This is a genomic window from Gluconobacter wancherniae NBRC 103581, assembly GCF_007988885.1.
Classification (GTDB): Bacteria; Pseudomonadota; Alphaproteobacteria; order Acetobacterales; family Acetobacteraceae; genus Gluconobacter; species Gluconobacter wancherniae.
This window is the reverse complement of record NZ_BJUZ01000001.1, coordinates 288,358-346,028: the sequence shown is the minus strand read 5'-3', so window position 1 is coordinate 346,028 and position 57,671 is coordinate 288,358. Positions and strand designations below refer to the sequence as shown.

56 protein-coding genes, 1 tRNA gene and 1 riboswitch (2 of these 58 only partly in view) are annotated in these 57,671 nt (G+C 57.2%); of the genes, 26 read left to right on the top strand and 31 right to left on the bottom strand.

The window, feature by feature from the left end; all coding sequences use genetic code 11:
* The 6 genes in view from ybgC to secA are tightly spaced (at most 32 nt apart) and all read right to left on the bottom strand, a layout consistent with a single transcriptional unit that may run on beyond the window.
* Positions 1 to 275 carry the 5' portion of a tol-pal system-associated acyl-CoA thioesterase gene (gene ybgC / locus GWA01_RS01565; protein WP_146793351.1) on the bottom strand. The gene continues 151 nt to the left of window position 1, outside the view, so the window shows 275 of its 426 coding nt (coding positions 1-275); its start codon is at positions 273 to 275; the stop codon falls past the left edge of the window.
* Between the two features lie 13 nt (positions 276 to 288).
* Positions 289 to 1,338, bottom strand: coding sequence for a Holliday junction branch migration DNA helicase RuvB (ruvB, locus tag GWA01_RS01560; protein ID WP_146793349.1), 1,050 nt, complete (start codon positions 1,336 to 1,338; stop codon positions 289 to 291).
* Positions 1,335 to 1,937, bottom strand: coding sequence for a Holliday junction branch migration protein RuvA (ruvA, locus tag GWA01_RS01555; RefSeq protein WP_146793347.1), 603 nt, complete (start codon positions 1,935 to 1,937; stop codon positions 1,335 to 1,337). Before ruvA ends, ruvB begins: the two co-directional genes overlap by 4 nt.
* Positions 1,934 to 2,440, bottom strand: a complete 507-nt coding sequence (ruvC, locus tag GWA01_RS01550; RefSeq protein ID WP_146793345.1) for a crossover junction endodeoxyribonuclease RuvC — start codon at positions 2,438 to 2,440, stop codon at positions 1,934 to 1,936. Before ruvC ends, ruvA begins: the two co-directional genes overlap by 4 nt.
* On the bottom strand, positions 2,437 to 3,186 hold the full coding sequence (locus tag GWA01_RS01545; RefSeq protein ID WP_146793343.1) for a YebC/PmpR family DNA-binding transcriptional regulator: 750 nt from the start codon (positions 3,184 to 3,186) through the stop codon (positions 2,437 to 2,439). Before GWA01_RS01545 ends, ruvC begins: the two co-directional genes overlap by 4 nt.
* A gap of 32 nt (positions 3,187 to 3,218) precedes the next feature.
* Complete coding sequence (gene secA, locus GWA01_RS01540; RefSeq protein WP_146793341.1) at positions 3,219 to 5,927, bottom strand: preprotein translocase subunit SecA; 2,709 nt, start codon at positions 5,925 to 5,927, stop codon at positions 3,219 to 3,221.
* Between the two features lie 291 nt (positions 5,928 to 6,218).
* Here secA and GWA01_RS01535 point away from each other — a divergent pair, with 291 nt between their 5' ends.
* The 5 genes from GWA01_RS01535 to GWA01_RS01515 all read left to right on the top strand — a co-directional run bounded on the left by GWA01_RS01535 (position 6,219) and on the right by GWA01_RS01515 (position 11,125).
* The gene (locus tag GWA01_RS01535) at positions 6,219 to 7,151 is read left to right on the top strand and encodes a peptidylprolyl isomerase (protein ID WP_146793339.1); all 933 of its coding nucleotides are present in this window, start codon (positions 6,219 to 6,221) and stop codon (positions 7,149 to 7,151) included.
* Positions 7,152 to 7,155: 4 nt separating this feature from the next.
* Positions 7,156 to 8,391: a bifunctional glutamate N-acetyltransferase/amino-acid acetyltransferase ArgJ gene (argJ, locus tag GWA01_RS01530; RefSeq protein WP_146793337.1), complete on the top strand. Its 1,236-nt coding sequence runs from the start codon at positions 7,156 to 7,158 to the stop codon at positions 8,389 to 8,391.
* A 108-nt stretch (positions 8,392 to 8,499) separates the two neighbouring features.
* Entirely contained in the window at positions 8,500 to 9,729 is a 1,230-nt protein-coding gene (locus tag GWA01_RS01525) for an NAD(P)/FAD-dependent oxidoreductase (protein ID WP_146793335.1), read from the top strand.
* 51 nt (positions 9,730 to 9,780) lie between these two features.
* The gene (locus GWA01_RS01520; protein WP_146793333.1) at positions 9,781 to 10,530 is read left to right on the top strand and encodes a 2OG-Fe dioxygenase family protein; all 750 of its coding nucleotides are present in this window, start codon (positions 9,781 to 9,783) and stop codon (positions 10,528 to 10,530) included.
* Positions 10,531 to 10,579: 49 nt separating this feature from the next.
* The gene (locus GWA01_RS01515) at positions 10,580 to 11,125 is read left to right on the top strand and encodes a hypothetical protein (protein WP_244945709.1); all 546 of its coding nucleotides are present in this window, start codon (positions 10,580 to 10,582) and stop codon (positions 11,123 to 11,125) included.
* An 18-nt stretch (positions 11,126 to 11,143) separates the two neighbouring features.
* Here GWA01_RS01515 and GWA01_RS01510 read toward each other — a convergent pair.
* Positions 11,144 to 11,217, bottom strand: a tRNA-Gly gene (locus tag GWA01_RS01510).
* A 110-nt stretch (positions 11,218 to 11,327) separates the two neighbouring features.
* Positions 11,328 to 11,407: riboswitch (SAM riboswitch) on the top strand.
* Positions 11,408 to 11,480: 73 nt separating this feature from the next.
* On the opposite strand from GWA01_RS01510, the gene metZ reads away from it, so the two are divergent.
* The 4 genes from metZ to GWA01_RS01490 all read left to right on the top strand — a co-directional run bounded on the left by metZ (position 11,481) and on the right by GWA01_RS01490 (position 15,623).
* Entirely contained in the window at positions 11,481 to 12,671 is a 1,191-nt protein-coding gene (metZ, locus tag GWA01_RS01505) for an O-succinylhomoserine sulfhydrylase (protein ID WP_186819419.1), read from the top strand.
* Between the two features lie 31 nt (positions 12,672 to 12,702).
* Positions 12,703 to 13,176 carry a Co2+/Mg2+ efflux protein ApaG gene (gene apaG / locus GWA01_RS01500; RefSeq protein ID WP_146793329.1) on the top strand — a complete coding sequence of 158 codons (474 nt, stop codon included), beginning with the start codon at positions 12,703 to 12,705 and terminating at the stop codon, positions 13,174 to 13,176.
* A gap of 69 nt (positions 13,177 to 13,245) precedes the next feature.
* On the top strand, positions 13,246 to 14,409 hold the full coding sequence (locus GWA01_RS01495) for a bifunctional 2-C-methyl-D-erythritol 4-phosphate cytidylyltransferase/2-C-methyl-D-erythritol 2,4-cyclodiphosphate synthase (protein ID WP_146795400.1): 1,164 nt from the start codon (positions 13,246 to 13,248) through the stop codon (positions 14,407 to 14,409).
* 119 nt (positions 14,410 to 14,528) lie between these two features.
* The gene (locus GWA01_RS01490; protein ID WP_146793327.1) at positions 14,529 to 15,623 is read left to right on the top strand and encodes a bifunctional transcriptional activator/DNA repair enzyme AdaA; all 1,095 of its coding nucleotides are present in this window, start codon (positions 14,529 to 14,531) and stop codon (positions 15,621 to 15,623) included.
* A gap of 280 nt (positions 15,624 to 15,903) precedes the next feature.
* On the opposite strand, the gene GWA01_RS01485 is transcribed toward GWA01_RS01490, so the two are convergent.
* From GWA01_RS01485 to aat, 11 genes are all read right to left on the bottom strand, one after another.
* Positions 15,904 to 16,596, bottom strand: coding sequence for an ATP12 family protein (locus tag GWA01_RS01485; RefSeq protein WP_146793325.1), 693 nt, complete (start codon positions 16,594 to 16,596; stop codon positions 15,904 to 15,906).
* Positions 16,593 to 19,157 carry an AsmA family protein gene (locus tag GWA01_RS01480; RefSeq protein ID WP_146793323.1) on the bottom strand — a complete coding sequence of 855 codons (2,565 nt, stop codon included), beginning with the start codon at positions 19,155 to 19,157 and terminating at the stop codon, positions 16,593 to 16,595. Before GWA01_RS01480 ends, GWA01_RS01485 begins: the two co-directional genes overlap by 4 nt.
* A complete protein-coding gene (locus GWA01_RS01475; RefSeq protein WP_146793321.1) occupies positions 19,154 to 20,143 on the bottom strand; it encodes an RluA family pseudouridine synthase in 990 nt (329 codons plus the stop codon). The genes GWA01_RS01480 and GWA01_RS01475 overlap by 4 nt, the downstream gene beginning before the upstream one ends.
* Entirely contained in the window at positions 20,140 to 21,531 is a 1,392-nt protein-coding gene (locus tag GWA01_RS01470) for a replication-associated recombination protein A (RefSeq protein ID WP_146793319.1), read from the bottom strand. Before GWA01_RS01470 ends, GWA01_RS01475 begins: the two co-directional genes overlap by 4 nt.
* A 93-nt stretch (positions 21,532 to 21,624) precedes the next feature.
* Positions 21,625 to 21,708 (bottom strand): hypothetical protein, encoded by an 84-nt coding sequence (locus tag GWA01_RS13340; RefSeq protein WP_369693723.1) that lies wholly within the window; start codon positions 21,706 to 21,708, stop codon positions 21,625 to 21,627.
* Between the two features lie 82 nt (positions 21,709 to 21,790).
* Positions 21,791 to 25,012 (bottom strand): AsmA-like C-terminal region-containing protein, encoded by a 3,222-nt coding sequence (locus GWA01_RS01460; protein ID WP_146793317.1) that lies wholly within the window; start codon positions 25,010 to 25,012, stop codon positions 21,791 to 21,793.
* 57 nt (positions 25,013 to 25,069) lie between these two features.
* A complete protein-coding gene (gene bcp / locus GWA01_RS01455; RefSeq protein ID WP_146793315.1) occupies positions 25,070 to 25,555 on the bottom strand; it encodes a thioredoxin-dependent thiol peroxidase in 486 nt (161 codons plus the stop codon).
* A gap of 65 nt (positions 25,556 to 25,620) precedes the next feature.
* Entirely contained in the window at positions 25,621 to 26,022 is a 402-nt protein-coding gene (locus GWA01_RS01450; RefSeq protein WP_146793312.1) for a hypothetical protein, read from the bottom strand.
* Between the two features lie 154 nt (positions 26,023 to 26,176).
* Positions 26,177 to 26,770, bottom strand: coding sequence for a hypothetical protein (locus GWA01_RS01445; protein WP_146793310.1), 594 nt, complete (start codon positions 26,768 to 26,770; stop codon positions 26,177 to 26,179).
* Positions 26,767 to 27,579: a hypothetical protein gene (locus GWA01_RS01440; protein ID WP_146793308.1), complete on the bottom strand. Its 813-nt coding sequence runs from the start codon at positions 27,577 to 27,579 to the stop codon at positions 26,767 to 26,769. The genes GWA01_RS01445 and GWA01_RS01440 overlap by 4 nt, the downstream gene beginning before the upstream one ends.
* Complete coding sequence (gene aat, locus GWA01_RS01435) at positions 27,576 to 28,238, bottom strand: leucyl/phenylalanyl-tRNA--protein transferase (RefSeq protein ID WP_146793306.1); 663 nt, start codon at positions 28,236 to 28,238, stop codon at positions 27,576 to 27,578. Before aat ends, GWA01_RS01440 begins: the two co-directional genes overlap by 4 nt.
* Positions 28,239 to 28,351: 113 nt before the next feature.
* Between aat and GWA01_RS12945 the strand changes: the two genes are divergently transcribed.
* The gene (locus GWA01_RS12945) at positions 28,352 to 28,525 is read left to right on the top strand and encodes a hypothetical protein (protein ID WP_186819418.1); all 174 of its coding nucleotides are present in this window, start codon (positions 28,352 to 28,354) and stop codon (positions 28,523 to 28,525) included.
* A 23-nt stretch (positions 28,526 to 28,548) separates the two neighbouring features.
* Here GWA01_RS12945 and GWA01_RS01430 read toward each other — a convergent pair whose 3' ends face one another.
* Together GWA01_RS01430 and GWA01_RS01425 are read right to left on the bottom strand one after the other, a co-directional pair.
* Positions 28,549 to 28,938 carry an MAPEG family protein gene (locus GWA01_RS01430; RefSeq protein WP_146793304.1) on the bottom strand — a complete coding sequence of 130 codons (390 nt, stop codon included), beginning with the start codon at positions 28,936 to 28,938 and terminating at the stop codon, positions 28,549 to 28,551.
* 32 nt (positions 28,939 to 28,970) lie between these two features.
* Positions 28,971 to 29,801 (bottom strand): EcsC family protein, encoded by an 831-nt coding sequence (locus GWA01_RS01425; protein WP_146793302.1) that lies wholly within the window; start codon positions 29,799 to 29,801, stop codon positions 28,971 to 28,973.
* A gap of 119 nt (positions 29,802 to 29,920) precedes the next feature.
* On the opposite strand from GWA01_RS01425, the gene GWA01_RS01420 reads away from it, so the two are divergent.
* Positions 29,921 to 30,415 carry a hypothetical protein gene (locus GWA01_RS01420; protein WP_146793300.1) on the top strand — a complete coding sequence of 165 codons (495 nt, stop codon included), beginning with the start codon at positions 29,921 to 29,923 and terminating at the stop codon, positions 30,413 to 30,415.
* A 23-nt stretch (positions 30,416 to 30,438) separates the two neighbouring features.
* Here GWA01_RS01420 and GWA01_RS01415 read toward each other — a convergent pair whose 3' ends face one another.
* On the bottom strand, positions 30,439 to 30,861 hold the full coding sequence (locus GWA01_RS01415; RefSeq protein WP_146793298.1) for an EVE domain-containing protein: 423 nt from the start codon (positions 30,859 to 30,861) through the stop codon (positions 30,439 to 30,441).
* A 148-nt stretch (positions 30,862 to 31,009) separates the two neighbouring features.
* Between GWA01_RS01415 and ccmC the strand changes: the two genes are divergently transcribed.
* The 11 genes from ccmC (at position 31,010) to GWA01_RS01365 (ending at position 42,022) form a co-directional block, all read left to right on the top strand.
* Positions 31,010 to 31,771, top strand: a complete 762-nt coding sequence (gene ccmC, locus GWA01_RS01410) for a heme ABC transporter permease CcmC (RefSeq protein ID WP_146793296.1) — start codon at positions 31,010 to 31,012, stop codon at positions 31,769 to 31,771.
* Entirely contained in the window at positions 31,768 to 31,932 is a 165-nt protein-coding gene (locus GWA01_RS12940; protein WP_186819416.1) for a hypothetical protein, read from the top strand. Before ccmC ends, GWA01_RS12940 begins: the two co-directional genes overlap by 4 nt.
* Positions 31,929 to 32,459 (top strand): cytochrome c maturation protein CcmE, encoded by a 531-nt coding sequence (gene ccmE, locus GWA01_RS01405; protein WP_146793294.1) that lies wholly within the window; start codon positions 31,929 to 31,931, stop codon positions 32,457 to 32,459. Before GWA01_RS12940 ends, ccmE begins: the two co-directional genes overlap by 4 nt.
* 6 nt (positions 32,460 to 32,465) lie before the next feature.
* Positions 32,466 to 34,445, top strand: coding sequence for a heme lyase CcmF/NrfE family subunit (locus GWA01_RS01400; RefSeq protein ID WP_146793292.1), 1,980 nt, complete (start codon positions 32,466 to 32,468; stop codon positions 34,443 to 34,445).
* A gap of 18 nt (positions 34,446 to 34,463) precedes the next feature.
* Positions 34,464 to 35,018, top strand: a complete 555-nt coding sequence (locus tag GWA01_RS01395; protein ID WP_146793290.1) for a DsbE family thiol:disulfide interchange protein — start codon at positions 34,464 to 34,466, stop codon at positions 35,016 to 35,018.
* Entirely contained in the window at positions 35,019 to 35,477 is a 459-nt protein-coding gene (locus GWA01_RS01390) for a cytochrome c-type biogenesis protein (RefSeq protein ID WP_146793288.1), read from the top strand.
* Positions 35,478 to 35,480: 3 nt separating this feature from the next.
* On the top strand, positions 35,481 to 36,215 hold the full coding sequence (gene ccmI, locus GWA01_RS01385) for a c-type cytochrome biogenesis protein CcmI (RefSeq protein ID WP_146793285.1): 735 nt from the start codon (positions 35,481 to 35,483) through the stop codon (positions 36,213 to 36,215).
* On the top strand, positions 36,215 to 36,499 hold the full coding sequence (locus GWA01_RS01380) for a hypothetical protein (protein ID WP_228118419.1): 285 nt from the start codon (positions 36,215 to 36,217) through the stop codon (positions 36,497 to 36,499). The genes ccmI and GWA01_RS01380 overlap by 1 nt, the downstream gene beginning before the upstream one ends.
* A gap of 138 nt (positions 36,500 to 36,637) precedes the next feature.
* Entirely contained in the window at positions 36,638 to 38,032 is a 1,395-nt protein-coding gene (locus GWA01_RS01375; protein ID WP_146793281.1) for a class II fumarate hydratase, read from the top strand.
* Between the two features lie 115 nt (positions 38,033 to 38,147).
* Positions 38,148 to 39,638: a S10 family peptidase gene (locus GWA01_RS01370; RefSeq protein ID WP_146793279.1), complete on the top strand. Its 1,491-nt coding sequence runs from the start codon at positions 38,148 to 38,150 to the stop codon at positions 39,636 to 39,638.
* 167 nt (positions 39,639 to 39,805) lie between these two features.
* Positions 39,806 to 42,022, top strand: coding sequence for a histidine kinase dimerization/phosphoacceptor domain -containing protein (locus tag GWA01_RS01365; RefSeq protein ID WP_228118278.1), 2,217 nt, complete (start codon positions 39,806 to 39,808; stop codon positions 42,020 to 42,022).
* A gap of 75 nt (positions 42,023 to 42,097) precedes the next feature.
* Here GWA01_RS01365 and purF read toward each other — a convergent pair whose 3' ends face one another.
* Genes purF through thiC form a run of 4 tightly spaced genes read right to left on the bottom strand, consistent with a single transcriptional unit; the run spans position 42,098 to position 46,355 of the window.
* Positions 42,098 to 43,537, bottom strand: coding sequence for an amidophosphoribosyltransferase (gene purF, locus GWA01_RS01360; protein ID WP_146793277.1), 1,440 nt, complete (start codon positions 43,535 to 43,537; stop codon positions 42,098 to 42,100).
* A gap of 24 nt (positions 43,538 to 43,561) precedes the next feature.
* A complete protein-coding gene (locus tag GWA01_RS01355) occupies positions 43,562 to 44,116 on the bottom strand; it encodes a CvpA family protein (protein WP_146793275.1) in 555 nt (184 codons plus the stop codon).
* A gap of 19 nt (positions 44,117 to 44,135) precedes the next feature.
* Positions 44,136 to 44,462 (bottom strand): hypothetical protein, encoded by a 327-nt coding sequence (locus GWA01_RS01350; protein WP_229316013.1) that lies wholly within the window; start codon positions 44,460 to 44,462, stop codon positions 44,136 to 44,138.
* A gap of 36 nt (positions 44,463 to 44,498) precedes the next feature.
* Entirely contained in the window at positions 44,499 to 46,355 is a 1,857-nt protein-coding gene (gene thiC, locus GWA01_RS01345) for a phosphomethylpyrimidine synthase ThiC (RefSeq protein ID WP_146793273.1), read from the bottom strand.
* 620 nt (positions 46,356 to 46,975) lie between these two features.
* On the opposite strand from thiC, the gene GWA01_RS01340 reads away from it, so the two are divergent.
* Positions 46,976 to 48,844, top strand: coding sequence for a Hint domain-containing protein (locus GWA01_RS01340; RefSeq protein WP_146793271.1), 1,869 nt, complete (start codon positions 46,976 to 46,978; stop codon positions 48,842 to 48,844).
* A gap of 109 nt (positions 48,845 to 48,953) precedes the next feature.
* Here the strand turns inward: GWA01_RS01340 and hemA are convergent, their stop codons facing one another.
* Together hemA and GWA01_RS01330 are read right to left on the bottom strand one after the other, a co-directional pair.
* Positions 48,954 to 50,165, bottom strand: a complete 1,212-nt coding sequence (hemA, locus tag GWA01_RS01335) for a 5-aminolevulinate synthase (protein ID WP_146793269.1) — start codon at positions 50,163 to 50,165, stop codon at positions 48,954 to 48,956.
* A 189-nt stretch (positions 50,166 to 50,354) separates the two neighbouring features.
* Complete coding sequence (locus tag GWA01_RS01330; RefSeq protein ID WP_229316014.1) at positions 50,355 to 51,269, bottom strand: EAL domain-containing protein; 915 nt, start codon at positions 51,267 to 51,269, stop codon at positions 50,355 to 50,357.
* Positions 51,270 to 51,605: 336 nt separating this feature from the next.
* Between GWA01_RS01330 and GWA01_RS01325 the strand changes: the two genes are divergently transcribed.
* Complete coding sequence (locus GWA01_RS01325) at positions 51,606 to 52,892, top strand: MFS transporter (RefSeq protein WP_146793267.1); 1,287 nt, start codon at positions 51,606 to 51,608, stop codon at positions 52,890 to 52,892.
* Between the two features lies 1 nt (position 52,893).
* Here the strand turns inward: GWA01_RS01325 and GWA01_RS01320 are convergent, their stop codons facing one another.
* The 4 genes from GWA01_RS01320 to GWA01_RS13120 form a co-directional block, all read right to left on the bottom strand.
* On the bottom strand, positions 52,894 to 54,510 hold the full coding sequence (locus GWA01_RS01320; RefSeq protein ID WP_146793265.1) for an NAD(P)/FAD-dependent oxidoreductase: 1,617 nt from the start codon (positions 54,508 to 54,510) through the stop codon (positions 52,894 to 52,896).
* A complete protein-coding gene (locus tag GWA01_RS01315; protein WP_146793263.1) occupies positions 54,507 to 55,133 on the bottom strand; it encodes a TIGR00645 family protein in 627 nt (208 codons plus the stop codon). Before GWA01_RS01315 ends, GWA01_RS01320 begins: the two co-directional genes overlap by 4 nt.
* Positions 55,134 to 55,216: 83 nt before the next feature.
* A complete protein-coding gene (locus tag GWA01_RS01310) occupies positions 55,217 to 55,798 on the bottom strand; it encodes a DJ-1/PfpI family protein (protein WP_146793261.1) in 582 nt (193 codons plus the stop codon).
* Between the two features lie 122 nt (positions 55,799 to 55,920).
* Complete coding sequence (locus GWA01_RS13120) at positions 55,921 to 56,181, bottom strand: hypothetical protein (RefSeq protein ID WP_228118485.1); 261 nt, start codon at positions 56,179 to 56,181, stop codon at positions 55,921 to 55,923.
* On the opposite strand from GWA01_RS13120, the gene GWA01_RS01305 reads away from it, so the two are divergent.
* Both GWA01_RS01305 and GWA01_RS01300 read left to right on the top strand, forming a co-directional pair.
* Positions 56,119 to 56,967: a cation diffusion facilitator family transporter gene (locus GWA01_RS01305; RefSeq protein ID WP_244945713.1), complete on the top strand. Its 849-nt coding sequence runs from the start codon at positions 56,119 to 56,121 to the stop codon at positions 56,965 to 56,967. The two genes, GWA01_RS13120 and GWA01_RS01305, sit on opposite strands and share 63 nt — an antisense overlap.
* A 9-nt stretch (positions 56,968 to 56,976) precedes the next feature.
* On the top strand, positions 56,977 to 57,671 hold the 5' portion of the coding sequence (locus GWA01_RS01300) for a cation diffusion facilitator family transporter (protein ID WP_146793257.1). It continues 199 nt past the right edge of the window; only the first 695 of its 894 coding nucleotides appear in the window; the start codon lies at positions 56,977 to 56,979; the stop codon falls past the right edge of the window.

The following is a 57,671-nucleotide window of genomic DNA, read 5'->3' as shown; positions in this document are numbered from 1 at the left end:
CAAAGTTTAAGGCGCGCTGGCGTCATTTCTATCAAAGCCGTCTCGATTTCCATCAGATCGTCGAGTCGGAGTGGCGCCCGATAGCGCAGTGATGCCTGCCGCACGACGAAACACAGTCCGAAATCATTCAGCAGTTCCATTACAGAGGCATCAACTGCACGCATGGCTTCTCCACGCGCTCGCTCGGCAAAACCCAGGTAGCGCGCGTGATAGACAATCCCGCCAGCATCCGTGTCTTCGTAATAGACGCGGAAAGTTACCTTATGCGTTGCCATGTCTTTATTTTCCTTACGAAGGACTATCCTCTGCATCCAACGAGGAGAGTAGATCCACAGGATTCCCCGAGGGCGGTACCAAGCCCAGATGTCTCCATCCTGCTTCCCCCAGCATCCGCCCGCGTGACGTCCGCAGGACCAGCCCCTCCTGGATCAGATATGGCTCAACCACGTCTTCAAGCGTGTCCCGAGCCTCAGCCAGAGCCGCAGCCAGCGTTTCGACGCCCACCGGCCCACCATGATGATGCTCGGCTATACGTCGCAGATATCGGCGATCCATTGCGTCCAGGCCGATTTCATCAACTTCCAACCGCGAGAGGGCCGCATCTGCGAGTGGCCGATCGACAACCGCGTGCTTCGACACAAGCGCGAAATCCCGGACCCGTCGCAGGAGACGGCCCGCAATACGCGGCGTCCCTCTGGAACGGCGCGCGATTTCTTCCGCGCCTTCTGCCGTCAGGCGCATGCCCAGTTTTTCAGCAGCGCGTGAGACAATCGTACGGAGTTCGTCAGGCGTATAAAAAACAAGCCGCAGCGGAATCCCAAAACGATCACGGAGCGGCGTCGCCAAAAGGCCCGCACGCGTTGTTGCGGCGACAAGCGTAAAGGGAGCGAGATCAATTCGAACGGAACGCGCCGCTGGCCCCTCTCCAATGATGAGATCGAGCTGGAAATCCTCCATCGCTGGATAAAGGACTTCTTCAATCGCAGGCTGCAGGCGATGGATTTCATCAATGAACAGAACATCGCGTGGCTGCAGGTTGGTCAGGATTGCGGCAAGATCCCCAGCCCGCTGAATGACAGGTCCGGACGTTGCACGAAAACCAACACCCAGCTCTCTCGCCACAATCTGTGCGAGCGTCGTCTTGCCCAAACCCGGGGGGCCATGGAGCAGGACATGATCCAGTGCTTCGCCGCGAACTTTCGCTGCTTCGATGAATATGGAGAGATTTTCCCGGCTTGCTTTCTGCCCAGTAAAATCTGCCAGCGTCTGGGGGCGAAGGCCCGCTTCCGGTGCATCTTCGGGCAGTCGGTTGGCGTCTGTCTCGCGAAATTCGCTCATCTGGCCAGCTCCTTCAGGCTGAGACGGATCGCCAGATCAAGCGTGGCATTCTCGTTTTCGGTCAGCACACGGCTCAGAACAGGCCACGCCTCAGCCCGCCGAAATCCAAGTCCCGCTAGAGCGAGCAACGCGTCATTCTCAACGCTCGGCCCACTGACAATACCCATGGCCGGGGCTGCTGTGCCGCCGCCCGGCATTTTGGCGACCTTGTTCCGCAACTCAGTCAGAATACGCTCAGCCAAGCGCGGACCAACGCCCGCAGCGCGGGTAAACGTGGTTTTGTCGCCAGCATTTATGCCCAGCAGCAGTTCGCCTGCACTCCCAACGGACAGAATTGCAAGCGCAACTTTGGCCCCCACCCCCTGAACGGTCGTCAGCAAACGAAACCAGTCCCGCTCTTCAGAGGTCGCAAAACCAAAAAGCTGGATCGCATCTTCGCGCACAACCGTCTCGACGAGAACACGCGCCACTTCAGGTGGGCGTGGAAGCACACTCAGAGTGCGCGTAGACGCAGAAACGACATAGCCAACGCCATTGACGTCAATGATACAACGCTCGTTCTCAACCTGCCCCACAAGGCCCGTCAGCTGTCCGATCATGCCATGCGTGTCCCACTTGCTACGTGCCGTGCACTTTCACGGTGATGCGCATGACAGATGGCAACAGCCAGCGCATCGGACGCATCTGCTTTCAGGATGGCTGCACCGGGCAACAGACGGCGAACCATCATCGCCACCTGCTCCTTGGTTGCTGCCCCCGTGCCAACGACAGACCGCTTGACTGTCATCGCGCCATATTCCGCAACCGGCAGGCCTGCATGCGCAGGCGTTAAAAGAGCCACACCACGGGCATACCCAAGCTTCAAAGTCGAAGAACCGTTACGGTTGACGTAAGTCTCCTCCACGGCAGCTTCGAGCGGCTTGTAATATTCGATGAGGCGGGTCAGACCACCATGCAGTTCGCAAAGGCGCAGGGGGACGGATTCCCCGCTATCCGTTGCGATTACGCCGTCTGCCACATGCTTCAGGCGATTGCCGTCCACATCAATAATTCCCCAGCCCATGAAGCGCAGGCCGGGGTCGATTCCCATCAGACGGATCAAGCGGCGAGCGCCTGAGCCACTTCGTCGGACAGATCAAAATTGGCGTAAACCGACTGTACGTCGTCATTCTCTTCCAGAACGTCGATCAGTTTCAGCACAGAACGTGCCTTTTCCTCATCGAGCGGTACCGAGTTCTCGGGGCGCCAGTCCAGCTTGGATGAATGCGGCTCTCCAAAACGGCTTTCGAGCGCATCGCGCACCGTGAAGAACGATTCCATGGCCGTGGTGACCTCATGTACTTCGTCGGTGGTCTCTACGTTGTCAGCACCAGCTTCGATCGCGGCTTCAAGCATGTCATCCTCAGAGGCGACGCTCACCGGATATGTGATGACGCCCAGACGCTGGAACATGAACGAGACCGAATTCGTCTCTCCCATTGATCCGCCATACTTGGAGAATGCAGCACGGACATCAGAGGCCGTACGGTTGCGGTTGTCGGTCAGGCCTTCAACAATGATCGCCACACCAGCAGGGCCGTAGCCTTCATAGCGGACTTCCACATAATCATCGCCGCCCGCAGCACCGGATGCCTTCTTGATGGCGCGGTCGATATTGTCCTTTGGCATGTTGACTTCACGCGCCGCTGTAATGGCTGCACGCAAACGCGGATTGGAAGACGGTTCAGGCAGACCTGAGCGCGTGGCGACCGTGATTTCGCGCAATACCTTGGCGAACTGCTTGGCGCGCTTTGCGTCCTGCGCGCCCTTGCGGTGCATGATGTTTTTGAATTGCGAATGACCAGCCATGGGTCGCTCCTTCTTCCTCGGGTGTCAGAGGCTCAGATGAGCCTTCCATGACAGTGTTTGAACTTCTGACCTGAACCACAGGGGCACAGCGCGTTGCGTGGCGTTCCTTCATTCCAGCGACGCAAAGTATCCGAGTCCGGCTCCGCTCCAACCGGCATCATAGCCGGGTGATGCGTATCGGGGTGGGCGGCGGGAGGAGCAGACAGTTCCCCGTTCGGTGCCACGCCCTGCCCTTCGATGACCGGGAACGGCGCCGGCTCAGTTACGGCCTGAATGCGGGACATCGTCTGCGTCACCCGCAGGCGCATGTCATCAAGCATTGCCGTAAACATCTGGAAAGCTTCGTGCTTGTACTCGTTCAGCGGATCACGCTGACCGTAGGCACGCAGGCCAATGCCCTGCCGTAGCTGGTCCAGACCGTGAAGATGCTCTTTCCATACGCCATCAAAAGTCGTGAGCAGAACCTGCTTTTCGATCAGGCGCATGATGTCCGGGCCCATATTGGCGGTACGCGCGGCCTGAGCCTTCACGGCTTCCGCATCGATACGGCCAATCATGCCCTCCGCATCCATTCCGTCTTCACGGGACCAATCGGCAATTGGAAGATTCATGTTGAGGACGCGCTCGATCTCGGCCCCAAGCCCCGCAACATCCCATGCCTCGGCAAACGCCTTTTCCGGGATGTGAGCATGGACAATGTCTTCGATCGTATGGAGGCGCAGTTCCGCAAGAATGCCCGATACGTCGTCAGATGCCATGTATTCCCGGCGCTGGGCATAAACTTCCTTGCGCTGGTCATTCATGACGTCGTCATATTTGAGGGTGTTCTTGCGCATATCGAAGTTACGCGCTTCGACCTTCTTCTGCGCCTTTTCCAGAGCCTTGTTCAACCAGGGATGAACAATGGCCTCGCCTTCCTTCAGACCCATTTTCTGCATCATGCCGCCCATGCGGTCAGTACCGAAAATGCGGATCAAATCGTCTTCCAGAGACAGGAAGAAGCGGGAGTTACCCGGATCACCCTGACGACCGGAACGGCCACGAAGCTGGTTATCAACGCGGCGACTTTCATGGCGTTCAGTGCCGATCACATACAGACCACCCGCCTCGTGAACGGTCGCATGATTTGCTTCGACAACCTGACGAACCTGCTGTTCGATTTCGCTATGCGTACTCTCGTCTTCAACGCCCTCGGTGCTGGCCTTCACCAGCATCTCGATGTTGCCACCCAGCTTGATGTCGGTTCCACGACCCGCCATGTTCGTGGCAATCGTAATGGCAGATGGAGACCCCGCCTGCGCAACAATGGAAGCCTCTTTCTCGTGATGGCGCGCATTGAGCACGTTGTGTTTGATACCGCGCTTGGCAAGAAGCTGTGAGAGATACTCACTTTTCTCGATGGACGTCGTGCCGACAAGGATCGGCTGCCCCTTGGCGCTGACTTCCTGAATGAGCTTGGCGACCGCGTTATATTTCTCACCCGCTGTCAGATAAACTTCATCATCGGTGTCGATGCGTTTTACGGGCAGGTTCGTGGGAATTTCTACAACTTCGAGATTGTAGATTTCGGCAAATTCGTCTGCTTCCGTCATTGCCGTTCCGGTCATGCCGGAAAGCTTCGGGTAGAGACGGAAATAATTCTGGAAGGTGATTGAGGCCAGCGTCTGGTTTTCCTGCTGGATCTCGACGCGTTCCTTGGCTTCCAGAGCCTGATGCAAACCATCTGAATAGCGACGCCCGTCCATCATACGGCCGGTGAATTCATCAATGATGATCACCTTGCCTTCGCGGACAATGTAATCGACGTCCCGGGTAAACAGCGTATGCGCACGCAGCGACTGCTGAACATGATGAACTACAGCCACGTTATGGATATCGTAGAGGCCACCTTCCTGAAGAACGCCAGCTTCACTCAGCATTTCCTCAACGCGATCCGAGCCGCTTTCCGTCAGGATGACGGAGCGCATCTTCTCATCCTTGTCGAAAGTATCAGCCTCGTTGACCAGCCGCCCCACGACCAGATCGACGGAACGATAGAGATCCGAGCTGTCGTCAGCCGGGCCGGAAATGATCAGCGGCGTACGCGCCTCATCGATGAGGATACTGTCCACTTCGTCCACGATGGCGTGGTTGAAGGGCCGCTGCACCATTTCGGCCAGGGAATATTTCATGTTGTCGCGCAGATAATCGAAACCGAACTCGTTGTTCGTCCCGTAGGTGATATCTGCGGCATATGCGGCCCGGCGCTCGTCGTCGGACAGATTCGGAATGATGACCCCGGTGCTCAGGCCAAGAAATCCATACAGGATCGCCATTTCTTCGGCGTCGCGGCGCGCAAGGTAATCATTGACCGTCACGACATGGACGCCCTTGCCAGCAAGGGCATTCAGATACACGGCCAGCGTCGCAACGAGGGTCTTGCCTTCACCCGTCCGCATTTCGGCAATACGACCTGAATGCAGCACCATTCCACCGATGAGCTGAACATCGAAATGGCGCTTTCCAAGCACACGTTTTGAAGCCTCACGGCAGACTGCGAAAGCTTCTGGCAACAATCCGTCCAACGTCTCGCCTTTTTGCAGGCGTTCGCGGAACTCCACCGTTTTGTGGCGGAGCTGATCGTCAGTAAGGCCCTGCACCCCCGGCTCAAGCACATTGATTTCAGGCACACGGCGTTGATACGCCTTGAGCGAGCGATCATTGGCAGAACCGAAAAGGACGCGGGCGAGGCTTGCGAACATGGTGAACCTTGAGATGCCGACCCCCTGAAACACCACGCCTCCTCTCGAAGAAGAGCGTGCCATCACAGGCGATAACGATTTTCACGTCTGGTGGAGATAGGACCCGGACCGCCAAGGGTCAATGGAGAAGGCCACATCCAGTACCATTCACGTTCGGTCCGGGAGCCATATCATACCCGCAATAGCAGCAGCGTGACCGAATGGTAACGGGCGGCACTCTTGCAGGGGGAAGCAGGCTTTGTCATGGTGCAGGCCATTCTCACCCCTCAATCATATTCGAGGTAGATCTACATGCGGCTTACCCGCTCCACCATCGCCTGCGCTGCTCTTCTGGCTGGCACGTCGGTAACGGCTCATTCCGCGTTCGCAGCTCCTGCTGCTGCCCCCGCAGCTGCACCTGCTGCCGCGGCAGCACCTGCAACACCTCCGAACCCGAACATGGTGATCGCCACCGTCAACGGTCAGAAGATCACGCTTGCAGACGTTCAGCGCGCCGCCGGCAACCTGCCCCCGCAAGCCCGCCAGCTTCAGCCTTCCGTACTGGTGCCGATCCTTGTCAACCAGCTGGTTGACCAGAAGGCGATCCAGCTGGTTGCTGCAAAGGAGGGCCTGGACCAGAAGCCAGACGTGAAGGCTGCAATGCAGGCTGCCGCTGACGGTGCGCTTCAGAACGCGTATCTCGAGCAGAAGGTCTCCCCGCTCGTAACCGATTCTGCGCTGCACGATTATTATCAGTCGCATTACGCAAACCAGAAGCCGGAAGAACAAGTCCATGCCCGCCACATTCTCGTAGAGACCGAGGCACAGGCTCAGGACATCATCAAGCAGCTTAACAAGGGCGGCGATTTCGCAAAGCTTGCTGCTCAGCTTTCCAAGGACAAGGGGTCGGGCGGCGCCAATGGTGGCGATCTGGGCTGGTTCAAGAAGGGCGACATGCTTCCGGCATTCTCGGATGCAGCGTTCTCCATGAAGGTTAACTCCATTTCCCAGACACCGATTCACACCCAGTATGGCTGGCACGTGATTCAGGTTCTCGGCACCCGTACGGTTCCGGTCCCGAGCTTCGATCAGGTTCATGATCAGGTTCGCCAGCAGTTGATCCGCGACGACGTTCGCAAGATCGTTCAGGCAGCTGAAGCGCAGGTCAAAATCGTGCATTTCGACGCACAGGGTAAGCCGATCCCAACGACGCCAGCACCTGCTGCTGCGCCTGCCAAGCACTAAGACCATGGGAGCACCGCACGCCGTTTCGCCGCTGTCACGTCCCCTACCGGACCTCGCAACAGTATCCGGCGTGCGGCTCTCAGCCGTCGCTGCCGGCATCCGATATCAGGGTCGCACAGACCTGATGCTGGCAGAGTTTACCCCCGGCACAATTGTGGCCGGGGTATTCACAAAAAACGCCTGTCCGGGTGCACCGATCCAATGGTGCAAAACGGCAGTCACCACTCCCTACGCCAGAGCGCTTCTCGTTAATTCTGGCAATGCAAACGTCTTCACAGGTCAGGCTGGTGTCGAGACGGTAGAAGCCTGCGCTGAAGCTGTAGGCAAGCTGCTCCACTGCCTTCCACAGGACGTCTTTCTCGCATCAACCGGCGTCATCGGCGAAAAACTGCCACAGGACCGCATCATCAATGCGCTCCCCGCAGCCGAAGCCGCACTCGCTGATGCGAACTGGGAAGAAGCCGCCCGCGCAATCATGACAACGGACACCTTCCCCAAGGCTGCCCGCAGAGATGTCCATATCGGCAAAACGCCAGTCCGTATCCAAGGCATAGCCAAGGGATCGGGCATGATTGCTCCAGACATGGCCACCATGCTGGCCTATGTCATGACGGACGCAAAGCTGCCCCAGAACGTCCTGCAGTCACTACTCTCTTCCGGCGTAGGCCCCAGCTTCAACTCCATTACGGTCGACTCGGACACGTCCACGTCCGACATGCTCCTCGCCTTTGCGACAGGCGCCGCGGACAATGAACCCGTCACAGGCGTTCACGATCCCGAACTGGCCGAATTCACCCTCGCATTCAACGATCTGCTTCTTGAGCTTGCCCTTCTGGTCGTACGTGACGGCGAAGGCGCTACCAAACAGATTCGCGTTGCTGTAACGGGTGCAACATCTAATATTTCCGCCCATAAGATTGCGCTTTCCGTTGCCAATTCACCGCTCGTTAAAACAGCGATCGCAGGTGAAGACGCAAACTGGGGCCGCGTCGTCATGGCTGTTGGCAAAAGCGGCGAACCTGCGGACCGCGACACACTTTCAGTAGGCGTTGGCGGCACATGGATCGCCCGCAATGGCACTGTGGTCGAAGGTTACGACGAGACACCCGTCGTGGCGCATATGCGTGGGCAGGAAATCGAGATTGCCGTTGATCTGGGGCTTGGTGAAGGCGAGGCCCGCGTGTGGACCTGCGACCTGACGCACGGCTACATCGATATCAATGGTGCTTACCGCAGCTGAAAAAAGCTATCAGCAGAAGGTGATGAAGCTGGGGGTTGTGCGTCCACGCGCCCCCCGGTAGCACGTTACTGCACGGCTGCGTGTGTTCTGACTATGAGGAAACGGTCCATGTCTGCTGCAACTCGCGTCATTGTTCTTGGTGGCGGCGTCGGAGGTCTGGAAGTCGCGACCACGCTCGCCCGTCGGCAGAACATCTCCCTGACCCTGGTCGATCGCAGTCCGGTCCATTTCTGGAAGCCTTCGCTGCACGAATTCGCAGCCGGAACAATGGCCCACGCGAACAACTGCATTCCGTTCACGGAAACCGCAAGCAAGTTCGGCTTCACATTCGCACAGACGGTGCCTACCGCAATTGATCGTGAGGCCCGTACCGTCACGCTCGAAAACGGCACAACCCTGCCCTACGATTATCTGGTTGCAGCCCTTGGATCGCGTGCCAACGATTTCGGCATTCCCGGTGTTGTTGACAACTGCCTGTTCATCGACAGTCTCAAAGATGCCGACGCGCTGTTTGCGACATTCCGTGAAGCCGTACAAACCGCACGCGCGGCCGGCAAGAAGCTTTCGCTGGGCATCGTAGGCGGTGGCGCTACAGGCGTTCAGCTTGTGGCCGAACTCTGCAAATCCATTGATGATGCGCCCGGTTTTGGCCCCGCAGCCCGCAAACAACTCCTGGATGCAGTTCTGATCGAAACCGGCCCACGCATTCTTCCTGCCTTCCCGGAAGCTGTTTCCGAACAAGCCTCCAGGCAGCTTGAAGCTCTGGGCGTACATGTCCGTACCGGCTGCATGGTCGTCGGCGCGGATGAGACCGGCTTCAATCTCAAAACCGGCGAGCACATTCCCTCAACGCTTCGCGTCTGGGCAGCCGGGGTCAAGGCTTCTGATGCTACATCGCTGTTTGGTGAGCTTGAGCGCGGCCGTGCCGGACAGCTTGCCGTAACGGAAACCCTGCAAACCACAAACGACCCCCGCATTCTCGCCATTGGCGATTGCTCCCGCATTGATGCTGCCCCTGTAGCACCCACAGCACAGGCAGCGCGTCAACAGGGCCAGTATGTTGGCAAGATCCTCCCCCAACTGGTTTCCGGCCAGACACCGTCCCCATTCGTCTATCATGATCGCGGCGCTGTCGTTGCGTTGGGCGACTACAATGGATGGGGCATGCTGGATGCAAAACGCAGCTTTGGCGGCGGCGGCCTGACCGGCCTTGGCGCACGCCTCATCCATGAAGGGCTATATCGGCAGCATCAGGCTGGCATTATCGGTCTGGGCCGGACGATCTGCACCACTCTCAAAGAGCACTTTTCGCCAGTAAAACCCGATCTGCGCTCCTAATAAGTTTTTTACTGGTGTGTATTGAAGATGCGCCGACCTATATGAATTACCATGAGTGATGTGCATCTTCCCGCCCCGCCTGCCGCAGTTATGAGCGAGATCGAGAACACGCTTCTCGATCAGGGCTTTACCTTTCTGCGCGCAGCAACGACGCGCCCGCTTCTTGAGAGTTATGGCCTGACGGACTGGTCAGGCTTTGCCGATAGCTGGAACCGGCTGGGGCTGGATCGATACATGGCCGATGGCGGCCGATATCGTCGTAGGCGCTATGCGACATTCTCCATTTCTCCAGAAGAAATCCGCCGCAAAAAACATCAGCCTCATTATCAGAGCCGCGACCATAATCTCCTCAATGGTGGTGTCGAGCGCTGGTTCCGTCAGATTGAAGACGGGATTGCCGATCACCCCGTACTGCAATCCGTGCTCCATTCATTCAGCCGCATGGCAGACAAACTGACGCCACATGTTGAACGTCCGCCAGTCTGGCATGCGGAGGTACATCAGTTTCGCATCGAGGCAAGTCCGGAAAGTGAGGGCCTCCCCACTCCGGAGGGAATGCACCGCGATGGCGTGGACTGGGTGATGGTCCTGATGATTGGCCGTGAAAATGTCGAGCAGGGCATCACGACCATCCACGGGGCTGACCGCGAAATGCTGGGCTCGTTCACACTGGTAGACCCCATGGATGCAGCATTGGTGGACGACCACCGCGTCTATCACGGCGTGACGGCCGTGAAGCCTGTGGATGTGACGAAGCCTGCCCATCGTGATGTTCTGGTGGTGACACTGCGCCACGAATGAAATTACGTGACAACATGGATCGCACAATGCGTTTTCGTGTTAGGATGCAATGATGTCGATCCTGCAGCTTTCCTCACGTTGTTCGGCTCTCGCAGCCCTTCTCTTTGCCCTCTCGCCGCTGGCATCTGCCGCGACGCATGGTCATCATAGCGCGCGCAAGCATGGCGCCTCGGCCTTTTCAGGCAGCCGTCCGGTCATTCTGACCGCAAATCCCGGAACCGCGCTGGACGTTGATGCACGCAAGCTGAATGAGAGCGACCTGCAGGATGCTGCAAAGCATCATGACGCCCCCGTCGTGCTTGTAGGGTCTGCCCCGCTCTCATCCGGCAAGAACGACGAGGCTCTTTTCGTCCAACTTCAATCTGCACGCCTTTGCGGATCAGCAGGCTGCACGACATCTGTATATTTGCGCCACAACAACAAATGGACGACCGTTCTTGATTCGGTGAATGGCGATATTTCCGTTCTTCCGACACGCCATCGCGGCATGAGCGACCTGCTGGTCGGCAAAAATGACCGCTGGATCTGGGACGGCCACCAGTATCAGGACACGCTGAGCGCACCACCGATGCCAAAGATGAATGGCCCCAACTAACCAGTTTTCAGGAGTTTGTGGAGCGGGTGAAGGGAATCGAACCCTCGTATGCAGCTTGGGAAGCTGCCGTTCTACCATTGAACTACACCCGCACTCGGCTTTGCCTATAATCGCTTCTGCCGTCGCCTGCAATCCATTGCAGAGAGGTTGACGCCTCTTCCACATCGCAGCATAGTCCATGCCGTCTTAGGGACCATAAATCCCGAATGATCCTCGTGATTTGAGCGGCCGGCTTGCGGCGAGGCTAAATAACTGCGCTAAAGAGGCCCTGTGTCTTAATGACTCCAGGACTTCCACGGCCCGCCAAAACGCCACTCGCAAAAATTCAGCGAATGGCCCGATGGAGGGACTGAACATGTCTTCAAAAAACTGGCGTACCGCAACACGCCTTCTTCACGATGCCCCGAACCGTACCGAGTTCGGCGAGACATCTGAAGCAATCTTTCTGACATCCGGTTTTGTATATGATAGCGCCGAACAGGCTGCTGCAACCTTCACCGGCGATGTCGAGCATTTCCAGTATTCCCGTTTTGGAAACCCCACGGTCGACACCCTGCAGGAACGTCTGGCACTCCTCGAAGGCGCTGATGCGTGTATCGCCACATCCACTGGCATGGGCGCAGTGTCGTCAGCCCTTTTGGCTCACGTCAAGACTGGCGAGCGCGTGGTTGCATCCCGTGCGATCTTTGGTTCCTGCTACTGGATCGTCACATCTCTGCTTCCCCGCTATGGCATTGAAACCGAACTCGTCGATGGTGACGATTATGCCGCTTGGGAAAAAGCCCTCTCCCGCCCGACAGCCGCGGTTCTGATTGAAAGCCCCTCCAACCCGATGCTGGACGTGCTGGATATCCGGCGCATCGCCGATCTTGCCCACAAGGCAGGTGCATTGCTGATGGTCGACAACGTGTTTGCATCCCCGCTTGGTCAGCATCCGCTGAAGCTCGGCGCCGATGTAGTACTATATTCATGCACAAAACATATCGATGGTCAGGGTCGCGTTCTTGGTGGCGCCGTTCTGGGTTCTGAGACATGGATCAAGGAAACGCTTCAGCCCTTCACTCGCAACACGGGCAATGCGCTTTCGCCCTTCAATGCATGGATTCTGTTGAAGGGGCTTGAAACCCTTCAACTCCGCACAAAAGCCATGGCTGCCAACGCGGCCACCGTTGCAGATGCTCTCGCAGCTCTCCCTGGGGTGGTTCAGGTCCGCTATCCGGGCCGCGCAGACCACCCGCAGGCCGAAATTGCGCGCCAGCAGATGAATGATGGTGGCTCTCTTGTGGCTTTTGAAGTCGAGAATGGACAGGCTGGCGCTTTTGCATGTCTCAATGCATTTGATCTGGTCGCTATTTCCAATAACCTCGGAGATGCCCGGACCCTCGCGACACACCCCGCGACGACAACACACATGCGTGTCAGCGCGGAAGAGCGTGCAAAACTGGGCATTACTGCAGGCGTGATCCGCCTGTCTGTTGGTCTTGAAGATGCTGCTGATCTGATTGCAGACCTGACCCGTGGCGTCGAAGCTGCACGTCAGGCCTGACAAACGTGCATGATAGCATTAAGAAGGCTGAATGTCCGAAAATCCATCCCAGCCTGAACTCATGAGTGACCCTGAACACGCCCTTGCTGAAGCTATGGAGAGTGCTCCACGCTTCAGCGCGACCACAAAAGGCGTGAAAGTCACGGTACGGACATTCTGGCTGGACGACCAGTCCCAGCCAGAAGAACACCGGTTTGCGTGGGCGTATCACATCACCATCGAAAACGGCAGCAAGCACACGGTTCAGGTGCTCTCCCGCAGTTGGGAAATCGTGGATGGGCGCGGTCGTGTCGAGCACGTCCATGGTGACGGCGTGGTCGGCGAGCAGCCCGTTATCGGACCGAAAGAGGTATTCGAATACACTTCGGGTGCAATGCTGGAAACGCCAACAGGCTTCATGAGCGGGGTTTATCACATCTTCCTGCCCGCCTCCGCCAGCCGCTTTGATGCCCAAATCCCGGCCTTCAGCCTCGATAGCCCGCACCACATCGACCTCATTCACTAAGCATATCGCACGATACGTGTTGATGCGGGCATCTTGACGGAAAAGGCTCGGCAGCCCATTCCTGCCCCCATGCGTATCGCTGCCCTTCTTCTCGCTGCCGGTCGTGGCCGGCGTTTCGATGCTTCACCCTCTGCGTCCGGCTCCAGCAAGCAGTTCCGGATGCTTAGGGGGAAACCTGTCATCCGCCGGGCAGCACTCGCCCTGATGCCGCATGTCGATGTTCTGCTTCCTGTGGGCGATGATCCCTTGCTCGCTGAGAGCCTTGCAGGTCTGGACATTCTTCCGGCAGTCGCTGGTGGCGCAGAACGCCATGACAGTGTCCGGGCTGGGCTGGAAGCCCTGGCTCTGCTCCCTGAGCCACCAGATCTGGTTCTGGTTCATGATGGTGCCCGTCCCTGCGTACCTGCGCAGGTCGTGCAGAACGTTATCGATGCTCTCAAGCAGCATGAGGGCGTGATCCCTGCGGTCGCAGTCATCGACACGATCAAAAGCGCCAGAGATGGTGTCATTACCGGCACTGTTCCGAGAGACGGATTGTGGCGTGCACAAACCCCACAGGGCTTCCGTTTTCAAACCCTGCTTGAACTTCACCGCACCCATCGCGATGCCCGCACCGACGATGCAGCCCTGCTTGAACAGGCTGGCCATCCGGTCGCAATCGTGGCGGGTTCGGAAGACAATATCAAACTGACTGTTGCGGAGGACCTGATGCGTCTTGAAGGTGTAATCGACCGAAACCTGCTGCCGCGGGTTGGTCTGGGCTACGACGTCCATGCATTTGAGGAAGGCCGCAAGCTCATCCTCTGCGGCATCGAAATCCCCCACACGAAGGGCCTGGCCGGCCATTCAGATGCAGATGTGGGAATTCATACGCTTTGCGATGCAATTTACGGCGCGTTGGCAGAAGGCGACATCGGACGTCATTTCCCACCGACCGACAACGAGTGGAAGGACATGGATTCCGCCCGTTTCCTTGTTCATGCCGGTGAGAGAATCCGTGCACGCGGCGCCATGCTGGTCAACGCAGACATCACCCTGATCTGCGAACGCCCCAAGATCGGCCCGCATGCAGAAACCATGCGCCAGCGTCTTGCCGATCTCCTTCAGGTCAAGGTGAGTCGCATTTCGGTGAAAGCCACAACGTCAGAACGCCTTGGCTTTACGGGCCGGGAAGAAGGCATTGCCGCTACGGCAACCGTGAGCATCATGGTTCCAGAAGACGAAGAAGCCTGATCGTAGTTTCCAAACTGCCTCTGAAAAACCCGGAGCTCAAAAGGCTCTGGGTTTTTTATTGGAAAATAGATGCCCGATTTGCGTCACTGAACGCAGGCTGAAGGATTTATATAACGGGAATGCTACATCCCGCTTCTATCCTGCCCGATGACGACACGCTTTATCAGGCGCTGCTGACGCGAGACCCGGCATATGACGGGCATGCGTTTGTCTGCGTCAAAACCACAGGGATTTTCTGTCGGCTCACCTGCCCTGCCCGAAAGCCAAGAAGGGAAAATGCGTCTTTTCAAGCAACGATCGCCGCATGTTTTGAAGCTGGCTTTCGCCCCTGTCAGCGTTGCCGCCCACTCGATACGATAAAGCGCCGTGAGCCAGCGGTTGCCAAACTGCTGGATCTGCTGGACCAGAACCCCCACCATCGCTGGTCAGAGCAGGACATTGCCCGCCATAGGCTGGACCCCTCGACTGTCCGTCGCGCCTTTCGGAGATATGTCGGGATGACATTTCTGGAACTGGCACGCCTGAAACGCACAGGACTGGCAATGGCCCAGCTCTCGGAAGGAAGCAGTGTTCTGGCAGCTCAGCAGGAAGCCAGTTATGAATCCGCCAGTGGCTTCCGGGACGCATTGCTGCGCCTCATCCGTGAAACGCCTGCGAGCCTCAAACACCGCACCCTCCTTAACGCAGGCTGGATCGATACCCCGATCGGAACCATGCTCGCAGTTGGAGATTCCTCAAGGCTTCATTTGCTAGAGTTCTGCGATCGGAAGGGACTACCCAACGAGCTCAATCGCCTGCGAACGCTTACAAAATCAGCAATCGATTTCAAGGAAACACCAGTAATCGAGTCTATCGGCAACGAACTGACCGACTATTTTTCCGGCCGTTCTGCTGCTTTTCATACCTCCATCGCGCAGATTGGGAGCGCATTTACACGGACCGTATGGGACTTCCTGCGGACAATTGAGGCAGGTAAAACCATTTCTTATGGCGAAATTGCACGTCAGATGGGCCAACCAACGGCAAGTCGAGCAGTTGCACGGGCAAATGGTGCAAACTCACTTGCCATTATCGTACCTTGCCATCGCGTCGTAGGGGCAGATGGGTCCCTGACCGGATATGCAGGCGGCTTATGGCGTAAACAGTGGCTTCTTACACATGAACGCAAACATGGCTTCTGTTCGAAGCCAATCAAAACGACAGATCAACCGTGAATGGCGCAGAAAACAACAATAATGGGCGTAGCAGCAAGCATGAGCCACGCCCCCATCGAGCAGGTCTCAACGAGACGTCGACTTATTCTATGCAACGAACGGCATTCAGATGCATGCATGACTTAAACTCCTCGAAATACAGCGTCAGATGATCTGAGATTGCACGCCCCTCTTCCTGAAGCGAGTTGCCAATTATCTCGTTCTGTCACCCGACACGCCTCTACTCCGCTTCGATTGTGGCAAGATAACGCCACAAATCGTGCGTTTTCGGACGCATGTTTCAAACGTGACGATAAAGACGCAGGTAGTTCATAGCTGTGCGCAGATCTTCCGCACGTCTGTCGATAGCCTGCTGAAGCTCTGCGTCCCCCCCCCATACCGAGAGTTGATGCTCCTCATCAGCACAGGCCACAGACCGCGCCTGGCCTTCATTTATGCCATCGGAAACGACAGCCAAAGATAGCAGGAGGCTTCCCAGGGCCTGCGTCAGCACACCCAAAACCGTGAGTGATGCTTCATCCTGCTCAGCCAGCAGATGCCTGACGGCGGCATAATAAGCATCGGACTGCTCAACCGGCATAAGGCCATCTGTTACATTTGGATGGACTGCGTGATGATTAAGCCATGAAAAGACGTGCTCATGCGCTTCAAGATCACGGCCATACGCGCGGTAACAAAGGCCATCATCAACAGCGAATCTGAACAGTGCTTCCCGTGCTGCCATAAGATCAGGACGAACACGCTCGATCATTGTTCCGGCCATACGTGTCAATGGCAGGTCTTCGGGCGTAAAAGCTGCCCCCTCGGCAATGCTCTTCCATTCGTCCGCAATTGCATCAGCCAGTGCATGAGACTGCACAGACAAAACATGCCCCTGTGGCAAGCGAATGGGGCGACCATCCAACTGAGGCGTGAAGCCTACTTCGTCCTGCTTTACCGAGACGAGACTCCAGAACCGTTTGCGCGCACTCAATGCAGAACTCCCAGAGCGCGAAGAATGTCGCTCGCATGTGAATGATGCTGCGTCAGTGCCGGAACGGCCGGCCCCGGCAAACCTTCTCGCGCTGCATTAAGCGCAGTTCCACACGGGTCAGCGGGAGGCGCACCTCCTATTGTAAGATTGAAACTTCCCGTTCCATCCCGTGCCTGCTGCGCATGAAGATCAGGAAGCCTGCCGGTCACCAGGACGGAGGCAGATGCACCAGCTCCTGCGAAATCAACAGAAGGCACAAGATGCAGAATCACATCTTTTGTTTCGAGTGAAAGCTGCCCCGTTCCGGCAGTTGAGAAACGGCCAGACTGCAATCCGAATGTGTCGATCAGAGCTGTGCCATCGCCAAGCGTCATATGAATACCCATACACCGCAGCGGACGCGACCCATCTCCCAACAGAGACGCGGCCCCAGGTCCTGCCAGGCCAGCAAGGATCTTGCCATCCATGTTGCCGTCAACCACCGATAGACCCAGATGGCCTTTCAGCGTTTTCTGGAGGGCCTCGATACTATCGCCTTCTCCCGTCAGTGCCCCAACAGCCTGTACCGGGCCGCTAAGGAGCGCGGGCAGCCCAAGGAGCCGCTCCATCAGTCCCGATGGTAGGATCAGCGGCTGAAAGAGCATGACAGCCTTCACGGGCTGTGCGCCTGCGTCCAGATCCAACTCGCCCGACATGTTCGTGCCCTGCCCCTGTCCACTGATAGGAACAAGGCGCAAATGGCCGCCTGACAGCGTCAGATGGGTTTTGAGGTCTGTGTAATCATGCCTATAAAAATGCGCCTGATCGATTGAAAGGTGCAGATCCATATCCTGCGCCTGAAGACGGCGGACAAGCAGGGAACTCTCCCCCGGCGCACCACCCGACAACAAGCCACTGTCATGATGAGGGTTCCGGGCTTCAGGAGAAGGCGTGCCAGATGGAGCAACAATTTTCTCTGCCTGTCCCGCCATGCCGGGGAGCATGACTGGCTTTGACGTAGTGGCAGATGTTGGCTGCTTCTGCCAAAGCCCCTGCAATGCATCCAGATCAAGGACAGCAGCGTGGATTTGGCCTGTGATCAGAGGCGGACTGTCTCCCGACTGCACAGCCGCAAGCTCACCATCAACCGAAGCTTCCTTGCTGCGCAGGGACAGACCACTCAGATGCACGTCCTTCAGGCCCGTCGTGTCTGCCACGGATTTCAGAGACACATCGTTCAACAATGCGCCCGGCAGATGCAGGATATGCGCACCACCTTCAAGCGTCAGATGGCTGCTTTGCGCCCCCACCGTCCCGGCAAGGTGAAAAACAGCCCCGTCCTGCGCGTTAGTCGGGGGGGTGGAATTGGAGAAATTCAGCGCGGACGAGAGTGTCAAATTCTGACTGCGAATTTCAAATGCCACAGGCAGCGCGCTTTGCAGATGACTCTGCCATGCCGCCGTACTCTGCTCCAAGGTGCCTGCGCTCCCCTGAACGCGCCACGCTGCGTTCTTCCAGCTGACATCGCTTCCAACGGCAAATTCTGCTGCAGGTCCATCCGCATCCAGATGAACGTTCGAGAGGTACACATCCTCGCGCAGAGCAGCCTGCCCCACGTGCAGATGCACGCGCGTCGGACGTATCCCATGCACCAACGCCCGAAAAACCTCAGGAACGCTCCGGAATGACACGTTAACGGGGCCAACATCATCTTCTATGGTCAGAAGACCACCAATACCCTGTACGTCCGGCAAGCCTGCATTTGGAAACAGTCGATGTGCATCTCTCAGGGACGGCCACTCTCCCTGCAAGGTCAGGCTGATGCCATGAAGATGCCGTGCATCGCGTATCTGTCCATCGACATTCAGCCAGTCACGCCGGGGCTCGGTACCGAGCGTCGTTCCAAGACTAAACGTCCAGGGGAGAGAGCCGTCGCGGAGAAGCGCAAGTGTTCCCACATGCCCCTGCATCGTAAAAGGCGTCCCTCCGTGAGCTCCCTGAAGACTGATCCACGGGCTGGGGCTGCGCAGACCTGCCAGATCGAGCAGCCTGACATCAAATCCACCACTCAGCCCGGAAACACTGTCTTTCCATTCCACGCTGCTATTTGTCAGATGGAGGGCGTCAACAGAAATATCCCAGTGCGCATCCACACGCTCTCCCGCACGCGTCGGAACTGGCAGGTTCACAGACTGAGCGGAAGGTGCAGGTGTCAGCGACCAATTGTACTGACCATCTGCATTGCGAAGCAAAGACAGACGGGCGCCATCGACAACAAAATCCTGCAGCCTCACTTCACGGTGAAGAAGCGCGAACATCGAAATACCGGCATGCACTGAACGAGCTGTCAGCAAAGGCTTCTGACCGTCATTGACCATGACGACATTCCCGGCCTCGAATGAAGGCCAGGGCAAAAGCTGGATCGTTGAACGTTCCATCTGGAGCGTGAGCCCCGTTTGGTGATGCAAAGCGGCAACCACATTGCGTCGCAGGGCGGCCTGATCGATCAGCATATGCGCTGCGACACTGGCGCCCACCATCACCACCAGCAGTACGATCAGTGCTCCGGCAATCTTTTTCATCGCGTTGCGCCTTTGCCTTTCACGCGCTTGGGAGCAGGCGTGTCACCCGCAGTGAAGCCCAGCGCCTTAAAAGTCTCACGCATATGTTGCGGCAATGCCGCCGTGACAGTCAGACGACCACCCGCAGGATGTGGAATATCGAGTTCACGGGCGTGAAGGTGCAGCCGATCCGTAAATCCTTCCGGATGTGCAGCCTTGCCGCCATAACGCGGATCTCCCAGAATCGGCGTGCCAATTGTCTCGCAGTGCACACGAAGCTGATGTGTGCGGCCCGTCAGGGGAGAGAGAGCGAGCCACGAGAGCTTCTTGCCGGCAGAATCGAGCGTTTCGTATTCACTTTTGGCCGAAGCAGCATCTTCTTCATCACGCGAAGCAGCGATCACAAGGGCAGCCCCACCTGCCCCGATCTTGGCAAGCGGTTGGTCGATAATACCGGAATCAGGTGTCGGGCGACCAACGACCACGGCCCAGTATGTCTTGCGAATATCACGACCACGGAAAGCCGCAGCGAGTTTGGCTGCAACACCTGGCGTGCGGGCAATCAGCAGAATGCCTGACGTATCGCGGTCAATACGATGCACCAACCGAGGTCTGTCGCCACCTTCTTCGCGCAGGCCTTCGAGCATCATATCGACATGCTTGGTGATGCCTGGGCCGCCCTGAGTCGCGAGGCCTGACGGCTTGTCGAGCACGATCAGATGGTCATCACGATAAATGACCATCTTCTCGATCTCGCGCGCAAGCCGCGGATCGGGCGGCGGCGGTGGGGCTGGCTGGCTGATATCGGGAAGCGGCGGGATGCGCACGCTCTGCCCGGGTGCAAGGCGCATGTTCGTCTGAACACGCCCCCCATCCACGCGGACCTGCCCCGTTCGGCACAGCTTCTGGAGCGCACCCTGCGTCAGGTTCGGGTAATGGCGTCTGAACCAGCGATCGAGGCGCAGATCGGCCTCGTCTTCGGTCACGATACGGTTAACGACTGTCATGGCTCGCGGGATGCCCGTTTGGCAGCCCGGATGTCCAGAAGTTTTCTGATTTTTCCTTCATGACCTCGCTCAGTAGGACGATAAAGTGTCGCCCGTTCCATGCCATCTGGGAAATAATTCTGTCCTGAAAATGCGTCTTCAGTGTCATGATCGTACTCATAACCCTTGCCGTATCCGAGATTACGCATGAGCTCGGTCGGAGCATTTCGGATGTGGGCAGGCGGTATGAGGCTACCGGTCTGACGCGCAAGCTGACGCGCAGCTTTATACGCCACATACACAGCGTTCGACTTCGGCGCCGTGGCCAGATGCGTCACGAGTTGAGCAAGCGCCAGTTCCCCTTCAGGCGAGCCGAGGCGCTCGTAAGTCTGCCATGCCGCAACCGCCAGCGGCAGGGCCGAAGGGTCCGCCTGCCCCACATCTTCTGCCGCAAAACGCGTCAGTCGGCGCGCGATGTAACGCGGGTCTTCTCCGCCTTCGAGCATACGTGCAAACCAGTAAAGCGCCGCATCAGGATCACTTCCACGAAGAGATTTATGCAGCGCGGAAATCAGATTGTAGTGCTCGTCCCGATCACGATCATAGAGAATGGCCCGGCGCGACAGTCTTGCCGCAAGATCACGAGGCGTCAGCAGCCGATCGGTATCGAGCGCCACAATCTGCTCGACCATATTCAGAAGATAGCGACCATCCCCGTCTGACATGGCACGCAGACTCGCACGCGCTTCCCGATCCAGCGGGAGCCCCCGCCCCGTCGCCTTTTCTGCGCGAACAAGCAACGCGTCCAGACTGGCATCATCAAGGCGGTTCAGCACCAGAACCTGGCAACGGGACAGCAGCGCTCCATTCAACGCGAAGGAAGGATTCTCCGTCGTGGCACCAATCAGAACGACCGTTCCGCGCTCGACATAGGGCAAAAACCCATCCTGCTGCGCACGGTTGAAACGATGGATCTCGTCGACGAACAGTAACGTTCCCTTGCCGGTTGCTGACTGCCGCATGTCGGCTTCATCAAAAGCCTTTCGCAGATCCGCAACACCAGAAAACACTGCCGAAATTTGCGAGAAGTAAAGATCCGCCCGACCGGCCAGCAATCTGGCAATCGTCGTCTTACCGCACCCCGGACCACCCCATAATATCAGGCTAGGCAGCGTGCCTCGGGCCAGCATGCGTGTAATCGTGCCCTCAGCGCCAAGGAGATGCTCCTGCCCTCGCACATCCTCGAGGGAGCGAGGGCGAAGGCGGTCGGCGAGTGGCTGCGTTCGAGGCGCAGAGCGTGGTGCCATGCGCGGCGCTTCGACATTTCTATCAGAACGACGCTCCTGACCGTGGCGCTCGCGCTGCCCTTTGTCTGGCGTGCCTCCAAACAGATCGGTCATGTCCGCCATTCTTGAAGTCTCCTGATACCCTGAGGGGGATCATAGACCTCTCAGCAGAACTGCGGAACCTTGCTGGTCGACACACTCTGCAGAACGGAAATTTCAAGCCGTGCAGGCGGAAGGATTGTCCAGAATTTCCGCAGGAAACAGTACCTTCCCGACATCATGCAAAAGGGCTGCTTTCACAACCTGCCTGCCATGTGAAGGCAATGTCGATATGTCTGGTCGTGAACCCTGCTAATGTTATCGGCACAAACATAATCATTTTCTAATGAGTAATATTACGCAATATTCCAGGTAAAAGCATGGTCAACGGGTTAACGGATACTTCCGGTGCGCCCACAGTTCCACGCACCGTGAAAGCAGCGGCAAGGATACCACCACCCTTTTCCGGGGTGAGAACATGGCCGATGCCAGGCAGGTGACTTGGTAGCGCATTAAGCCCGAAAAGCGGCACGATTGTGCCCTCCAGATTGACCCCGGAAGTATCGAGATCAATCGGTCCTTTTACCGTTGCACCCAGTGCCCCGTTACCGATAACGCCATCATGAAGCATCAAAACCCTACCCGCGACCTGCATCGGCATGGATAAGCGATCAACTTCAAAATGATCAGAATGGGTCGTTGCCCAGTGTAGCGGAGACAGGAACGAAACCGCCGTCAATGCACCTGGTGGGTGGAGGAACTCAAAACGGCTCATCTCCAGCTTACCCCTGAACGGGGGCAGCCCTGCTCCAAAACCCGAAACGCTCATGTCGCGATCAGTCAGCCTGACCAATGGTTTCAGGTCCGGCGTAAAAACACCGTCCAGATGGGCTTCCCCACCACTAATGCGGTCGTACAGACCAAGCCCGGCAAGCAATGCGCCAAGATCCTTGATATCCGCCTGAAATGGATGTTCTCGTCCGGAATTCTTTAATGTCGCGGTCAAATGTGTAGGGGCTTCAAGCGCGAATTGCCCGGATACAAGCTGCCCATTTCTCAGCTCAAAATGGGAAACCACACCCCCAACGGCTGCCTTAGGTCCATAAAAGACATGAGGGGCGTGCAGGTCGATAGACCAGGCCCCTGACGGTGTTTCGTCCTTATGGGCATGCCTTGGCTTTTCTGGCGTAGGAGCAGGTGATGCGAAAAGCGGCGCCAGATCCAATGGGTCCGCATCCAGATGCACGCCCACAGGCGCTGAGGCAGTTTCGGGAAGATCTATTCTGGCATCGCCCTGTGTGCGGCCGATGCGGAAACCTTCAAGGATTATTCCCCTCACCTTTCCAGCAACAGTCGTCCCGCGCCCAGCAATGGACAACGTACGCCCATGGGCCTGCAATTCATCAAGTGCTGTCACGTCATGACCGGCAAAGGCCAGATGCCCTGAGGCCTGAGCCGGCTCTCCCTCTGGCTTAGCCCAGATCGGAATCGTTATACCCGCATGCTCCAGATCCAGGGACAGGAGAAGGTCGGCCGTGTCATTCGCGCGCTGAACATAATGCGCCATCATAGACGCCTGCCCAGTAAACAACCCTTTCGGACCAATTCCCGCAATTTGCGCAGAATCAGGATCGATCAAGGCAGAAGCCGTGATGTCCTGAACAACCCGACTGCTTGCTCCAAAACGAAAATTCTCTTTCAGAGCGACATGCGTCTGGATACCACCAAGTGTGCCGTCTCCCGTAAGATCAAGGCCGTCTTCCGTCGCAGACATCCTGCCTGACGCACCATCAATAACACGCCCGAACAACACCGATCCAAGATGAACATGAGCATAATCAGCGCTCGCCTGAAAATGCATGTCACTGTTTTTGAGATGTGTGGTCAGGGGAAGCGTCAGGCGCGTCTTTGCAACCACATCACCAGACGGATTTGTAAATGGTAGCGGGTGACGCGAAAGCAAATGGAGGCGCGGATGTGCAAGGATTGTTAAGAAAGACGATAACGGCCCGTGCAGCGTGGTGTCGATATCGCCGCTCTGGTCTTTTTCAAGCAGCCCCGTGATGCGCACATTTCCGTCTGAGACAGCGATCAGACCGCCGTTCCCATCAGGTTGCTGACCTTTCCCGAAACTGACCACGAGCGCATCCGGGCCATCAAAACCAAGATGTGCTTCAAGCCCGGTCGCGGGTTCAATCGGCCGGAGCCAGTGCGCTGTAAGCCCATGGCCATCAAGACTGCCCTGTACGGTCGTAGGCTTGATGTGCTGGAGACCTCCGGCGGCATGCAGGTGTGACTGAAGGTGCAGACCTTCACCATGCCCGTCCGTGATGTTGCCCACGATCCAGCGTCGCGCACCACGCATCACGTTTTCAGGCCAGAGCGAGCCGAGCGTTGCGAAGCTGAAGCCGTCCAGATGGATTTCGGCATCGCCATCCATGCTTTGCGGATGGCGTAAATCGTCCAGACGTGCATTGCCCGATGCACCAAGATGCGTAATAGCACCTTCGCTATCTGCCACCGTTAGCGTAAGCTCGGTCAGTTCTAACCGTGTAGCCCCCAGAAGGCCCGGCGCATCCGTATTGAGATGCAGGGCCGCATGCGCTTCACGAATATCGAGCGGCGGCAGTGTTTTCTGCACGATATGCCCCGCACCAACCCGCAAATGCAGCAGGATATCGCGCAGTTGCGGCATGGCACCATGGGCCGGGAGTGTCAGATCCGCCTGCATCGAAACCGGTACACCCCACCGGGCAAGGGCTGGATCGAAAGCGGAAAGGTCTGATGGCGTGATGGGGGTGCTACTGACGGTCCAGCGGGATGCCGCGCCGGATTGTGAACCCTGGGCTGAAAAAAGCGTCTTTACGCTGCCGATCTGCAACGTCGTCTTTCCCCACCCCGTCCAGACGAAATCGTGGGAGTGGCGCGCGATCGGGAAGAGTCTGGTATGCGCTTCTATCGGCCCCAGCCTGAGTGTCTGCCCCTTCGGCAATCCCGTCATGGTAACGGTCACATCCTGCACGTCCAGCGCCGTCAGGCGGATAAGCTGGATCGGTGTCCCACGGCCTTTGTGCTGCTGATCCGGAAGATCGAGGTCCACATCGCCGTCATGTGCCCGGCGAAGAGCAAAATACGCGCCTTTGAGCCGCAGGGTTCGCGGAGACAGAATTCCCTTGGTCAGGGCTGAAAGCGAAAGGACTGTATCCGCTTCGGCCGCACGATCCGCAACCGTCCCATCCAGACGCAGAATTTTCAGATCCTGCGCAGCGAGTACAAGCCCTGAAGGAACACCTCTGGAGGATGGCTGCCAGGCAATTTTCAAGTCCGACCACCTCAGACGACCTGCTGGATGGCCCGGCCGTGGCCCCGAAGCAATTGCAACCGGCTCGAACAGTTTGGATGCGAACGTAACGTCCACAGGCCCGCGCGAAAGCTGCCATAGCAGCACAGAGGCCATCGCCGTAAAGATCGCGACAGGGAAAAAGATGACAATCGCCACCCAGCGCGCAACATGCAGATGTCGTGGCAGATTAAGTTGGGGGCGGCTCGGGTTTGAGAAGGCCATCTACGGTCCCGTCGGCACGTGTTCGGCCTCGTTGCTATCCGTGAAATGAGAAGGACTTCAGTCCTCCGCTGTCAGGTTCCGCGCAGCTTCGGCAACAAGTGCAGCATGGTCCGCAGGCTTTACCTTGCGCCAGATATTGCGCACGATCCCGTCTCCGTCCACGAGAAACGAACTGCGCTCCATCCCCATGTACGTCTTGCCATACATGGATTTCTCCACCCATGTCCCATAGGCCTCGGCAAGCTGGTGATCCTCATCCGAAGCAAGCGGAAATGTCAGGCCGAACTTCCCTGCAAACCGATCGATTTTCGCCACGGCGTCTGGGCTGACACCTATAACGGTCAGATCCAGTTTTCCTAATGCAGGGAGAGCCTCCTGAATGCCACATGCCTGTGTTGTGCAGCCGGGAGTATCAGCCTTCGGATAGAAATAGAGGAGGTAGGGTTTCCCACTAAGGGAAGCAGTGTCTACCGTCCGACCAGCAGAGGCAGGCAGGGAAAAAGCTGGGGCGCGGTCGCCTGTCTGAATGCTGGAAGTTGTCATTCCAGCATGATTGCCTGACCCGTCTCCCACGATCAAGTCATGGAAGACGGAGAAACGCGCTTTGTTCAATATCCAGGGTAACCCGGGTAGGCGGGGTATGAAGGATATACGGCAACCGGTGGTGGCTGAATGTAGCGAACAGGCGGCGGAGGCGGTGCGTACACAACCGGCGGCTGGACATAGGTTACCGGAGGGGGAGCGGACTGGGCCAGCATTGCACCGCCGACCATTCCGAGAGCCAGACCACCAAGCAGACCGCCTACAACTGCGCCACCATGGCCATGATGCCCACCGCGCCAGCCGGGACCGCCACCATATCCGGGTCCTGGGCCACCCCAGTGCGGGCCAGGGCCATAGCCACCGTGCCAATGGCCAGCCTGAGCCTGTGGAACAAATGCATTCGGTACGACGGCCGTGCCGATCAGCAGGGGCACAGCGAGGAAAGCTGCACGGGTGATGCGACGCATGGCGTAATCTCCTTGATCCAAAACCAGCATCGGATGCGAACATCTGCGCTGGCTACAAGACAAAGATGCCATCCGATCATGGCAGGAAAAGGCCCGCTTGGTGGCAGCTCTCAAACCAATTGTAACAGAAAGCCTTACCCCAGATCAGCGAGTTTCAGTGCCCGGATTCAATGCGGTGATAGCCTTCGGGCGGCTCAAAAAGCTGAGGATCCTGCGGAACCCTCGCTACTGAGACAGCTTGCACCACCAGACGGCCACTCTGTGTGGCCCCCAGCAACAGGCCATCATCCGTGTAACAGAAATCGGTCGGATGATTGTCCGTATCCGCACTTTCCCAAATCGTGCAGGCTTCTCCCGCGATCACGGCAGGTCCGACCTTGCGCCATGATCCGGAAGCAGGCGTTCCAGGGGCCGAAAATGCCCCGCCCGGCGCCTCGGTCAGCGCGACGCTGTGGTCTGCCGTATTCAGCACCATGAGTTTATGCGCCTTGTAATCTGTCAGCATGATCGTGGCAGAACCCTCAGGGTCAATACGCTGGCGCCATGTGGCACTCGTCCAGCGCATTCTCTGATGCAGCTGCACATCACCATGCCCGGCAAGGCGGTAGGTAATATCCGCATCATGCAATGGCGTGACGAGAGGAGCGACACCGCCAGAACCCGAAGCTGCTGACGATGAAGTTTCCATAACCTGTGCATGTGCTACGCCAGCCGACGCAATCAGCAGAAGGGCAAACACCAACCTCATTTCTGAGGCGCCGCAACAGAAGGGCCACTGGGAGGCTGATCGGCATGAGATGTAGTGCCATCGCCTGCGGAGTCGTTAGGAACGGAAGGCTGACTCAGATCCTGAGGTGCGAGAGCAGGCTGTCCCGAAGTGGCCCCCACGGCGCCAGCCACTGGAGCACCCGGAACGGGCGGCGCTGCCTGCGTCCCACCAGAAGCCTCTCCGGAAGAAGGAATGCGGTGATGAGGCTGAATCCGCTCAAAGCCTTCAGGTGGCAGAAAGAGCGAGGCGGGAATATCATTATAAGAGACCTTCTGCGCCACGAGTGACCCCTCAACACCATCCGCGTCCACACCGCTCTCAGACAGGATCACGCCGTCTTCAGTGACACAGGCGGACGCTTTGCCATGAGACGTATCGATGGACCATTTATGGCACGCAACACCTGCGATATTGCCTTCTCCGGCAGGCGTATAATGCATCGTCAGGTCGAGCAGGAACGGATTGCGCAGACCTTCTCGCGGCGAAAACTGCGTGTAGACGCGCTGAGACAGCATGACGAGCGTCACTTTCTGGTTCGGGCGATCGAGAATGGTCACGCCATGCCCATCGGACGAATCAATACGCAGCAAATCACCCGAACCGGAAAAATAGACCTTCACATCCTGTGATTGCGGAGACGTTTTGCTCGCCAGCATACGGTACGTCACGGTGACGTCACGCGTCGGCGCGAGGCGAGGGTGATCGTCGGCATGTGCGGAAAAGGACTGGCCAGCGAGCATAAGGCCAGCAGCCAGGGCAAAGGAACGTCCACTGAGGAACAGGTTCATGACGGATCTCCCGAATGTCGCCGCAGAGGCACGATGAACTCGCGCAAGGCGGAAAGACTGAAATCACATGGCCATGACGCCTTGACCGTCAAAGCCTGATGAAGCAAGGCGCGGTAATCATCGGCCGGAATGCCGATCCCCCCGAGCCCTGTCAGATGTGACGTTGTATACTGCGTATCCAGAAGGCGATAGCGCCCCTTCTGCAGTCCGGCGACAAGATGAACGAGCGCAAGCTTCGATACATCGCTTTCACGGGAGAACATGCTCTCTCCGAAAAAAGCCCCGGCGAGGGAGACCCCATAAAGCCCGCCTACCAGCTTTCCATCGCGCCGGACCTCAACCGAATGCGCCTGCCCCATGCCATGCAGGGCGCAGTACAGACCGCGAATGCGCTCGCTGATCCATGTGTCTTCACGCCCGGGAGCTGGTTCGGCGCAGGCATCCATCACCTCTGCGAAGGCCGTATCGGAAGACACCGAATATTTGCCCGAAAGAGCAAGCCTCATAAGCTTCCGCGATACGATCATGCCGTCCAGAGGAAGAATTCCGCGCTCCTCTGGTGAATACCATTCCAGTTCAGGGCTGTCCCGGTCGGGCGCCATCGGAAACAGACCCGATGCATATGCTCTCAGGACAAGTTCCGGAGTAATGTCAGTCATGAAGCCAAAGTCTTTTCAACAATTCTGTATATTCAATGCACACTTGAAGAGAGATCTCTGGCGCTTGCACATCTGACTGTGATAGGCCCGGTTCGGCTTCAAGGGAATAAACCATGCCGCTCGCTTTTGTTTATGCGACCTGTCTTGTCATTATCGGAATACTGCGTCTGATCGCTCCGGGCTGGCACGGCGTGTTTTCCATGCTCGCCGTGGTCTGCCTGATCGGGATTGTGATCTCCGGGACCTTGGATCTCTGGCGTTCCCGTAGCCACCAGGTGCGCGGATAACACCACGGCCTGCTCTTTCGCGTTCAGAGCAGCCCGGCAAACACCAGAAGTAGCCCCAGGATCGAGACGAACCATATCATTGTCCGCCGCGGGCCCCAGCCATACGCATAGGCCGGAACATAAAGCACCCGTGCCCAGAAATAGAGGCCCGCACCCCACGCGACCATCCTGCCATCATGCCCCGACACATGGGCAAGCAGCACCGCGCCGATAAAAATCGGCAGCGTCTCGAACAGGTTCTGCTGCGCCCGGCTGAGACGCGCAGCAACACCAGTATAGTGCGGCAGCTCGCCATCACGATTGCCCATCGCCCAGCTTGTGCTGTCCTGCTGGCGCTTGGCCGCAGCTGCAAGGAATATCTGGGCTAACGCCAGAAAAAGCGTACAGCCCAGCCATATCAGACCCGTAGACATTCTTTACTCCTGCGATGCAGTTCAGCAGACCGTCAGGAAAACGTCTCGGACGCCCCTTCCCGCATATCTTCCGCTGCTTCACGAACGGCCACGCCATGCTTTCGTTCCAGACGACGGATCGTGAAATGTGCCCGCGCAACAGCGCGATAATGGGCCAGAAACGCAGCATTCAAAGACGCACCACAAAGCGCACCGGCCACAGGAACCATCTGAACTGCGAATTTACGCGACAGGCCAATGCCGTAATGAGAGGCAACCTCAGCAACCAGCATCACGACCGGACGACCACGTAGCAAAGCCCGAGCGGAGAAGAAGCCGAGTTCGTTTTCCTCATCCTTGCGACCACTGACAAAACTTCTGAGCGCAAACACTTCCAGACAGGCGCGGCGCGTGTCTTCGTCCCGCAGGTCCTCCCCCTCCTCGCGTGCGACCTGCGCGATCTCACGCATGATGGTGAGCGTGGTGAAGCCGATATCCGGGGCAATCCCGATGATGCCACCAAACCCTCCCAAGGCGCCGGAAACAGCAACTGCCGCCTGACCGGCATTCTCGCGCCAGGGCGCACGCTCAGCAGGGACGTCGTTGTTGATGCCGACAATCGCGACATTGAATGCGCGGCTGATGGCTATCTCGGCAGTCTTCTGGATCTTTTCCTGAACTGACGGCGCCAGCCCTATACCCTTCAGACCGAGTCGGGCAGCCTGCCCTACCGCCCCCCCCATGAGGTCAGCCAGACGCACCAGCACGCCACGCCCCTGTTCAACCTTCGCCAGAACAGACTGAAGCTGTGCAAGCGAGTCCCCATCCAGCGCGAGGGATGCAAATTGGCTGGTTGGAAGCTGCGAGCCATTCTCTACGGTCATGGCGATCAAAACTCCTGTTCGTAAGACCTGAAACCAGTTACCCGGTATCCAGCTTTATAACGTATCATGAGGGCATCGGGCTTCATGCCAGCGCCCTCAGGGGAAGGAGAGTGACCAAAATGACCACATCGCCCAGGTGGATCCTTTCCATCCCCATTCTAGCCACCGTGCTGGCCTCACCGGCCATAGCAGCACATCCGCATCATTCTCATGCTTCGGGTGCAGTGAATACCCTTGCGCCTTCCACGCCGTCTCTCGCAACTGCACAGAAGCCTCTCACACCGGCCCAGCAGGTCGCATTGCCCGATGGTGGCGCCCCTCCACCGCCACATGGTTATGAAGAGGTCGAGGACTCGGAGACAGCTCTTGCCAACTACAGCGCCACGGTACGAACGCATGAGCCGCTAGGCTTGCCCGGCCCCAACGCAGAGCAGAAAACCAACGGCCCGAACAATCTGCCGTCGCATTTCAGCATCTTCGGCGTTCCGGTCATTTTCAATGCCCCAGTAACATCGCCCTATTATAACGAAGACACCCCCGCGACCTATGCCGGGCATCCGTCAAATGGTCAGACGAATATTCTGGTGAACGGGGACGCATCCCCCATTCACTAAGATTAAGACTCGCGACAGCCCGGCTACTTTGCCGGGCGGACCCACGCACCCCGGTCCGTCAGATACCGAAATTCATCATCCGTTACCGGCGCTACAGACAGGCGTGACTGCTTGAGAAGAGCCATTTCCGAAAGCTCTGGGTCAGCCTTAATGCCTGCAAGGCTAATCGGCTTACCGAACGCTCCATAAGCCCTGACATCAACGCAGACCCATCGCGGGTCTTCTGACGTAGGGTCCGGATAAGCTTCCCGCACCACTTCAACCACGCCCACGATACGCTTCTCACTGACCGAGTGGTAAAAAAACGCCAGATCACCAGTCTTCATGGCTGCGAGATTGTTGCGCGCCTGATAGTTGCGCACCCCCGTCCATGGCTCGACCACATTATGCACCTGCTGTGCCCATGAAAATGCTTCGGGTTCAGATTTTACAAGCCAGTACGCCACACGTTTCTCCTCCGCCGAACACGACCATTTGCCCGTCACTCAGGTAAACGTGATAACAGTGATCGGAACAATGAGACAACGCGCCCCTTTCGCCGCGGAGTACTTCGGACTATTTCAAACGGGAACCTTTACGGAGTTGCAAGTTCCCGTGCGCGCCACGCCCAATCTGCTCCATCGATACGCCAATCCGGGGCAGTTCCTGCGGTTGTCCCGCGTCCTTCTCCCCTGGCTGACAGCCGGAGCGTTGCTATTTCTCGGCGCCGGAGTTGCGTGGGGCCTGTTCTTTGCTCCGGCAGACTGGCAGCAAGGCGAGACTGTCCGCATCATGTACGTGCATGTGCCGATGGCCTGGCTCGCATCCTCCTGTTATCTCGGACTTGCCGTCTGCAGCGTGCTTTCTCTGGTTTGGCGTCATCCTCTGGCTGATCTGGCTGCGATCGAGATTGGTCCTGTCGGAGCCTGCGCTGCCGCACTTTGCCTTGTCACAGGCTCCCTTTGGGGTGAGCCAATGTGGGGGACATGGTGGGTGTGGGATGCACGGCTGACATCCGTTCTGGTCCTGTTTTTCCTGTATCTGGGTCATATCGCCCTAATCCGCGCATTCGACGAACCCGCACGCGGCCAGAAAGCCGCCGCTGTTCTGGCGCTCGCAGGTGCCGTTGACCTGCCGATCATCAAATTCAGTGTGCAATGGTGGAACACCCTGCACCAGCCAGACAGCATCACGCTGACCGGCGCCCCCACCATGTCCCTGACCATGCTGTGGCCTCTGCTGCTCACAACGCTTGGCTTTACGCTTGGTGTTGCCGCCGTCATTTTCACGCGGCTCAGCGCCGCCATCCACGAAAGCCGCACGCGCCAACTTCTGGCACGGTCGCGCCTTGATCGCACGGATACGCACGCCGCATGACCAATCTTCCCGCTCACTGGCAATACATCGCGGCATCCTACGCCCTGACACTGGGTTGCTCGGCTTTTCTGGCCATCAGCGCGATGCTGCGCCTCAGGCGTTCAAAAGCCCGTTTAGCCGCTGTTGAAGGCCACAGCCGACGCCGGGGAACTGCAGCATGAAGCGCAAGACACGCCGTCTGTGGATGGTCATTGCATGCGTGGCCTGTATCGGCTCGGCAGCTGGCCTCACGCTCCGGGCTTTCTCATCGAATATCGTCTTCTTCATGGCCCCGTCCCAGCTCAAGGCACACCCGCCCGCCGCAGACCGGACGGTGCGGCTGGGCGGGATGGTCGTTGCGGGCTCCCTGCACCGCGAAACCCATAACGGCGAGCCCGTAAACGCTTTCCAGATTACAGACGGACAGGCGGCAATCGAGGTGCACTTCACCGGCATCCTGCCCGACCTGTTCCGCGAAGGACAAAGCGTTGTGGCCCTTGGCAGCCTCCAGCGGGATGGTGATTTCACCGCCAGCGAAGTGCTCGCCAAACATGATGAAACATACATGCCCAAAGAAGTTGCAGACGAACTCAAGCGCACCGGAAAATGGGATCCGCGCTTTGGCAAGGCACCAGATGCCTCAAGCTGGGACACCATGACGGCGAAGAAGCCCGCCTCTGATACCCAGTCCTTAAAGACCGGAGGCTGATTTTTCATGTTCGGACCTGAACAGGGCCATTTTGCCCTGGCCCTCGCTTGCGTTCTTGCGCTTGTCCAGTTTGTTCTCCCACTCTGGGGAGCAGCCCGCCGCAATGGCCGTATGGTGGCCTTGGCCCCATACCTTGCCGTATCGCAGCTCATCGCTCTGGCAATGTCTTTCGCATGCCTCGTGCTCTCTGCCGTACGAGACGATTTCTCAGTCCAGAACGTCGCGGCTAACTCCTCCATCGCTAAACCGCTGCTCTATAAAATCACCGGCGTGTGGGGAAATCACGAGGGCTCTGTCCTTCTATGGACCCTCATTCTCGGCCTTTGCGGCGCGGCAGTATCGGTTTTCGGCCGCAACCTCCCCGATATCCTTCGCGCCCGTGTCCTTGCGATCCTTGGTGGGGTTTCGGCAGGCTTCCAGCTCTTCTGCCTTCTGACATCTGATCCATTCGAGCGGGTGTTCCCCGCCCCTATGGATGGTCAGGGCATGAACCCGCTTCTGCAGGACCCCGGCCTCGCATTCCACCCTCCTATTCTCTACACCGGCTATGTCGGCTTCGCGGTGCCTTTTGCGTTCGCTGTAGCCGCATTGATCGAGGGACGTGTCGATGCCGCATGGGGCCGATGGGTCCGTCCTTGGGCAGTCGCAGCCTGGTGCTTCCTGACCTGCGGGATCGCGCTGGGTTCCTGGTGGTCCTATTATGTCCTCGGATGGGGTGGCTACTGGTTCTGGGATCCAGTCGAAAATGCGTCCCTGATCCCATGGCTTACAGGCACTGCCCTCGTACATTCCGCAATCGTCGTGGAAAAGCGCGAAGGCCTGAAAATCTGGACGGTCCTGCTTGCCATCGCGACGTTCTCATTCTCACTCTCGGGCACGTTCCTTGTCCGCTCCGGGATTCTGAACTCGGTCCACGCCTTCGCTAACGACCCCGCACGCGGCGTGTTCATTCTCGGCCTGCTGGCTCTGGTCATTGGCGGATCGCTGGCACTGTTTGCATGGCGCGCACCGTCACTGACGTCGGGAGGTCTGTTCTCGCCGATCTCCCGTGAAGGATCTCTGGTCCTGAACAACATCCTGTTGTGCTCGATTTGCGCGGTCGTGGTGACGGGCACCATGTACCCGCCATTCATGCAGCTTCTGTTCGGGCGCACGATCTCGGTGGGCAAGCCCTTTTTTGACTCCGCCACCATTCCGCTCACGCTGCCTCTACTCCTTGCGATGGGCGTCGGAACGGCACTTCCATGGAAACGGGCGCAGCTCGCCAAAACATTCTCGCATCTTTATGCCGCCACAGGTGTTGCGGCTATTGGTGTCGTACTATGCTTCTGGAAGCTTTCCGGGATACTCCCGGTCGCCTGCGGTATTCTGGCCATCTGGGTGATTGCGGCTTCCGTGTCGGACGTTCTGCGCCGCCTGGGCCTTGGCCATACTGGCGTTCGGGGCATGATTGCCCGTGCGCGCTCCCTGCCTCGCTCAAGCTGGGGCGCCGCACTCGCACATATCGGGGCCGGCATCGTGGTGCTGGGTCTTTGCGGAATGTCACAGGCCGAGCATGCGATCGTTGAAATCCATGTTGGCGAAACACGCAGCCTCGGCGGCGATGACTGGACCCTGCTGGACGTACATGACCGTATCGGCCCGAATTACAAAGCCATGCGGGCGGACATCGCAATCCATCACAATGGCCGTCTCGTGACAATCATGCACCCCGAGCGCAGGGACTTCACCACCCAGAACCAGACGACAACTGAAGTCTCGATCCACACCAATCTGATTACGGATCTTTACGGTGTGATCGGGGACCGTCATGGTTCTGGCGCAAACACCACTTACGTCCTGCGCCTGCACCGCAACCCGTTGGCACCATGGATGTGGCTTGGTGGGCTTGTGATGGCCATTGGCGGCGCGTTCTCCCTCTCGGACCGTCGCCTGCGGGTTGGAGCCCCCAAGCGCTCCAGCATCCGCAACATGGCTCGTGCCTGAACAGATAAGGGGCTGAGAATGAACGCCACCCGACGCGGTATCATCACCGCGCTTCCCATCGTTGGCGCCGGAGTGCTGGGACTGGGATTCTGGCGCATCCTGAGTGGAATGCGCACAGGCACCTTTGATCCGCGCGCCATTAACAACCCTCAGGTCGGCAAGCCTGTCCCCAATTTCGCCATACCCGGACTACCGGGTTTGGGAGATGGCTTCACGGACGCCGAACTCCGCGCCCAGACACGCCCGGTTCTAGTCAATTTCTTTGCTTCCTGGTGTATTCCCTGCGTGCAGGAAATGCCTGGCCTGCGCGCCATATCGCGCGACCTCCCAATCTGGGGCGTGGCCTATGAAGACAAACCCGAAAATGCGAGCGCATTTGTGAAGCGTGATGGCACACCATATGCCCGCGTCGCATCGGACCGGCATGGTCGGGTTGCGATCGACTGGGGCGTGACGGGCGTCCCGGAGAGTTTTCTGGTGATGCCCGGCGGCCGTATCGTCTGGCACGGAAGTGCTGCCCTTGATCCAGCGCTCTTCGAGTCCGAGATTCGTCCGCATCTGGCGAGGCTCTGAATGAAACGGCTTTCAGCTATCCTGCTTGCTGCGGGTCTTGTCTGTGGTGGCGTGGCTTTTGCCGTGGATGATCCGTCCGAGATGCTGCCGAATCCGGCGCAGGAAAAGCGCGCCGAGGCCATAGGCGCCCATCTGCGCTGCCTTGTGTGTCAGAATGAAAGCATTGAGGACAGCAGTGCGCCCCTAGCCCGTGATCTGCGCAAGGTGGTTCGTGAACAGGTCGCCGCAGGCAAGAGCGACCAACAGATCATGGACTGGATGACACAGCGCTACGGAGAATTTATCCGGCTTGCGCCCACTTTCTCCCTGTCCACTGCACTTTTGTGGCTGATGCCGCTTGTTGCTCTGATCGCAGGACTTCTTATTGCCTGGCGTACGGCCATGCGCCGTGTCGCCACCCCTTCGCCGCTCACAGATAATGAGCGCGCACGTCTGGATGCCCTTTCGGGCCGGGAGTAGATTTTGTTCTGGTTGGGAATCCTGATTGTTGCGGCCATTGTGCTTATTCCGTCTCTTATGGGACTGCGCCGTGTCCGCCACCGCGTGGACGCACGAGACTCGGCGCTTGCCCTGTACAGAGGGCAACTCACGGAACTCGACCGGGATCGCACGATCGGCCTGCTGAACGGCGAGGAATTTGATGCAGCACGACTGGAAATCCAGCGACGCCTTCTGGCTGCCGATGAAGCAGCAGCCGACCCTGAGCTGAAAACCGCAACAGGACGCAGCCTGACACCACTCATCGGCATCGCTGTCCTCATCCCTCTTGCAGCATTTGGCCTTTATATCGTCAACGGCCATCCATCCCTGCCTCCGCAGCCACTCTCAGAACGGCACACGACACCGGATCCAAAAGCACTGGAGATGATCCGCAAGCTTCAGGCCGAAGTCACATCCATGGCCGCGACGGACCCGAATTATGCCATGGGGCACATGCTTCTCGGCCAGGTTGAGGAGCGCGAAGGCCTGACACAGGACGCGATCAAGGACTGGAAAGCCGCTCTTGAGGCACATTTCACGCCAGAACTGGCAATCCGGCTTGCAGAACTGCAGAGCCAGCAGCTAGGTCATATATCTCCGGAAAGTCTGGAACTGTATCGCCGCGCCCTGGCAGAGGCCCCTCCCAATGCTCCATGGCGTATGGCGGTGGAAGCCCGTATTGCCGTGGGTGAACATCAGGAGAATAACGGCCAGTGATGGAACCCGCCCTCACCGCAATCGTCCTCTGCCCGGTTTGTCGGCAGAAGATCCGCCCAACCGCTGAAAGCTGCCCGCATTGCGGCGCGGCGCGTCATTTTGGCCCTACACACATCGAATCAGCAGTCTGCGCGCTTGCGGGCCTGATTATCCTTCCAGCCCTTTCGACGCTGATCCTGCCTGTCTCACTCTGGACCATTATCTTCGCAGGTGTAGGGCTGGCCTCGGGTTTCCTGTTCTCACATAACCGTTTCGGCGGAGACCGCTGGCTGAACCCCAAATAATCCGGCAGAGGCACCCTGTCCTTCGGGGAGGGATCCTTTGCCGTGAACGCTACGGAGCCGTTGAGGTCCGCCCACCCGGGTCAGCACTGCTGGGCCGGGCGTCTGCATATTCCCCCTGCACGAAAGCCCGAACATATCATGAGCCGCATCGAAACCGATGGTCTGGGAAAGATCGAAGTCTCGGATGATGTCCTTTGGGGCGCACAGACCCAGCGCTCCCTCCAGTATTTCAGCATCGGCCGCGAGCTGATCCCGCATGAAATGATCGAGGCTTTCGCGATCTTCAAAAGTGCCTGCGCCGTCTCGAACGCAGCCAGTGGCCGCCTCTCCGAGGAGCGCCGTGACCTTATCCTGAAGGTCTGCACCGAAATTACGGACGGCCAGCACGACAGCATGTTTCCGTTGCATGTTTGGATGACCGGCTCGGGCACGCAGTTCAACATGAACATCAACGAGGTGATTTCAAACCGTGCGAGCCAGCTCACGGGCAACGCACTGGGCAGCAAGATTCCGCTGCACCCGAATGATCACGTCAACATGTCACAATCATCCAACGACAGCTTTCCCAGTGCGATGCATATTGCTGCCGTCCTTGGAACGCATCGCCGACTGATCCCAGCCCTGGCCCGCCTGCGGGACGCCATTGCCCAGAAGGCTGAGGAATGGCGCGATCTGGTCAAGGTCGGGCGGACGCATCTTCAGGATGCTGTTCCCATCACGCTCGGTCAGGAATGGTACGGCTATGCCGGCATGCTGACCGAAAACATCGCCCGCCTGGAAGCCGCCCGGGACGGGTTACTGCCACTGGCTCTCGGCGGCACGGCGCTGGGCACCGGGGTTAATACGGATGTCGGGTTTGACACCCGCGCCTGCGCAGAAATCGCACGTGTCACTGGCCTCACCTTTAGTAGCGGCGAAAACAAGTTCGCATTGCAGGGCGCACATGACGCGCTGGCACATCTCTCTGGTTGCCTGCGCACAACAGCGGGCAGCCTGTTCAAGATTGCCAACGACATCCGCCTCCTCGCCTGCGGCCCGCGTGCAGGTTTCGGAGAGCTGCACCTTCCCGAAAACGAGCCCGGCTCTTCCATTATGCCCGGCAAAATTAACCCGACACAGGCGGAAGCCCTCGCAATGCTGGCCATTCAGGTCATGAGTAATGACGTGGCTGTTGGCTTCGGCAGTGCATCGGGCATGCTGGACATGAATGTTTACAAGCCGCTCATGATCCACAACATCATGCAGGGCATCACCCTCCTTCATGATGGCTCGGAAAACTTCCGCAAATACCTTGTGAAAGGCATCAAGCCGAACCGGGAACGAATCCAGCATGATCTGGAGCGCTCGCTCGTGCTCGTTACTGCCCTTTCCCCTGCCATCGGCTACGACAAGGCCTCACAGGTCGCACATCATGCCATGGAAAAAGGCCAAAGCCCGCGTGAAGCTGCACTCGAACTCGGCTTCATGACGTCCGAGGAATACGATCGGGTGGCTGATCCACGACTGATGCTCGGACCCAACATCAAGGTCTGAGGCAGACATCTGTGCCCGGGCATGACGAAAACTTCATGCCCGGTCGGTAGCGACCATGACGTCAGCCTGATACCCGGTAAAGACTTTTGTTTCTTTATCCGGAGACGACCGACACATGATGTCCCGCCGCGCGCTGCTTTTTTCCCTCTTGCTCCTCTCCCCCGTAGCGGCCCATGCTGCCGAGGCTCCTAAGGCCACGCCAACCCCAGCGGCTCCGGCCTCGGCAGACAGCTTCAAGGGTCAGGCCGCGCTGCTGCCTGCGGACTCAGTCACAAAACATCATCTCAACGGAATTGCTTACACTGCCCATGCCGGGACGCTGATCCTGCGTGACAGTGACGGAAAGCCGACTGCGCGGATGTTTTACGTTGCTTACACAAAGGATGGCGCATCTGCGGGCACACGCCCCGTCTCCTACTTTTTCAATGGCGGCCCTGGTGCGGCAACGGCCTATCTGAACCTCGGCGCTGCAGGCCCCAAGGTTCTGAACATGCCCGAAAAAGACCCCACTGACGGCACCCATGCCAAACTTGGGGACAACCCGGACAGCTGGCTTCCTGCAACAGACATGGTTTTCATAGATGCTGTCGGCACCGGATATTCCCGGCCCACTGATCCGACCAAAGCCGGAGACACATTCTATGGTGTGAAACAGGATGCAAGCGCGTTTGCCAAAGCCATCGAACTCTGGACTGCCAACAATAACCGCCAGTCCTCCCCGCACTATCTTGTAGGCGAAAGCTACGGCGGCATCCGCTCCATCCAGGTCGCGAATGCGCTTCAGATGGAACAGGGCATTCTCCTCAACGGTATTGTCATGCTCTCGCCAGCTCTGGAAATGCCCCTGCTTGATACGGACAACAACCCTCTCTCGGCAGCACTCCTCATGCCGAGCCTGATTTCTGCGCACCAGAACCAGAGCGTCACGCCAGAAAGCGCAGCCGCTGCATATGAATGGGCGATGGGTCCATATCTGACCAAAGTAGCCAACCGGATCCCGACCGGCGAAGACGCCAAATCTTTCTATGCAGATATCGCTGCCCGCACCGGCCTGCCAGCTGAGATCATCGCAAAGGAACATGGCGTTCCAGCCGTTGGCGCGCATGACATCATGTCACGTAATGGCCGCCTTTACGGCCTGTATGACTTCACCCAGTCCATCGCCGACCCGGCTTCGGACGGTCTGGGAGACAGCCCTGATCCAACATTGTTCGGCTTTGGCCGGGCCTACGGCAACGCATTCTCAGGTTATGCGGCTAATGATCTCGGATTTCGCACGCCGCTGACCTATGACCTGTTGTCCATGAGCGTGAATGCAAGCTGGAAATGGAGCGACGGTGGCCCCGCGCCAATCCATCAGATCCCGGTGCTCAACAAGCTTCTGGCACTCGATCCCGGCCTGCGCGTTTTCGTTGCCAATGGCTATTATGACCTCGCCTGCCCCTTCGGCACGGCACGCTGGATGAAAGACCATCTGACGGTAGGGGCCGAGCGCGTTTCGCTACATCTCTATCAGGGCGGGCACATGCTCTATACCCGCCCGGCCAGCCGCCATGCGCTTGCGCAGGATGTAAACGCATGGATGCAGCAGGACGCGGCACAATAAATTGACACCAACAAACTGGTAGCGATAAATGGAGGAGAACACAGCCGGAACGTCCTGATCCGGCCGACCTCCTCCGACCTCGCAAACAATGCCCATCCATGATCTGTAGCGGGAAAGCTCTCCAGCAGATATAATCGCTTCCTGCTCCACACATTGAATGGTGAAGTTTGACCGCCCCACAAGAGCCTTCTTCCAAGTCCTCACGGTCTCTGTCGGAGGCTCTGGTCACGTCATGTGACCGTGAACCCATTCATCGGCCCGATGCCATTCAACCTTACGGCCTCTTGCTGATCGCAGACGCCAAAACCCTTTCGGTCATTGCCGGGGCGGGACATATTGAAGAGCGCCTTGCATCGGACTGGCTGGGGCAAGCACTGCCTTCATTGCTAGGAATTTCCCGGGCAAGGCTAGAAACGCCTCATATGCCGTCCCTGTCCGACGTCCGCGTGAAGGGCCTTAATGGCGAAACCTTCAGTGCGATCCGCAGAAACTCGGATTCACATGTATATGTCGAACTGGAGCCACTGCAGGAAGAAAAACTCCTGACATGGGATATCTTCGGCGAAATTGACGCCACGGCTGAGCGCTTCGAGCTTTGCCCTGACATTACTGAAGTGTGCCACAAAGGCGCGCAGATTTTTCGTCAGCTCATGGGCTATGACAGAGTCGTCGTATATCGCTTTCTCGAAGATGGCAGCGGACAGGTCATTGCAGAAAGTCGTTCTGACGCCCTGCCAACATTGCTCAACCATCATTTTCCCGCTTCCGACATTCCTCGTCAGGCCCGGCAGCTCTATATCCGCAACCGCATCCGCGTCATTCCGGATGTGTCTTACGAAGCAGCCCCCATTCGCCCACAGAGCGCGGGTCTGTCGGGTATGGATATGAGCGATGTCCAGCTCCGCAGTGTTTCCCCCGTCCACTTGCAATACATGAAGAACATGGGGATCGCCGCCTCGGCTTCGGTGTCGCTAATCGTGGATGGCATGTTGTGGGGCCTCATTGCATGCCACAACGTCACGCCGAGACAGGTCGGTGAAGACGTACGTGCAGCCTGCCGGACACTTGCCGGCGTTATGGCACGCCAACTCCGCAACAAGGAAGAACTGGTCACATACCAGGAGCGTCTGCGCCTTCGAAATGCGATGGAATTCCTGTCATCGCGGATGGACACCCAGGCATCCGTGCTCGACAGCGTACGCGCCCTCGCGCCTGATCTTCAGACCCTGTTTCCATGTGATGGCTTTGCGATCGTCTGCGGAACAGAAGTTTTTAAAAGCGGCATCCTGCCCGAAAAATCCAACATCCTGCTCATGAGGGACTGGCTGCGCCTGAAAAGCAACTATGGCGTCTTCAGCACCAGCAATCTTGAAGCTATTTTCCCCGGTGCTGCACACTATCCAGAATTGTCCGCAGGCGTTCTGGCAATCACTCTTCCTTTCCAGAAACCAATCGTTTTGATTTGGTCACGAATCGAGCTGGTTGAAACCATTGAATGGGCTGGCAATCCTCACAAGGCAGGACCCGACGAGCAGGGAAACCTTCATCCCCGTACGTCTTTCAAGACCTGGGAACAGACAGTCCGCGGTCGTGCACCCCGATGGAACAACGAGCAGATACAGGCCGCCCGCCGTCTGCGCAGAACGCTGATAGAAGACCACCAAAACCAGCAATTGAGGGAACTGAACCACACGCTGAACACGACATTGCAGGAGCGGGAAAATCTTCTGCAACAGAAAGACTTTCTGATCCGGGAGGTTAACCACCGTGTCCAGAATTCCCTTCAAATGGTCACGTCGTTTCTCAAACTCCAGACGCGCGGCACGAGTAATGAGGAAACAGCCAAGGCCCTTGGCGAGGCTCAAAATCGCATCTCTGCCATCGGCCTTGTGCACCGGCGACTGTATCGTGATGACCATTTTGGCCTGATAGATCTCGCCCGCTATCTTGAAGAACTGATGCAAGAACTGTGCCTTTCCCTCGGTGAAGGCTGGAAACAGCAGTTACGGCTATCGCTTGTCTCGGTCCTGATTTCTGCAGATCGCGCCATCAACGTGGGCCTGCTGTTGACCGAACTCGTCATCAATACCAGCAAATATGCCTATAATGGTGCCGCAGGGCCTCTCCGGATTTGCCTCACTCAGGTGAATGAACGCATCGTTCTCACGGTGGCGGATCAGGGGCAGAACTCCATCAAGCTGGAATCAAGTCAGGGCTTCGGCACGCGCATGATGAAGGCGGTGGTGAGCAGCCTGTCCGGGGTTATTGCGTACAATAACCTCTCTCCGGGCCTTCAGGCCGTCATCACGATCCCTATAGAAATCTCCCAACAGCAGCATGACTTCATGCACCCTGATCCGGACAGCGCCCCGCAGGGCCTATAAAGCAATTCGGCCTCCCTTCCGGAAGGAAAGGAGGCCGAATTTTCTTTGCCGTACAGAGAAAAAAGTAAGGGCCACTCAGGAAACGAGCTTGCCTTCCTTGTCCACCAGACTGATCGGGTAATCCCCGGTAAAGCAGGCGTCACAGTAGCGCCCAGCACCTTCTGCGCGGCTTTCATGCCCCAGTGCCCGATACAGGCCATCGAAGCTCATGAATGCAAGACTATCAACACCGATGGCCTCACGCATTTCCTCAAGCGTATGCGTCGCGGCCATGAGCTTGCTCTCCTCAGGCGTATCAATGCCATAGAAACAGGCATGTTTGGTCGGAGGAGACGTAATGCGCATGTGCACTTCAGTCGCACCAGCCGCGCGAACCATATCCACGATCTTGCGCGATGTGGTTCCGCGCACGATGGAGTCGTCCACAAGAATGACGCGCTTACCAGCCAGAACCGGGCGGTTGGCAGAGTGCTTCATCTTGACGCCAAGATTGCGGATCTGATCCGTGGGTTCGATGAAGGTGCGGCCAACATAGTGGTTGCGGATAATCCCCAACTCAAAAGGAATGCCGCTCTCAGCCGCATAGCCAATCGCTGAGGGCACCCCAGAGTCCGGAACCGGAACAACAACATCCGCATCGACGCCGCTCTCACGCGCCAGCTCACGGCCAATACGGCTGCGGGCTTCATAAACCGCCTGACCTTCAAGGACAGAGTCCGGTCGTGCAAAATAAATGTATTCAAAGACGCAGAACCGACCGCCCTGATTGCCAAATGGACGCATCGAGCGAAGACCGCTGTCATCAATGACAACAATCTCGCCGGGCTCGATGTCACGAACGAAATCCGCACCAATGATATCAAGCGCACAGGTCTCACTTGAAAGGACCCAGCCACCGTTGTTCTTCTCATGCCCATGCATCCGCCCCAACACCAGCGGGCGCACGCCCAGCGGATCCCGCATTCCGATCAGCCCGTCATTGGGTGTCAGAGTGATCAGGGAATAAGCCCCTTTCACCTGTTTGACCGCATCAATCAGACGATCCAGCACATTCGCATAAAGCGAAATGGCGATGAGATGGACAAAAACTTCCGTATCCGTAGAGGAATGGAAAATACAGCCACGCTTCACCAGCGCCTGACGCAGCGTCGCAGCGTTCGTCAGGTTGCCATTATGGGCGACAGACAACCCGCCAAATTCGTAATCGGCATAGAGCGGCTGAACATTTCGGACATGCGTTCCGCCTGTCGTTGCATACCGGTTATGGCCAATTGCAACAGTTCCCGGCAGCGTCGCGATAACCCGACTGTCACCGAAAACTTCCCCAACAAGGCCGAGGCCCTTGTGCTGATGAAAGCGCTCGCCGTCAAAGCTGACGATACCGGCGGCTTCCTGGCCACGATGCTGCAGGGCGTGCAGGCCGAGAGCGGTAACCGCCGCAGCATCCGGCACCCCCCAGACGCCAAACACGCCGCATTCTTCATACGGACGGTTGAGTGTGTCGGACTGGGTCATTCGGCGCGGCCTCTCCGGACAGGGTTACAACGTGGCGTCATGACCGCTTGTGACGGGAGACGCAAGATGTGGCTGCATGAAATGTGGCAGATAGCCCACTAGATGGGTCGCCCCGGCCACAATGTAAGGGGCAATAACGCTTCCATGCGTCAGATATGACGTAAGCGACCCAAAGAATGTTTCGGCAAGCAGATAAAGCGCCACCAGAACGAAATAGCCTCGCAGCACTCCGAAAGCCGCCCCCAGAATTCTATCCACGCCTCCCAGAAGAGAGTTGCGTGCGGCATTCCCCACCCGGGCCGCTATGCTGCTGAAAAAGAGCAGAAGCACGACGAAAACAATGAGATCGCTGGCGCCAGACAGAAGCCAGCTTTCCTTGATGTAGGAAGACAGGAAAGGCTCCAGCACAGCATGATAGCGCAGGGCAAGCAGAACAGCCGCCACCCATGCGACCAAGCCAGAAAGCTCAGTCGCCAGCCCGCGGGTCAGGCCCCACAGCGCCGACATGCCGAGCACAACCAACGCCGCGATGTCCATTCTCGTCAGGCTATCGATGGAAAACTGCGAAAAATCAGGCATCACGTCCTGCGATTTGGGCTCAGGGCAATTTTGTAGACCGAATGCGGCCGCCCTTGCGAACGCGCGTTCCAGTCGCGCGCATGTCTTCTGCGAGTTTCAGCCGATGATCAAGCTCAGCCCACACTTCCGAAGCTTCAACATCGCAGACTTTCCAGATTTTCTCCAGAATATCCATAAAAACAGCACTGTCTCTCATCAATCCCGGGCGGTCATTGACGAGAACATCTAGAATACAGGTGGTAGCTGACGCCCCAAGACGGTTCGCCAGCTTGATAACCTTGCGTTTTTTAGGGGACGGCGATGCGCCTTCCTGTCGTACCATCCGCTCATGATGCGGATGAAGCACGACAGACGCAAGCCATCCCGATAACGTTACAAAGATTTACTTTGCGGCAGACACAACTTCTTCCTGCGGAACGTACAAACGTGCCCCGTGTTCCTGAAAAGTCTCGCTCATCTGCACCATGCCATCCTTGCGCTCGGCTTCCTTGCGAATGTCATGGCTGATTTTCATGGAGCAGAACTTCGGACCACACATCGAGCAGAAATGTGCAGTCTTGTGAGCCTCCTTCGGCAACGTCTCATCATGGAAGCTACGGGCCGTATCCGGATCAAGCGCCAGATTGAACTGGTCCTGCCAACGAAATTCGAAACGTGCGCGCGAAATCGCATCATCCCAAAGCTGCGCGGCCGGATGACCCTTCGCCAGATCTGCTGCATGCGCCGCGATGCGATACGTAATCACACCGACCTTCACATCCGCCCTGTCCGGAAGGCCGAGATGCTCCTTAGGCGTGACGTAGCAGAGCATCGCCGTTCCAAACCAACCAATCATCGCAGCACCAATGCCCGAGGTGATATGATCATAGCCCGGCGCAATATCCGTCGTTAGTGGACCAAGCGTATAAAAAGGCGCTTCGCCACATTCAGCCAGCTGCTTGGTCATGTTCACCTTGATCTTGTGCATCGGCACATGTCCCGGACCTTCGATCATCACCTGGCACCCCTTGGCCCAGGCGATTTTCGTCAGCTCACCAAGCGTTTCCAGCTCCGCAAACTGCGCTGCGTCGTTCGCATCCGCAATTGACCCTGGGCGCAGGCCATCACCAAGCGAGAATGTAACGTCATACTGGCGCATGATGTCACAGATGTCTTCGAAATGATCATAGAGAAAGCTCTCACGGTGGTGGGCGAGACACCATGACGCCATGATGGAGCCACCCCGCGAGACGATGCCCGTCGTACGTTTTGCCGTAAGCGGAACATGCTGCAGGCGGACACCAGCGTGGATGGTAAAGTAATCCACCCCCTGCTCCGCTTGCTCGATCAGGGTGTCACGGAAGATTTCCCAGGTAAGCTTTTCTGGAACACCATTGACCTTCTCAAGCGCCTGATACAGCGGCACTGTCCCGATCGGTACGGGTGAATTGCGCATGATCCAGTCACGGATATTGTGGATGTTCCGGCCCGTCGAAAGATCCATGACCGTATCTGCGCCCCACCGGATCGACCAGACGAGTTTTTCCACCTCCTCTGCCGCCGAGGACGTAACCGCCGAATTTCCGATATTGGCATTCACCTTCACGAGGAAATTGCGCCCAATAACAACCGGCTCAAGTTCAGGATGATTGATGTTCGCCGGAATAACCGCGCGTCCGCGTGCGACTTCATCGCGAACGAATTCAGGCGTTATGAATGCCGGGATTTCTGCGCCAAAATCCTCGCCATCAGCGCGCCGCTCCTCTGCGCCCTGCACCATCTCTGCACGGCATGCATTCTCACGGTGAGCGATGTAAATCATCTCCTCCGTAATGATGCCTGCACGCGCAAACTCATACTGCGTGACCAGTGTGGCGCCAGCACCGGAATATACGTCGTGCGGTGCCGGACATGCGGCGACAGCCTGACCTTCGGTTGCAAAGCCATTATCGGCCGGAAGCACTTCGCGTGGCGTCACGCGCGCATAGCCGCGTTTTTCCAGCCACTTCGCACGCGGCATGGGCAAACCGAGGTTTACATCAATGTCCGCATCGCTCTCGGTATATGGTCCAGACGTATCATAAACCCGCACTGGCTCTTCGTTCGCAGAAGGATCGAGCGCGATTTCGCGATAAGGCACACGGATATCGGGCCTGCCCGGAGGGCTAGACCACTTCTTACACGAACCCACTATCGGGCCTGTCGTAACCTTTCCATAGCCTGGGCCCTGGATGACGTCATTTTTGCTTGTGATATCCATGATCTCGCTTCCCGTTCGAACCCGACGGGACGCGACAGCACAGATTCCGCTCCGAAACAGAATACATGATTCGACACCATTCCCTCCGCCGGTCTTAACCGGATCAGGTTCCCCGGACGCACAGTGCGCCGGCAGGGTCGCCACACTGCAAGATCGTGGATCTCGCTTGTGGCCTCTCAGCTTCTTGAGTGAAGCTCCCCCTGGTTAAGGCGATTTTTCTAAGGAATGGCCATGACTGTCAACGATTATTAAGAATCCAGTCTTTGTCAGGACGGAAACCAATAAAAAATGTCTCTACCCAAATTTAAATATTTTTAAAATTCGATTATGAAATAATTTTTTCTAATAAAATCCAACCTATTGAGATTTCATCAACATAAAACCTATCAACACTTCTCTAAAAATACAATTAGTTCTTTTACCGCAACAAAGCTGCGGAACGCGCTCCTCGTAAAAATAAATGATTTGTAAAATTTATTCATTGGATTCGGGAAATAAACCAATTGTGAACCAGTTTGAAATTTGATAACAACCCGGCAACAACTGGTCTCCCTCAAAATCCGACGAATTTCAATCGTTCCTTGAGAGCAGACTTGTCTCCTCACATCTATGGATTCATTATGGCAGTTAATTGGGTTGGTACAGTTTCCAACAAGTGGTTTGATGCAGGAAACTGGAGCACAAATACTCTTCCACAGTCACAATGGACTAACGCCGTTATCTCTACGCCCTCTAGTGGCACGACGACGATCATTTACGACCAGGCTGACAGCCGGACTATTGGGTCTTTGGAAATCGGCAATAAAGTAACACTTACGGTCAATACAAATTCTACGTCACAGGTCTTCAACAGCAACACGCTGACCATTGATCAGGGAGGTACCCTGGCCTTCAACACGCCCGGTTCTGCTCTCCTCGGTGGTGTGACGATCAACGGCACCCTGCAGATTTTTAACAGCGCCTCGACAATCACCACGTACAGCAAAAGCTTTGATGGAACCGGGACAGTCGTGCTCGATAATTCGAGCATTGGTAGCCCCACAAGTCTGGGCGGCATGGGAAGCCTGACGACCGTACTGAACAACGGATCCACACTCTATCTTAACGGCAACGTGGGTGGAGCGGGAATTACTTTTGGAACGCCATCCACGACCGGACAAAAGAACAGCATTGCACTGCCCGATTATCAGCAGTCCTTCACGACACCCATCAAAGGACTTGATGCCAATTCGACAATTACCGTCCTCAAGAGCGGCAATGTTCCTCAAAGCGCCTCTCTGACATCCAATAACGATGGCACCTATACGCTCACCATCAAATTCTCAACCAACAACTCTGGCAACGACATTACGCTCACCAAGGTCTCTCTGGGAGCCAATTCAGCTCCTGGTCAACCAACAATCATCAGCAATACCGATGGCAGCTGGAGCGTTGAGAACATCGCAACAGGCTCCAACGCCGTCTGCTACCTGGAAGGAACGATGCTCCTCACCCCAGATGGCGAGCGAGCAGTCGAGAGTCTTAAGGCCGGCGACATGATCAGTGTCCGCGAGGGCGATCAGACGCTGTCACGCGTCATCATTCGCATGGGCCACGCCCGCATGACGACAGGCACCTCTGGCATGGGCGATGTCGACAACACGCCCGTTCGCATTCGCGCAGGCGCTTTGGCAGACGGCATCCCGTCACGTGACCTTCTGGTGACACCAGAGCATTGCATGGCTCTGGACGGCGGCTTTATTCCTGCGCGCATGCTGGTTAACGGGATGTCGATCATCTACGATCGTACCATCACGGATTACAATTATTACCACGTAGAAACACTCAACCACTCCATCCTCATCGCAGAGGGCGCCCTCTCAGAAAGCTATCTGGATTGCGGTCATCGCTCGGATGCTCTGATGGGAGACGCACAGGTCACGCGCCTTCACGCCCTCACATGGGAAAAAGATGCAGCACTCCCCCTCCTCACGGAGCGCACACGGGTAGAAACCATCTATATGGGCCTCGTCGAACGCGCGGCCTCCCTAGGTTATGAGCCTTCCACAACTCACGCCCCGGTCAACGGAGCAGCATCAACCGGTCTGTATCTACAGCTTGAGAACGGTGGACGCCTGCGTGCAATGCGCGTACGTGGCGATCAGCATCTTTTCATGCTGCCAGAAGGTATCGATACAGTCCGCATCGTCAGCGGCGCGGCACGCCCATTCGACACGATTGGTCCTTTCGTAGACGATCGCCGCATGCTCGGCGTCCTTGTCGGGACTGCAACTCTGTGGGATGGAGGCTCCTGGAAAGAAATGACATCACACCTGACATCCGTATCGACAGATGGCTGGTGCAATGTTGAAGACGGGACAATGCGCTGGACCAACGGCAATGCGCGTCTGGATCTCAGCTCCCGCGAACCTAATGCGTCAGCTCTTCTGAGCCTGCGAATTATCGCATCCTCAACCGAGGCATCCACAACTGCAGCAAAAGCAGCCTGACTTCCTAATTAGCCAAATAAGTTGGGTTAGCTACCGCTCTCATGGACGGTAGCCAGCCCAGACAGCGGTCTCGAAACCATTTAAGGACTTATCGAGACCGCCAGTATAGTCAGGCGGCTACTGAACGCTTGAGCTGACGCTCCTGCCACAGCGTAGAAAGCGCCACCACCATCTCATCAATATCCTCATTGGTATGCAAAGGCGTTGGCGTCAGGCGCAACCGCTCCGTACCCCGTGCGACCGTCGGATAATTGATAGGCTGCAGGTAATGACCAAAGCGCGTCAGGAGCTCATCTGAAAGAGCCCGGCAAAGGTCCGCCTCTCCAACCATGACCGGCACGATATGGCTATCATTCTGAACATGCGGGATGCCCGCACGATCAAGTGCTTCGCGCATGTAAGCCACCGCACGCTGCTGGCCATCACGCTCTTTCTGGCTTCTCTTGAGATAACGAACACTCGCAAGAGCACCTGCGGCAATCATCGGCGGTAAAGCGGTCGAGAATATAAAACCGGAGCCGAAAGAGCGCACGAAATCGCAAAGAGGTGCCGACGCAGCAATATAGCCACCTACCACGCCATACCCCTTGCCGAGCGTTCCCTCAATGACGGTCAAGCGATGTGAGAGCCCAAGCTTCTCAGCAATGCCCGCACCGTGCTCGCCATACATTCCGACAGCATGCACTTCATCAAGATAAGTCATGGCGCCATATTTATCCGCCAGATCACAAAACGCTTCTATAGGAGCGATGTCGCCATCCATCGAATACACGGACTCAAATGCGATAATCTTGGGAACGTCAGCAGGAATTTCCTTCAAACGACGCTCAAGATCTTCGACATCGTTATGTCGAAAAATCTGCTTCTCAGCGCGTGAGTGCCGGATGCCTTCGATCATGGAAGCATGGTTTGATGCATCCGAAAGCACCACACACCCCTTGAGGCGCGCAGCGATCGTTCCCAGAGTCACCCAGTTTGAAAGGTAACCTGAGTTGAACAGCAAGGCGCTTTCCTTGCCATGCAGGGATGCCAGCTCTTTCTCAAGCGCCACATGATAGTGGTTCGTACCGGAAATGTTGCGCGTTCCCCCCGCGCCAGCACCGGTTTCGGCCAAAGCCTTGTGCATGGCCGCGAGAACTTCCGCATGCTGTCCCATGCCAAGGTAATCGTTGGAACACCACACCGTCACTTCACGGCCGATACCGTGGTGAAAGGCTTTCGGGAAATCTCCGGCCCGGCGCTCGAGTTCCGCAAAATAGCGGTAGCTGCCATCAGCGTGCAGTCCATCTAAAGCGGACTGGAACATCGCATCATAATTCATTGCGCATATCTCCTGCGCGCCAATTTAGTCTTCCAGCGGCGATGCGCCAAGACTCGGAATATCTCACGGTAATTATCGGCTGGAATGAAGTGGGGCAAAACACTAAAGAACGCCCCCTCCAATTCATGATCCGAAACTTCCGCAGACCTTGAAAGATCTGCCTCTCGGCAATCAAAACATTCTGAAGAACTATAATCCTTCAGTCGTACGGCTCATGCGACGACGACGCGGACGCCCCGACATTGCATCAAACCGCTCTGCGATCTGCGATGCCGTCTCAGCCGGAGCCAACACGGCACCTGACATTTCGGCACATCCAACATTCCGTGCGAATTCGAGCAGTTCAGGAGTATCCACCCCGATTGCACGAACCTGTAGATTTACGCTTGCAACAGCTTCCAGGACGGCGCGGTAAAAAGCCACAGCTCCGGGATCAAGAATATCGACATTCCCATCTGGCGCCCAGGTCAGAGGAGATGCGGTCAGCAGGGAGACGTCAAACTGCACGCCATCCAGCAAACCGTTGATGCCACGCTCACGCAGGATCGCAAGACTGGAAGGCGGCGTTCCCAGACCAGCCATGAAAATGCGACTTCCCTGATCACGCAGAGCAGACAGGGTATAACAAATTTCCTGATCGTCCTGACCCAGACCAGCTTCCTGAAAAGCCAGATCAAGACGTGAAAACGGAAAGCCAGTTTCTTTCAGGATTTCGGCCAGGCGCGCATTGAAATCCGTGTCCGGAGCCTGATCATCTTCAAGCGTCACGAGAAGTCTCGTACCTTCAGGCCAGGTTGCTGCCTGCACACAGGCGGCCTTGAGCAGTTCGGTGTCAAATTCCCGCTGCTGCTGGACAAGAGATTTGCGTTTTCCCCGGCGCATCGTACGCCTTGGTACAGAGAGCCAGAGCTGGCTCATATCAACCTGAGCACCGATCAGGGTTTCTTCGCCGTTTTTGCCGCGTTGGATACGCGGCAACCAGCGAAGGGGTGGGAGGGCGCTTTTCTGGCGCGCACGGCGGCTCCGAAGCGTTGTGGCAAACGTCTCGGCGTCTGATGCGGAGAGTGCAGGCCGACGCCTCGTACCTTCCCCAGCGTCCTTCACAGAACTGATCCGAAAGCCGGATGCACTCCCTGCTTCACCTATGGAGCCCGCTGGTCCATGAACAGCTCCATATCCTAGATCTTGCAATTTGGACCCTCCCGGTTTGTCTTGCCGGAGAATGGGTCACAAAAAGATAATATACCCTTAACGTCGCGTCATTCTTCCCTCTGCACGACCAATTTTCGGCCCTAAGTATCAAAAAAGCAGCGCTCCGCATTAATCCGGCTCCACCAATTCGGACAAACTTGCTACTGATTCCACACCATACAGGCGAGCACGTCCTGTGAAGGTTTTTCCGCCCTTTCCCTAGGGCCTCCTATCAGGAAACATTTCTTGATGACGGTTTCATCTCCCCAGCCTGCTTCGGAGAAAGCGTCCGAAAACTCCTTCCGTGCACTGTTGCCATATTGGCAGGTCACGTTCGCGTCATTTCTCGGATGGTTTTTGGACGCCTTCGACCAGACTTCCCTGATGTTTACTCTCCCTGATATTGCCCATGATCTGGAGTGTACGATTGGCGCACTCGGCACCGTACTGACAGCTCAGGCCATTGGTCGCGCAGTAGGCAATACCAGTTGGGGCTGGCTTTCAGACCGCTACGGACGGCGCATAGCGTTCATGCTTGGTGTCGTCTGGTTTGGGGTGTTTTCTGCCCTGACCGGCCTGTCCCACAGTCTTTATATGCTCATGATTGTTCAGTTCATGTTCGGGATAGGATTTGGTGGTGAATGGACCGCCTCTGCCGCCCTGCTCATGGAAAGTGTACCAGCCAGAACACGCCCTGTAGCATCCGCAATCATGATGTCTGGCTACGAAGTCGGATATTTCGTAGCCGCCGCCGCACAGGCGCTGATCCTGCCTCATTACAGTTGGAGAATTCTGTTCTTCATCGGCCTGGCGCCTGCCCTTCTGGCAATTTTCATCCGCATCGGCGTGAAGGAAAGTCCCGTATGGCTGCGTAACCAGCAAAATCGTCAGACGCGTCAGACTGCAGGTGTGCCCAAACAAGCGGTCCGCCCCAAATTTGTCATGAATGCTGCAGCGTTTCAGGCCATTGCACTCATGAGCTTTCTCGAATTCCAGAAAGCCGCGATTTATACATTCTATCCAACCATCCTCAGAGGCGCACACCACCTCACTCCCGGACAGGTTTTCTGGCCTATCACGCTGTACTGCTTCGGCTCGTTCAGCGGGAAACTGGTATGCGGCTGGCTCGCACAGCGCTTTGGCGACGTGAAGGTCATGCTTGCCGCGATCGGCGTCGTTGTGCTGACCATATGGCCGTTCCTCAGCGCGCCTACATGGTCCATGCTGCTTGCGGCTGCCGTCATTATGGGCGCTGCGGCCTCAGGTATCTTCGCACTGGTGCCCCACTACCTTGCCAAGCGCTTTCCATCAGATACCCGTAGCCTGGGAATGGGGCTGGCATATGCCCTCGGCTCGCTGGGTCAGGGGCTGGCAAGCTGGCTCGTCCCCGTCTTCGGCCCCAGCACCAGAATGCTGCCTATATCCGCAGAAGCGTTTGTAGTCGGATCAAGTGCCGTGACGGCTGGTATCGCAATGGTCCAGCCGAAACACCTTCCCGGCGAGCATATGGAGGGAGACGAACTCCCAATTGCGTGACTCAGGCAGCCTGCAAAGAGGCTGCCAGCCATTCTGCTACACGAATGCCATCTATGCCGGCGGAGAGAATACCACCGGCATAGCCTGCCCCTTCTCCCGCCGGGAAAAGACCCCGCAGGGTGGAACTCTGACCGTCCTGCCCGCGACGCATCCTGATGGGTGACGATGTCCGCGTTTCAACTCCGGTCATGATCGCGTCGTCCATTGAGAAGCCCCGTATCTTGCGCTCGAAACGCGGAAGCGCCTCTCTGATCGCAACAGTCACAAAGTCGGGGAGGCATAGCGAAAGATCTGTCGGGGTAACGCCCGGCTTGTATGACGGCACGACACTCCCGAGTTCCGTGGAGGGGCGACCCGCCAGAAAATCCCCAACTGTCTGGGCAGGGGCCTTATAGTCGCTCCCTCCAGCCACAAACGCCGCTTTTTCCCATTTGCGCTGGAAAGCCACACCTGCCAGCACATCTCCGGGGAAATCGCGGTCAGGCGTCACTTCCACAACAATACCACTATTGGCATTGCGTTCCGCGCGCGAGTACTGGCTCATTCCGTTCGTAACGACCTGACCAATCTCGGATGTTGCCGCAACGACCTGTCCACCCGGGCACATGCAGAACGAATAGACACCCCGCCCGTTGGAAGCATGGTGAACGAGCTTGTAGTCGGCAGCGCCCAGAAGCTCATGGCCAGCCTGCGCACCGAAACGGGCCGTGTCGATCATGGACTGAGGATGCTCTATGCGTACACCAATCGAAAATGGCTTGGCATCCATGGCAACGCCACTCTGATGCAGCATTTCGAAACTGTCGCGTGCTGAATGCCCGATAGCGAGGATTACACGCTCTGCAGGCAGCACCTCACCTGTTGAAAGATTGAGTGCACGGATACGACGCGCATCTCCCTCTCCCTGCGTCTCGATGCCATCCACACGTGTATCGAAACGGTATTCACCACCCAGCCGCTCAATTTCTTCGCGGATGAACATGACCATCCTGACGAGCCGGAACGTACCGATATGAGGTTTGGATACGAACAGAATTTCCTCTGGCGCACCCGCACGAACGAATTCTTCAAGCACACGGCGGCCCAGATGACGCGGATCAGAAACACCTGACCACAGCTTGCCGTCCGAAAACGTCCCCGCGCCCCCTTCGCCGAACTGTACGTTACTCTCGGGCGTGAGAACTGCTTTACGCCAGAAGGCAAACGTGTCGACCGTTCTGGAACGAACGTCTTTTCCACGTTCAATCACAATTGGCTTCAGCCCGGCCTGCGCCAGCGTCAGCGCAGCCATCAAGCCGCAAGGCCCGGCACCGATCACAACAGGACGGGCCATCCCTTCGGGAAGCTTCACATCTGGAAGGTGAAACGCCGTATCGGGAGTTGGACGCACATGCGGATCGGCTTCATGTGCGGCAAGCACCGCAGCATCGTCTGCCACTTCACAATCCACACTATAAACGAGCACGATGTGTCCGCGCTTGCGCGCATCGTACCCGCGGCGGGCAATCGTAAAGCCCGTGAGATCAGCTTCAGAAATATTGAGACGCGCGAGCACTGCCTCACGCAGCGCCTCCTCCGGATGATCAAGAGGAAGGCGGAGTTCAGTAATGCGGATCATGCGTGGTCTTCGGTCTGTGCTTTTGCTTCAGCGTGATGAGCATCCGGCGTGCTCGCGGCAGTCGTGTCTGCCGAGCCTTCCATGATGCGATCCATGACAGCCATCAGAACGCCGGAAACCACGAAAGCCAGATGAATGCCAACGCTCCATTCCAGAGCGCGTGTGGTGGTATCATCAACGCGGATGAAATCGGCAAGGACATGAATGGCAGACATTGCAACGATGGAGGCCATCAGCTTGATCTTGATGTCCCCAAACGTGACATGCCCGATCCAGCTCGGATAATCCGTATGATTGCGGATATCGAGGCGAGAAACGAAATTCTCATATCCGGAAAACATGACGATCAATAGCAGGTTGGCCAACAGGACAAGATCGATCAGATCCAGAACGCCGACAAACACATCATCGAAATCCAGATTGAAACTGGTCAGAATCAGCTTGATCAGCAACTGGAAAAACTTGATCGCCACAACCAGCAGGCCTGCGGTCAGACCCATGTAAAGCGGCGCCGCAATCCAGCGTGTCGCGAAGAAAAGGCGCTCTATCGTGCCTTCGATCCGACCGCTTCCGGTGTTGAGGATATCTTGCTGCTCGTCATGCGGAGAAGAGGAATTCGTCATTCCTCTTCTCTACGACCAACCAAGCCCTGCGCCAATGAGGATTAACACCCCATGGCGCAGAAAACAGCCGATATTATGAAAAATCAGGCTTCGATGCGTGTTCCCAGAACCTTGAGGAACTGTGCAATCCATGCCGGATGCGCAGGCCACGCGGGAGCTGTAACGAACTGACCGTCCGTAATGGCGTCATCCATGGCGATGGATGCGTACTCGGCGCCCGCGAGGATCATTTCCGCACGACAGGCCGGATATGCCGAAATACGGCGTCCCTTGATCACATTTGCAGCCGCAAGAAGCTGCGGTCCATGACAAACCGCAGCGACAGGCTTGCCCTGCTCGACAAATGCCCGCACGAGCGCAAGCACACTCTCATCCGTCCCAAGCTGTTCCGGTGCACGTCCGCCTGGAATAATGATCGCATCGTAATCGTCAGCTTTCACGCCTTCATAACTCGCGTTGAGCGTGAAGTTATGGCCGCGTTTTTCGGTGTAGGTCTGATGGCCCTCAAAATCATGAATGGCCGTGGCGATCTGCTGCCCTGCTTTTTTCCCGGGAGACACGGCATCAATCTTGTGCCCCACCATCAGAAGCATCTGAAACGGTACCATGACTTCGTAATCTTCAACGAAATCACCGACAATCATCAGGATTTTCTTAGCGGCCATGATGGCTCTCCCAGTTGATATTTTCTGCCTCCAATAAAGCATGCCCTGCCTGTCGCGGGAACTGGTCAGCAGGAAAACTCTGGGTCGTGTCCTCCGTATGGGCTATGGTTAGGCTCCCCATTTCACAGCTGTGCCCGGATATGACGACGCATCAACATCACAACAGCGCTCATGATCATGCCGAGCACCACCATGAACATGATCATAGCCACGATGAGCACGCAGGCCACGATCATGGCTCCTGCTCCGGGCACGGCCATTCTCATGGCTTCGGACACAGCCACACTCACGAACCACAAAATTTCGGGGCGGCATTCGCCATCGGGATTCTCCTGAACACGGCCTATGTCGGCGCGGAGGCGCTCTGGGGTGTCTGGGCACACTCCATGTCCCTTTTGGCCGACGCAGGACACAATCTTTCAGACGTTCTGGGCCTGGGAGCTGCATGGCTCGCACAGCATCTTGCAAAGCGCGCGCCTTCTGCACGCTTCACATATGGTTTGCGCCGCTCCACCATTCTCGCTGCCCTCACAAATGCCTGCATCCTGCTGCTGGTGACGGGCGCGATCGTCTGGGAAGCGGTCCTGCGCCTCTTTTCGCATCAGGCCGTGGAAGGCAATGTCGTCACGTGGGTAGCGCTCATCGGAATCGCCATCAACGGCGGCACTGCGCTCCTTTTCCTGCGTGGGGCATCAAGTGACATGAACATCCGCGGCGCGTTCATACACATGGCAGCAGACGCCGTCATGGCACTTGCAGTGGTGATCGCGGGCCTGCTGATTTCCTTCACAGGCTATGCGATCATTGATCCAATCGTCAGCCTCATCGTCTCTGCGTCCATCGTGCTCGGTACATGGTCCCTGCTGCGCGGATCATTGGAACTGGCGCTTGATGCCGTCCCCGCGAATATCGACTCAACACTTGTCGAAAAAACGCTTCTGAGCCTACCGGGGGTTGGTGGCCTGCATCACCTGCACATCTGGCCTATGAGCACGACTGAAACCGCTATGACCGTTCATCTGCTTCACGACACGGGTTCAGGCATCTCCTCTGATGCACTGATTGCCGAAGCAGGAACCGTTATGCGCCAGAAATTCGGAATTGCTCATCCTACCTTCCAGGTTGAAACAGGGACTTCAGCCTGCGACGCCCGTGCTGCAGGCTGCTGACAACAACCCATGACTTCTACCCGGATAAAGGTCGCCCGTGCGTCCATCGCCGTAAGCGTGCTCGTGCTTGGCGTGAAATATGCCGCCTATGTCGTTTCTGGTTCAGACGCACTGCTGTCTGACGCCATCGAGACGATTCTGAACGTCATTGCCGCCACCGGCACGCTCTGGGCCATATCGATTGCAGCACTCCCCGCAGACGACAACCACCCATACGGCCACGGCAAGGCAGAATATCTTTCAGCAGTTATCGAAGGGGTGCTCGTCGTATTGACGGCTGTTGGCATCCTCGTCATCGCGATCCATGACTGGTGGCATCCCCACCCCGTCCATGCGCCTCTGCGCGGCGTTGCACTCAATGCACTTGGGGGGCTCATCAACCTTGCCTGGGCGCGCACACTCATCACCGTTGGACGACGCCAGTCTTCCCAGGCCCTTCAGGCCGCCGGAGACCATGTCCAGTCCGATGTCTGGGCAACATTCGCACTCGTCATCGGTGTCGCGCTCATTCCTGTTCTGAACTGGCCACAGCTTGACCCGCTGCTCTCGATTTTCGTGGCCCTGAACGTCTTACGGGCAGGCTTCGGGATGATGCACCGCTCCATGTCGGGCCTGATGGACGCAGCTCCCGCTCCTGAAATGGTAGAGGCCGTACGCTCCATCATTTCCGAACATGGTGACGGCGCGCTGGAGGCCCATGACCT

Coding starts and splice junctions, on each gene's coding strand:
- GWA01_RS12945 (WP_186819418.1), top strand. CDS start 28,352: ATGCCGCTCGCTTTTGTTTATGCGACCTGTCTTGTCATTATCGGAATA.
- aat (WP_146793306.1), bottom strand. CDS start 28,238: ATGACTGACATTACTCCGGAACTTGTCCTGAGAGCATATGCATCGGGT.
- GWA01_RS12940 (WP_186819416.1), top strand. CDS start 31,768: ATGACCAATCTTCCCGCTCACTGGCAATACATCGCGGCATCCTACGCC.
- purF (WP_146793277.1), bottom strand. CDS start 43,537: ATGACCCAGTCCGACACACTCAACCGTCCGTATGAAGAATGCGGCGTG.
- GWA01_RS01445 (WP_146793310.1), bottom strand. CDS start 26,770: ATGAGGTTGGTGTTTGCCCTTCTGCTGATTGCGTCGGCTGGCGTAGCA.
- ruvB (WP_146793349.1), bottom strand. CDS start 1,338: ATGAGCGAATTTCGCGAGACAGACGCCAACCGACTGCCCGAAGATGCA.
- GWA01_RS01340 (WP_146793271.1), top strand. CDS start 46,976: ATGGCAGTTAATTGGGTTGGTACAGTTTCCAACAAGTGGTTTGATGCA.
- GWA01_RS01400 (WP_146793292.1), top strand. CDS start 32,466: ATGTTCGGACCTGAACAGGGCCATTTTGCCCTGGCCCTCGCTTGCGTT.
- argJ (WP_146793337.1), top strand. CDS start 7,156: ATGGGAGCACCGCACGCCGTTTCGCCGCTGTCACGTCCCCTACCGGAC.
- GWA01_RS01440 (WP_146793308.1), bottom strand. CDS start 27,579: ATGAACCTGTTCCTCAGTGGACGTTCCTTTGCCCTGGCTGCTGGCCTT.
- GWA01_RS01450 (WP_146793312.1), bottom strand. CDS start 26,022: ATGCGTCGCATCACCCGTGCAGCTTTCCTCGCTGTGCCCCTGCTGATC.
- GWA01_RS01425 (WP_146793302.1), bottom strand. CDS start 29,801: ATGACCGTAGAGAATGGCTCGCAGCTTCCAACCAGCCAATTTGCATCC.
- GWA01_RS01390 (WP_146793288.1), top strand. CDS start 35,019: ATGAAACGGCTTTCAGCTATCCTGCTTGCTGCGGGTCTTGTCTGTGGT.
- GWA01_RS01470 (WP_146793319.1), bottom strand. CDS start 21,531: ATGGCGGACATGACCGATCTGTTTGGAGGCACGCCAGACAAAGGGCAG.
- secA (WP_146793341.1), bottom strand. CDS start 5,927: ATGTTCGCAAGCCTCGCCCGCGTCCTTTTCGGTTCTGCCAATGATCGC.
- GWA01_RS01375 (WP_146793281.1), top strand. CDS start 36,638: ATGAGCCGCATCGAAACCGATGGTCTGGGAAAGATCGAAGTCTCGGAT.
- GWA01_RS01515 (WP_244945709.1), top strand. CDS start 10,580: ATGATGTCGATCCTGCAGCTTTCCTCACGTTGTTCGGCTCTCGCAGCC.
- GWA01_RS01380 (WP_228118419.1), top strand. CDS start 36,215: ATGGAACCCGCCCTCACCGCAATCGTCCTCTGCCCGGTTTGTCGGCAG.
- GWA01_RS01315 (WP_146793263.1), bottom strand. CDS start 55,133: ATGACGAATTCCTCTTCTCCGCATGACGAGCAGCAAGATATCCTCAAC.
- GWA01_RS01535 (WP_146793339.1), top strand. CDS start 6,219: ATGCGGCTTACCCGCTCCACCATCGCCTGCGCTGCTCTTCTGGCTGGC.
- hemA (WP_146793269.1), bottom strand. CDS start 50,165: ATGAATTATGATGCGATGTTCCAGTCCGCTTTAGATGGACTGCACGCT.
- ccmE (WP_146793294.1), top strand. CDS start 31,929: ATGAAGCGCAAGACACGCCGTCTGTGGATGGTCATTGCATGCGTGGCC.
- GWA01_RS01430 (WP_146793304.1), bottom strand. CDS start 28,938: ATGTCTACGGGTCTGATATGGCTGGGCTGTACGCTTTTTCTGGCGTTA.
- GWA01_RS01460 (WP_146793317.1), bottom strand. CDS start 25,012: ATGGCCTTCTCAAACCCGAGCCGCCCCCAACTTAATCTGCCACGACAT.
- GWA01_RS01480 (WP_146793323.1), bottom strand. CDS start 19,157: ATGAAAAAGATTGCCGGAGCACTGATCGTACTGCTGGTGGTGATGGTG.
- GWA01_RS01395 (WP_146793290.1), top strand. CDS start 34,464: ATGAACGCCACCCGACGCGGTATCATCACCGCGCTTCCCATCGTTGGC.
- apaG (WP_146793329.1), top strand. CDS start 12,703: ATGTCCGAAAATCCATCCCAGCCTGAACTCATGAGTGACCCTGAACAC.
- GWA01_RS01490 (WP_146793327.1), top strand. CDS start 14,529: ATGCTACATCCCGCTTCTATCCTGCCCGATGACGACACGCTTTATCAG.
- GWA01_RS01310 (WP_146793261.1), bottom strand. CDS start 55,798: ATGGCCGCTAAGAAAATCCTGATGATTGTCGGTGATTTCGTTGAAGAT.
- GWA01_RS01320 (WP_146793265.1), bottom strand. CDS start 54,510: ATGATCCGCATTACTGAACTCCGCCTTCCTCTTGATCATCCGGAGGAG.
- GWA01_RS01325 (WP_146793267.1), top strand. CDS start 51,606: ATGACGGTTTCATCTCCCCAGCCTGCTTCGGAGAAAGCGTCCGAAAAC.
- bcp (WP_146793315.1), bottom strand. CDS start 25,555: ATGACAACTTCCAGCATTCAGACAGGCGACCGCGCCCCAGCTTTTTCC.
- GWA01_RS01495 (WP_146795400.1), top strand. CDS start 13,246: ATGCGTATCGCTGCCCTTCTTCTCGCTGCCGGTCGTGGCCGGCGTTTC.
- GWA01_RS01520 (WP_146793333.1), top strand. CDS start 9,781: ATGAGTGATGTGCATCTTCCCGCCCCGCCTGCCGCAGTTATGAGCGAG.
- GWA01_RS01525 (WP_146793335.1), top strand. CDS start 8,500: ATGTCTGCTGCAACTCGCGTCATTGTTCTTGGTGGCGGCGTCGGAGGT.
- metZ (WP_186819419.1), top strand. CDS start 11,481: ATGTCTTCAAAAAACTGGCGTACCGCAACACGCCTTCTTCACGATGCC.
- GWA01_RS01355 (WP_146793275.1), bottom strand. CDS start 44,116: ATGCCTGATTTTTCGCAGTTTTCCATCGATAGCCTGACGAGAATGGAC.
- GWA01_RS01545 (WP_146793343.1), bottom strand. CDS start 3,186: ATGGCTGGTCATTCGCAATTCAAAAACATCATGCACCGCAAGGGCGCG.
- ruvA (WP_146793347.1), bottom strand. CDS start 1,937: ATGATCGGACAGCTGACGGGCCTTGTGGGGCAGGTTGAGAACGAGCGT.
- GWA01_RS01420 (WP_146793300.1), top strand. CDS start 29,921: ATGACCACATCGCCCAGGTGGATCCTTTCCATCCCCATTCTAGCCACC.
- GWA01_RS01475 (WP_146793321.1), bottom strand. CDS start 20,143: ATGACAGTCGTTAACCGTATCGTGACCGAAGACGAGGCCGATCTGCGC.
- thiC (WP_146793273.1), bottom strand. CDS start 46,355: ATGGATATCACAAGCAAAAATGACGTCATCCAGGGCCCAGGCTATGGA.
- GWA01_RS01370 (WP_146793279.1), top strand. CDS start 38,148: ATGATGTCCCGCCGCGCGCTGCTTTTTTCCCTCTTGCTCCTCTCCCCC.